We start from the raw sequence: 57,671 nt of genomic DNA, 5'->3' as shown, positions 1-57,671 counted from the left end.
GTGGTGAGCGAGGAGAACGTGGTCCGGGTGTACCTGAGTTACGTGGTGCGTTCCACCGCGACCCGGCGCGACGAGGTGTTCGAGGGGAGTGGCGCGGTATGAGTGAGCTCGGCAATCCGCTGATGTGCCGTACGGACGGCAGGCGCGCGAAGATACGTGCCGCACAGCTCGGTGGTGTGGACGCCGTCGAGGTCGGTGACGACGGTCTGACTCTGACCGTCACCTTCCTCGGCAAGGCGCCCCACGGTCTCTGCCCGGAGAACATTCGCATCGACGGCGGGCGCAGGATCACCGGCATCAAGGCCGTCGAGGTGTCCGTCGAACGCGAGGAGGACCCGGAGCTGGACGACCGGCTGTTCGTCACGCTCGACCGCGCCGGGGACACGTCCCGCTACCGGCTCTCGGTGGTCGACACCGATCCGTACGGACGGCCCGGCACCGAGCCCTTCCCCGGCTTCGACCAGCGGTACTTCTCGGCCGAGTTCGCCTTCCGGCCCGACTGCCCCACCCCTTTCGACTGCGTGGACGAGCAGCCCGACTGCCCGCCCCTGCACACCCCCACGCCTGTCATCGAATACACGGCGCGCGATTACGACACGATCCGCCGAGTGATCCTTGACCGGCTGGCGCTGACCACCCCGGGCTGGGTGGAGCGCAACGCGGCAGACCTCGGGACGACGCTGGTCGAGCTCCTCGCCCACACCGCCGACCGGATCAGCTATCAGCAGGACGCGGTCGCGACGGAGGCGTATCTCGACACGGCCCGACGCCGGGTTTCCGTACGCCGTCATGTGCGGCTCATCGACTATCCGATGCACGACGGCGTCAACGCCCGCGCGTTCGTGGCGGTCGAGACCGTACGCCAACTGACGCTGCTGCCCGGCACGTTCCGTTTCGCCGCCGTCAATGTCGACGTCCGGGCGCTGGCGCCGCGCGACCGGCCCGAGATCGGCACCGTCATCGACGACCGGGATCTGGCCGTGCTGGACGAGCGCGGTTCGGTGGAGGTGTTCGAGCCGGTCGTGGCCGAGGAACCGCTGGTGCTGCGGCCCGAACACAACACCATCCGCTTCTGGACCTGGGGCGACGAGCTGTGCTCGCTGCCCAAGGGAGCCACGGCCGCCACACTCCGGGACGAGTGGGCCGACGAGGAGTGCCAGTCCCGCACGCTGGATCTGTCTCCCGGCGATCTGCTGCTGATCGAGGAGGTACGGGGAGGCCGCTCGGGTACGCCCGGCGACGCCGATCCCACACACCGGCAGGCCGTACGCCTCACTTCCGTCACCCCGGTCGTGGACCGGCTGGCCGGCCGGCCCGCGCTGGAGGTCACCTGGGCGCCGGAGGACGCGCTCGCCTTCCCCGTCTGCCTGTCCACACGCGGCGGGCCGGGCTGTCGGCCGGTCGAGGACGTCAGCGTGGCACGCGGCAATGTCGTGCTCGTCGACCACGGCCGCTCGCTCATCTTCAGCGGCGGTACGGGTGGAAACAGTGGTACCGGCGGTTCCGGTGGTACGCCCGAGACGGTCACCGTGCCGCCCGCGCCGGCCGTCCTCGGGTCCTGCGATCCGTCCGGCTTCGGCTGCTGGGACCGCGACAGCGGCAATGCCACGGCGCATCTCATCACCTCCCGTCTCGAACAGACTCGTAGCGGTCGTCTGCTGACCGCACGTCAGATACGTGAGCTGTTCACCGTCGTCGGCGAGGACGCGACCGAACGCGCCGGCCTCGGTCTCGAACTGGCGGGCCGGAAACGGGAAAAGGTCGTCCCCGGCACCGCCTACGCCCAGGCGGAGGCGCTGGCGACACTGCTGGCGCAGGTCACCTACCCGGGCATCCGGCCGCGCTTCCGGCCGGTGCTGCACCGGTCCCCCGTCGTGCAGTCCGTACCGTTCCCGGAGCCCGGCCATGTCTCGGCGGGTCAGGCCACCCGGCTGGCCGCCATTCCGGGCCGCGTCCGGGAACGGCTGGTGGAGCTGTGGCGCAGTGCCCGCGACTGCGACGGGCTGACGGAGCACGAGACAGCCGAACTGACCGTCCTGTTCGGGCTGCGGGTGCTGGAACGGGTCGAGCTCGCCCGTCATCCGGTGCGCGCGCTACGCGAGTTGCTGCACCGGAGCGAGCGGCTCCTGGCCGCGAAGCTGCGGCGCCTTGACGTACTGAGCGCGCGGGCTCGCGCGGGTGCCGTGCTCGACGGTTCCATCGCCTGGGAGATCGCGCACAGTTGGGGTTCCGAGTACGCGGCCGGTCTGCACCCGGGTGAGCCGGTGCTGCGAGGACCCGCGGCGGCTCTCGTACAGGATCCCCGGGCGGCGCTGCCCTCCGTCACGGTCGGCGACAGTGACGGCGACGGCGACGGCGACGGCGACGGCGACGAGTCATGGACCCCGCGGCGGGATCTCCTCGGCAGCGGTCCCCGGGACCGGCACTTCGTCGGTGAGCTGGAGGACGACGGGCGGATCGCCCTGCGGTTCGGCGACGGACGGCACGGTGCGCTGCCCAGGCCGGGGTCCCGGCTGGAGCTGCGCTACCGCCTCGGCGGCGGTACGGCGGGCAATGTCGGCGCGGAGGCCATCAACCACCTCGTGCTGTGCCGCGATCCTGACGAGTCCGATGCCGGGGATCCGATGCCGGTCGCGGGGGTACGCAATCCGCTGCCCGCCGTCGGTGGTACCGAGCCCGAACCGGTCGATCAGGTAAAGCAGTTGGCGCCGCTCGATCTGAAGCGCTCGCGGCTGCGCGCCGTCACGGCCGAGGACTACGCGGCGCTGGCGGCGAAGCTCCCGGGAGTGCAGCGCGCGGCGGCGGAGATCCGCTGGACCGGCAGTGTCCAGGAGGCGCATGTCGCCGTCGATGCCCTGGGGTCGGGTGAGCCCTCCCCCGAGCTGCTCGACTCGGTGTCGTACGCCCTGGAGCGCTACCGCAGGATCGGTCACGACCTCGTCGTCGGCCCGGCTCGCGACGTACCGCTGGACATCGCCCTCACCGTGTGCGCGACGCCCGGCCATCAGCACGGGCAGATCCTGGCCGAGCTGTACCGGCTGCTGGGCAGCCGACGGCTGCCGGGCGGGCGGCTCGGATTCTTCCACCCCGACGCGCTGACCTTCGGCGATCCGGTACGGCTCAGCCGTCTGGTGGCCGTAGCGGCGGCGGTGCCCGGGGTGGAGAGCGTCACCGTGACCCGGCTGAGCCGGCTCTTCGACAACAACCGTGCGAACGACACGGACGACCCCACAGGCACAGACCCCACCGGCACAGGCCCGGCCCACAGAGGCCCGGCCGACACGGCACTGGAGGCAGGCGTGCTGCGGCTCAGCCCGCTGGAGATCGCGCGTTGCGACAACGACCCCGACCGGCCCGAGAACGGCCGGCTGTCGATCAACCTCGCCGGAGGTGCCCGATGAGTGGCGCTTACGCCTCGGACGGCGGATGCGGATGCGGATGCGGTGGGCACGACGAGCGCCACGCGCCCGACGCCCTGTACAACCCGCCGGGCCGGACCGCGCTCGACTACCGGGTGGGTGAGTACGGCTCGTTCCTGGCGGCCATGCTCGACCGGCTCGCCTCCCCCGCCTATCCGGCACTGCGCGGCCTGACCGTCCGTACACCCGACGACCCGGCGATCGGGCTGCTGGACTCGTGGGCGGTCGTCGGTGACCTGCTCACGTTCCACTCCGAGCGGATCGCCGACGAGGGGTATCTGCGCACCGCCAACGAGCACCGCTCGCTTGCCCTGTTGGGGCGGCTGGTGGGGCACCGGCCCCGTCCGGGCGTCGCCGCCGACACGCATCTCGCGTACGCCCTGGATCGCGATCCGCGCGCCGAGGACGTATCGGTGGTGATCCCGCGTGGCGCGCGCGCCAACACGGTGCCCGCCTCCGCCGACGAGGAGTCGCAGGCCTTCGAGACGAGTGAGGACCTCACGGCCCGCGCGTCCTGGAACGAGCTGGCGGTACGCCGCCGCCGGCCGGCGCTGCTCACCCCGGACGATCTGTCGAAGCGGTCCGAGATCCAGATCTCCGGGACGAACGCCTCCCTCCAGACCGGCGACAAGGTGCTGTTCGTCTTCGGAGCGGAGCAGGCCGGCCAAGCGGGTCCAGCAGATCAAGCAGCCGCCCAAGAGGCCACCGGTCAACGGCTGTTGCTGTCGGTCGCGCGGGTACGGATCGACCGCGAGGACGACGTGACGGCGATCGGTCTGCCGCAGTCCGCGCCACCGACCCTGGCCGAGCTGGTGGCGGAGCTCCGCGAGTGGATCACCGAGGACGACCGGGAGGTCGAGGACGGGGAGCCGACCCCCGACAACCCCAATCCTCGCCCCGTCAGCATGATCATCGACCGGTTCGACACCCAGGTGCTGGCGCCGCTGCGTGCCGATCTGGACGGGATCACCACTCCGGCGGCTTTCGCCCGGCGGCTCGTGGACCCGCACGAGCGGCTCGCGGAGGCTCAGGCCGTAGCGGCCCCGTACGAGGAAGTCGCCTCCTGGTTCGAGCAGTTGGAGGCGGTGGTCGGTGAGCTGATGGAGCGGGCGGCGGACCTGGAGCCGTCACAGCCCGTTCCACCTGTGCCGCCCGGACAGCCCGTGCCGCCCGTACGGCCTGCTGCCACCGCCGGGGCCGACTCGTCGGCCATGCGGGCGCTCGGCGCCATACTGCCCGCCCTGCGCAGCAGTGTCGTGCGCCCCCCGTCCGGAGCCCGTACGCGGCCGCACGACCCGGCGACGCTCTTCGCGCCGGGTTCCGACTTCGGCGCGCAGCTGCTGTCGGCGCTCGATCCTCGGATCTCGCACGGGATGTACGCGGCGTGGCGCAACGCCGCGCCGACCGCGCCGTCCCTGCTCCGGGACGTCCAGGCGATGCGGGTGACCGCCGCGCCCTTCGGGGCGACGGCGCCGCTCAAGCCCGTACAGGACGACCGGGGAAGGATCGTCCGTCAGACGGACTGGCCTCTGGGCGGTTCCTCGCTCACCACGATGCGGGTCGTGTACGACGCGGCGGGCAAGGTGCCGGTGCGCGCGGAGTTCCAGCACACGGAGACCGGCAGCTCGGTGCAGCGGTCGGAGAATCTGCCCGTGCCCGCCGAGACGAGCTTCGATCTTCCGCCCGGCCGGGTCTCGCTGATGACCCGCGCCGCCCAGGACCGGCACCTGAGTTGGCTCTCCACGCGTCCGGCCGACTCCCAGGAACCGGGTGTGACAGCCCAGTTGACGTCCGCGCTGCCCGAGCGGACGCTGTTCGTGTCCCGCCCCGGCGACGACGGACGGGTGCATGTCGCCGTACAGAACGGTGACCCCCTGGAGTGGTGGCTGGCTCCCGGCGAGCACCACCAGGTCACTCATGGCGAGTTCGAGGTGACCGTGCGGTACGTGGTGGGCAGCGAACCGGCGAATGTCGAGATCGGCATCGCGACCGTGCCCAAGCAGTCGAACCGCCAGGTGCTGCCGCTCGACTCCGTGCAGGACGGGATCACGGTCGGCAGCTGGGTGCGCGTCGAGCGTCCCCGCAAGGGATCCGGAGAACCCGACGGGATCCCCGGTGACAGGAACCTCGCGTCCGTGACCACCCGGGTGACCGCCGTGCGTACCGCCGCGTACACCAACTACGGCATCACGGGCCGGGGCACCGAGCTGACGCTCGCCGACCCGTGGCTGGACGAGCACGATGTGCTGCTCTCGACGATCCGGGACACCACCGTGTACGCGGGCGGTGAGGCGCTGCGCCTCGCCGACGAACCGCTGGGCGAGGACGTCCACGGCAATCAGCTCGAACTGGCCGATCTGTACGACGGGTTGGCGCCGGGCCGCCATCTGGTCGTGTCCGGCGAACGCACCGACATCCCCGACACGGCGGGGGTGCGCGGCACCGAACTGGTGGTGATCGCCGGCGTGGAGCAGCACCTCGATCCGCTGCTGCCCGGCGATCATGTCCATACGAGGCTGACACTCACCTCGGACCTGGCCTACCGCTACCGCCGTGACACGGTGCGCGTTCAGGGCAATGTGGTCCCGGCGACGCACGGGGAGAGCCGCGACGAGCCGATCGGCGGCGGCGACGCCGACCGGATCAACCAGACGTTCACGCTCTGGCAGTCGCCGCTGACCTGGCTGCCCGCCGACAACCCGCTGGGGGCGACACCGGCCCTGGAGGTGCACGTCGACGGCCTGCTGTGGCACGAGGTGGACAGCCTGGCCGGACGCGGCCCGCGCGAGCGGGTGTACGTCTCCGGGACGGCCGGGGACGGACGTACGACGGTGACCTTCGGTGACGGGGTGCACGGCGCCCGGCTGCCCACCGGGCACGAGAACGTCCGGGCCCGGTACCGCTTCGGCACCGGGCAGGCCGCCAACGTCCCGGCGAACCGGGTCACTCAGGCGATCACCCGGCCGCTGGGCGTCACCTCCGTCACCAACCCGCAGCCCGCCACAGGTGGCGCGGACGCCGACGGTCCCGGGCTGACCCGGCGCACGATTCCGCTCGCCGTGTCGGCGCTGGACCGGCTCGTGTCCGTCACGGACTACGAGGACTTCGCTCGCTCGCGGGCGGGTATCGGCCGGGCCTCGGCCCGGGAGGTGTTCGACGGACGGCGGCGGGTGCTGCATGTGACGGTCGCCGGAGTCGACGACATCCCGATCGCCGGCGACTCCGAGGTGCTGCGCGCGCTGCGTTCCTCCCTCGCCACGTACGGCGACTCGCGCCTTCCGGTACGGGTGGACGTACGCGAGTCGGTGCTGTTGTTGCTCGCGGCGCGGGTGAAGGTGGCCCGGGACCACACCTGGACGGTGGTCGAGCCTCGGCTGCGGCAGACACTGCTGTACGAATTCGGCAGCGGGCGTGCGGAGTTGGGACGACCGGCGCGGCTGTCGGACGTCATGGCGGCGGCCCACCGGGTGCCCGGTGTGGATTACGTGGACGTGGACGTGTTCACCGGAGTACCGGCGTCCGTCACCGCGGACGAGCTGGCCGGGCTCGCGGGACAGCTCGACCGGCCGCGCACGGCGGTCCCGGCGAGGCTCGCCGAGTACGACGAGAATATGCACTTGGTCACCGCGGAGGACGGTGAGACGCTCACCCATGTCGCCGGCCGGTACGGCATCTCCTTGGCCGAACTGCTGCGCCTGAACCCGGACATCACCGATACCCGGCGACTGGAGAAGGGGCGGGTGGTGTGTGTCTTCCGGGGCATCAGGCCGGCTCAACTCGCCCTGTTGTCACCACGGGTGGCGGACACGCTGATTCTGACGGAGGTCACCGCATGAGCAGGGAACCGGACGGGCTCGCGGAGCTGCTCCCGCAGTGGCACCGGCTGCGCGACGCCGAGGGCGGGGAGCCGCTGCGCGCCCTGCTCGCGGTCATCGCCGAGCAGGTGGACCGGGTTCGGGACGGGGTCGAGCAGAGTTACGACGACTGGTTCGTGGAGACCGCGGCGCCCTGGGTGCTGCCGTATCTCGGCGATCTGGTCGGCTACACCCCGCTGCCCGGCTATGAGCGCGTACAGGCGAAGGGCCTCAAGAGCGGTGGGGGCGACGGGAGCGGGGGCGATGGCGACCGTTCGCGCGACCGGCTCGCCGAGGCGCTCGCGCCGCGTCGCGATGTCGCCGCGACCGTCGCCAACCGGCGGCGCAAGGGCACCCTCGCCCTGCTGGAGGAGCTGGCCGAAGAGGTCGCCGGCTGGCCTTCGCGGGCCGTGGAGTTCTCCCGGCTCGTCTCCCATCAGCAGCCCGTCAAGCTGTACGGATCGGGGACCGAAGCCGTGAACGGGCGTCGCCTTGAGCGCGGTCGGCTCGTGGACGTACGGGAGGGGAGCCAACTCGATCTGGCGGGTGGTCCGTTCGGAGCGGTAGCGCGGTCGGTGGACGTCCGAAGGGCCAACTCTGCTCGCACGCAGGGTGGTTACTCGCCCGCCGGAGTGGGCCTGTTCGTATGGCGACTGAAGCCGTACCACCTGACCAAGGCGCCGGCGTACTGCGTCGACCGGGCCCGCAATCTCTACACCTTCTCGATTCTGGGCAACGACAGTCCGCTGGTGACCAAGCCGGTGCCGGAGCCGTCGGCCACCCATGTCGCGACGATCGACAACGTTCCCGCGTACATCCGGCGGCGGCAGCTCGCGGACCGGCTCGCGGACTACTACGGGCCCGGCAAGAGCTTCACGATCTGGCGCGACGGCCAGGACGAACCGGTGCCGCTGTCGGACCTCGTCGTGGCGGACCTGACGGACTGGCGCTACCGCCCCAAGCGCGGCCAGGTCGCCGTCGATCCGGCGCTCGGCCGGATCGCCTTCGGCTCGCGTTCCGCTCCGCGCCAGGGCGTCTGGGTCAGCTACCACTACGCGTTCTCGGACGACACGGGCGGCGGCGAGTATCCGCGCGACCGTGAGACGCCGGTGGCCGCGAAGGTCTACCGGGTCGGCCCCGGGCAGACGTACCAGCGGATCATGGACGCGTACGGCGAGTGGCGCACCGACCGGCGGTCCGGGCGCTGCGGGCCCGACGGCATCATCGAGATCACGCACAGCGGTGCCTACCAGGAGCAGCTGGACTTCGATCTGGACCCCGGCGACCGGCTGGAAGTGCGGGCGGCCGAGGGGACCCGGCCGGTGATCCGGTTGCTCGACTGGTACAGCAACCGGCCCGACGCGCTCAACATCCGTGCGCGGGAGGAGAGTTCGGGGTCGAGTGAGATTCGGGGTCAGGGTCAGGACAACGAATCGGACGCGGGCGGGCGGGAGTGCGAGGCGCCTCGGATCGTGCTGGATGGTCTGCTGATCACCGGGCGCGGCCTCCATGTCACCGGGCCTGTCGGGGCGGTCGTGCTGCGGCACTGCACGCTCGTGCCGGGCTGGTCGCTGGAGCCCCGGTGCGAACCGCACTCCCCCGAGGAGCCGAGCCTGGTGCTGGACCGGACCACCGCGTGTGTGGCGATCGAGCGGACCGTCCTCGGCACCATCGAGGTGATCGGCGACGAGGTACGGCACGACCCGCTGCCCATCCACATCCGCGACAGCGTTCTGGACGCCACCGGTCACGACCGGGTGGCGCTGTCGGCCCCGGACTGCCGCCACGCCCACGCCGTACTGCACGCGCACCGCACCACCGTCATCGGCGAGGTCCACACCCACGCGGTGGAGATCGCCGAGAACACCATCTTCACCGGGGAGTTGCGGGTGGCCCGGCGGGGCATCGGCTGTATGCGGTTCTCATACGTGCCGCCCGGCTCGCGCACCCCGCGCCGTCATCGCTGCCAGCCGGATCTGGTGGGCCGCGAGGAGGCGCAACGGGTACGGCCGCTGGTCACGAGCGAGCGGTACGGCACTCCCGCGTACGGGCAGCTCGCGGCCGGCTGCGCCGAGGAGATTCACCGGGGCGCCGAGGACGGCTCCGAGATGGGCGCGTTCCACGACCTGTACCAGCCGCAGCGCATGGACAGCCTGCGGGCGCGGCTGGCGGAGTACACCCCGGCCGGTACGGACGCCGGGATCATCGCAGTGACGTGACACACCGTTCGCCCAACTCCGAACGCGGAGCTCCGTTCCGCCGTACAACCAAGGACTACCGAGCAGGACCGCGTAAGACCGAGTAGGACCCGAGTACGACCGAGTACGACCGAATGCCGAACTTCCGAGGGGGACCCCTTCCCATGCACGCAGACATCTCCCGCACCACCTTCCGGCCGGACCGGCACTACTCGGCGGTGATCGCACAGCAGGGCCGTGTCCAGCTCGACGCGGACGCCAATGAACAGGCCGCGATCCAGCTGCTCCAGGCCCGTACCACCGCCGTTGATCTGATCGGGCAGCACGGCGGCCCGCTCGGCGCCACGGGCTTCGCGCTGGACTTCGTGGGTGGCAGCCGGGAGCTGGACGATCTGTCCATCTCGGGCGGCCGTTACTACGTGGACGGCATCCTGGTGGACGCGACACGGCCGGAGCCCGGTGTTCCGGTCGAGGACGACGGACAGTCGCAGCCGCAGTCGCAGTCGCAGTCGCAGTCGCAATCAGACGAGGAAGGCGGCAAGGACGCCCCCGCCGCCGCGGAACCGCCGGCCACCTGGACGTACTGGGACCAGCCGGACGGCCACCGGGACCCGGAGCGCCCCGGCGACCGGCTGCCCACCCAATTCCCCTATCTGGCCTATCTGAAGGTGTGGGAGCGCTCGGTCACCGCGGCCGAGGACCCGCTGCTGCGCGAGGTGGCGCTGGGGTCCGCGATGCCCGACACGGCGGCCCGGCTGAAGGTCGTCTGGCAGGTGCTGCCGCTGCCCGGCTCGCAGCTGGAACTGGATCCGGCGGACGGGCAGCCCCAGGACCAGGCCCGCGCGGCGTTCGCGAAGTGGGTGGCGGCGCAGGCGCCGACGGCCCGGATGGCGGCGCGCAGCCGACGTCCCGAACACGCCGACGAGGACCCGTGCCTGGTGAGTCCGGACGCCCGGTACCGGGGCCCGGAGAATCAGATGTACCGCGTCGAGATCCACGAGGGCGGCGCGGCGAAGGACGCGACGTTCAAGTGGTCGCGGGAGAACGGTTCGGTGACCTTCACGGTGGACGAACTCGACGGTACATGGGCGGAGTTGGCGTCCCTCGGCAGCGACGACAAGCTCGACCTGAACGTCGGTGACTGGGTCGAGTTCACCGACACCGCCTACATCAGCCGGGGCGAGCCGCTGCCGCTGCTGCGGGTGGAGGAGGTCGACCTGCCAGGCCGACGGGTCCGGCTCTCCGCCGAGCCGGACCCGTCGGTGGGGCGGCGCCCCGAGCTGAACCCGTTCCTGCGGCGCTGGGACCACCGGTCCGGTGCGCGGCACGCGGGGAGTCAGGGGCAGTCCACCCGTACGAAGCAGGGGGGCTCGAAGCTGCGCGACGGCGCACTCCGGATCGAGGAGGGCGGCTGGCTGCCGCTGGAGGACGGCGTACTCGTCTACTTCGAGCCGGGCAGGACATACCGCTCCGGTGACTTCTGGACCGTTCCCGCGCGTACGGCCACGGGTGATGTCGAGTGGCCGACGGACACGGCCCGCAGGCCACTGCTCCAGTCCCCCGCGGGGATTCAGGTCCACTACGCGCCGCTGGCCTGGGTGTTCGGCGAAGGCTCACCGTCGGACCTGCGTCTCGCGTTCGGCCCGCTGGCCACCGCCATTCCGGCGGCGGACGCGGCGGCGCTGGCGGCGGAGACCAGGGCCGAAGAGGAAGCCATCGCTGCCGAACTCACCGCTGTGAACAGCCCGTCGGCGGGAACCGCGGAGGCGGCGGGGCCGGATGATCACGAACAGATCGGGAATTGACATCGCACCAAGGAAAGGAAAAACACGATGGCCACACCTCTGTCCGCCGCCAAACTACTCACCGCCCTCCGCAACGAGGGTCTGAACGTCATCGAGCACCGGAGCTGGCGTACGCACAACCGCAACAGCAAGGGCCCGTGGGGACCCATGCACGGAGTGATGATCCACCACACCGTGACCTCGGGCACGCAGAGTTCCGTGGAGCTCTGCTACAACGGCCATTCGAGCCTGCCCGGTCCGCTGTGCCACGGAGTGATAGCCAAGGACGGCTCGGTCTATCTGGTCGGCAACGGCCGGGCCAACCACGCCGGGCTCGGCGATGACGACGTGCTGCGCGCGGTGATCAACGAATCCGCGCTGCCCGCCGACAACGAGGCCAACACCGACGGCAACCGCCACTTCTACGGCTTCGAGTGCATCAACCTGGGCAACGGCGAGGACCCGTGGCCGGCCGCTCAGCTGCTGGCGATCGAGAAGGTGTCGGCCGCGCTCTGCCGTGCGCACGGCTGGACCCAGCGCTCGGTCATCGGGCACAAGGAGTGGCAGCCCGGCAAGATCGATCCTCGCGGTTTCACGATGGACTCGATGCGCTCCCGGATCGCGAAGCGGATCGGCGGCACCCCGGACGGTCCCTCGAAGCCGCCGACGAAGCCCCCGGTGAAGTACGAGCCGTTCCCCGGGGCCGCCTTCTTCGCGGCCGGCAGACACAGCGCCATCGTCACGGCGATGGGCAAGCGGCTGGTGGCGGAGGGCTGCGGGAAGTACCAGGTCGGCCCCAGCCCGGACTGGTCCGAGGCCGACCGCAAGTCCTACGCCGCGTGGCAGCGCAAGCTCGGCTACTCGGGAAGCGACGCCGACGGGGTCCCGGGCAAGACGAGCTGGGACAAGCTCAAGGTGCCCAACGTCTGATCGAACCTCCGCATCCCCGTATCCCCGTATCGCCCGTATCGCTACGGGCACACGCATCGCTCCCCGGCACGCGCCGGGCGGCCCTTCCCGCAGCGGAGGCCGCCCGGCGCGTGTCCTACGTGGTCCCCTGCGGGCGTTCCCCGTACGCACCACGCACGCGCGTCCCTCGTACGAGTGCCTCGCTCGGGTGTCGCCGCGTCCACGCACCACGGCAGCTGGCAGCCTGACCGCGTAATGATCTTGAGACGCGGCGCGGCAGTGCCTGCGTCCGTCTCCGTCTTCCGTGAGGAGTCCTGGATGCCGAAGAACCGTGCGCGGTCGTCTGCTCTGCGAGGTACGGCAGTGTGTGTACTGCTGGCCGCCGGAGTCGTCACGGGGACCACCGGACCGGCCATGGCCGACGGTGCCCCCGTGGTGGTGGCGGGAAAGTGGGCGAAGGCCGCTCCGTCCGAGGCGAAGTGCCCCAAGGGCACCGAGCTGGTCGGCGGGGGCTACCACGGCGAGCCCGCCACCCTGTCCAACGGGATGCCGGCCGACATGGTCGACATGAACGCCCCTTCGTCCGTCACCCCGAACGCGTGGGTGGTCAAGATGCATGTCGGAAGCGCGCGGGCGTACGCCCTCTGCGAGAAGGACTGAACACATAGGGACCCCGGCCCGGTCCCTTCGACCGCCGTTACGTACCGAGCCGCGCCTGTCGCGCCCGGTACGTAACGGCGCGTCGCCACCGGTATCGGCCCGCTTCCGAGCGTCCCGACCGGTGCACTCCAGGACGGGATCACGGAGCTTGCGGGCGAGTCGTGAAGTACGTCACAGCGACGCGAGCGGACCGAGCCTGCCGCCTGGGGCCTGTCGCCGGCAACGGCCCGCCCCTGTCAGCCGATCCGAGAGGGCCCGTCGATGAACCGGGCGGCACGGAATCCCGGGGCGACTTAGGTCACCCTTCCCTGTCGCGGCATACGCTGGTAAAGGTGGTGGGGTTCCGCCAACACATCGGAAGTATCCCCATGTATCAGGACAACACCACCGGCCTCACCCCCTTCACGATCGACCTGACCTTCGAAGAAGCCCGCCGCCGGGCCGAGGTCGTGGCCGCGCTCGGGCCCGACTGGGACCCGGTGGCCGTCCTCCGAGGCGAGGACGAGGCGTACGCGCTCCTCTACTCGGGCCTGGACGCCGAGCAGCAGCGCACCTACGACCTGCTGGTAGCGGCGGGTGTTCTGCCGGGCGAGGAGCCGGGCCATGCGACTGCCCATTGATCCGCAGGCGGACATCGCCCGCCGCGCCTGGGTGGCCTGCCCGGTCTGCGACGACGCCCGCCGTTGCGTGACCTGCGCCGATCGCCGCAACTGCGCTGAGCACTGGCGCTATCTCATCTCCAGCAACGGACCGGTCGTCCACCTTCAGTGCCCGCGATGCACACACATGTGGTCGCTGAACACCCGACCCGGCGCCACCTGCCGCGACGACGGCACCCACCGCCCCTGACCGCTGATGTCGTGGCTCACGCCGTGTTCGGTGACCCGCCCCCGTGAGCAGGCCACCGAACGCGTCCGCACAAGCCGCGGTCAAGGGGTCATGAGCTGTCGGAGAGCGGGGACAGCCTCACCACCGTCCCCTCACCGTTGGCCGAGAGGAGAAGGGAACCGTCCGGGGTGGCCGCGAGGCCCGCGAACAGACGCGGCGAGCCGGGCATGCCGTGGACGAACAGCGCGGGTTCGGTGCGACGGGACACGCCCGGCGGCGGACCCACCGCCAGGTCCCTCGCGTCGACCCTGGTCTCCCCCGTGGTGAGGGAGACGGCTCGCAGCGTCCGGTGCTCGGTTTCCACCGTGAACAGTTCGGTGCCTAGGACCGCCAGCCCCTGTGGCGCGCCGAGCCCCTCCGCGACGGCCACCGTCCGGCCGTCCTCGATCCGGAACACCGTCCCGAGCCGGTCGTCACTGACGTAACAGCGCTGCTCGGCGTCGAGGGCGACGTCCACGGGGTGGTCGAGCCCCTCCGCGAGCACGGTGACGGTGTCCGTCTCGTCGATGGCCAGGACCCGGCCTGTTCCCGCCTCGGCGACGATCAGCGTGCCGTCCGTCCCCACGGTGATGCCCAGGGGCTGGTCGAGGCCGGTGGCCCGTACCCGACTCGTCTTGCGCTCGGGATCGTAGGTCTGGACGTTGCCGTACTGCGAGGTGAGGTGCAGGAGCCCGTTGTCGGCGGCGATGCCGTGGCAGAAGTGCAGCAGGTCGTGCGTCAGCACGCCGCCCGGCTGCTCCAGGCCCGGTTTCGGCTCGCCCCCGTCGGCGTTCTCCGGACTCGCGAGACGGTAGTGGTCGGCCGCGTACACCGTGCCGCCGAGGTCGATCGTCACCCCGAACGGGCCGTCGAAACCGCCGGGCACGATCTCCCGGGTCCGGCCGTCGGCGTACATCTCCGTCACCCCGCCACTGGCGAAGCTGGAGACGAACATCCGGTTCTGCTCGTCGAACGCCGCGTTGTCCAGCCCGACGACGCCGGTGGTGATCATCGACCGGGATCCGGTCCCGTGGAGGTCGACGCGGGTCACGAAGCCGGCCACGCCGCGCGACAGGACGAGCATGACGCCGCCCTGGTCAAAGCGTACGGCGACCGGTTCGTGCACGTCCTCCGCGACGACTTCCGGTACGCCGCCGTCGACAGGAATGCGCCAGACCTGGTTGGTCATCATGTGCGGGTAGTACAGACAACCGTCCGGGCCGACCTGCATCGCGTTGCCGAGAGCCAGTCCCTCGGTCAGCACCACCGGGTCCCGGCCGTCCGGGAACAGCTCCATCAGACGGCCGTTCATCCTCATCTCGTTGACGAACAGCCGGTCGCCGACGAAGGTGATGCCGTTGGGTACCTTCACCTCCTCCGAAACCAGCGTGTACACGCCCTCGGGACTGCGGCGCCATACCCTGCCGGGGACCAGGTCGGTGATGTACATCGAACCGTCCGGCCCGAAGGCGAGGTCGTCCGGGGACTGGACGGGACCGTCCATCGGCACCACCACCTCCACGTCCCCGTCGGCCGGGTCCACGGCACTGATCTGCCCGGCGAGGAACTGGGCCGCGTACAGCCTTCCGTCGGGGCCGAAGGCCACCCCGTTCGAACCCCACAGCGGGGTCGGCGTGTTGAGCCTCCGCGCCGCCCAACGGCTGCTCGTGGCCGCCGGGCGACGGCCGCTCTCGTCGAATCGGCTGGGCCGCACCGTCTCTGTCTCCCTCACGTTGCCTCGCCGCCGCTCACTCGGCGCCGACAACGACATCGCTCATGCCGCCGTCCTCGCGCCAGCGCTTGAGCAGCGCGTGGAAAGCGACCGGGCCGTCGCCGTACGACTCGCTCCGCGGCCTGGGCCTGCCCTCGTTGTTGTAGTAACCGGGGGTGCACTCGGCCTGGAACGTGTACAGGTCGGGCGCGTTCTCACGGAGCGTGGCCACCCAGGCGGCCTCGGACTGCTCGGTCGGCTCGACGTAACGGGCGTCGCGCTTGCGGGCCTCCGCGACGACCTCGGCGACGTGGGTCGCCTGTTCGTCGAGGATGTGCACGTAGTTGACGGCGCTGGCGTTCTGGAGCGGGCCGAGCTGGTAGAAGTTCGGGAAGCCGTGGCTGTAGAAGCCGTGAAGCGTCTTCGGACCGTTCTGCCAGGACTCCAACAGGGCGACGCCGTCCCGGCCGTACACCGGGAGCTTTCCGGACAGGGTCCCTGAGACACCGACCTCGAATCCGGTCGCGAAGATGATGCAGTCGACTTCGTACTCGATTCCGCCGACGACGACGGAGTTCTCCGTGATCCGCTCGACGCCGTGGCTGTCGGCCGTGTCGACGAGGGTCACGTTGGGCCGGTTGAACGTCTGAAGGTACGTGTCGCTGAACGTGGGCCGCTTGCACATGTAGCGGTACCAGGGCTTGAGCTTCTCGGCCGTCTCGGGATCCTCGACGACGGAGTCCACCCGGGCCCGGATCTCGTTCATCTTCTGGAAGTCGGCGATCTCGTAGAGGCGTTCACGCTCCTGTGCCGGGATGTCGTCGTAGGCGCTGCTGGGGATGAGTTTCTGCTGCAGCCGCGCGCTGGTTGTCCAGCCGTCGGACACCAGGTCCTCGTCCACCCGGCCCCCGGTGACGAGTTCGAGGAAGTTGTCCCTGCGGCGCCGCTGCCATCCGGGGGTCAGCGACTCGGCCAGCTCCGGCTTCGTCGGGTAGTTGTTCCGCACGTCGACGGAGGAAGGCGTGCGCTGGAACACGTACAACTGCTGTGCGTCGGCCCCGAGATGCGACACACACTGGATGGCGGTCGCGCCGGTGCCGATGACCGCCACGCGCTTGTCGGCGAGCTTGTGCAGGTTCCCGTCCGCGTCACCGCCGGTGTAGGCGTAGTCCCAGCGGCTCGTGTGGAACGTGTGCCCCTCGAAGGTCTCGATCCCGGGGATGCCGGGGAGCTTCGCCTGGCTGAGCGTTCCGCTGGAGATCACCACATGGCGCGCCCGTATCCGGTCCTCGCGATCCGTGCTGACGATCCACTCCAACGCGGCTTCGTCCCAGTGGAGTTCGGTCACCTGCGTCTGGAAGCAGGCGTCGCGGTAGAGATCGAAGTGGTGTCCGATCGCCTGCGCGTGCTGCCGGATCTCCTCTCCCGGGGCGTACTTCCACTTCGGGAGGTAGCCGACCTCTTCGAGCAGGGGCAGGTAGATGTACGACTCGATGTCGCAGTGGATGCCCGGATACCGGTTCCAGTACCAGGTCCCGCCGAAGTCCCCGGCCTTCTCGACGACCCGGATCGACTCGACGCCCGCCTGGCGCAGGCGCGCTCCGGCGAGCAGACCGCCGAAACCTCCCCCGATGACCAGCGCCTCGACCCGGTCGTTCAGCGGGGCACGGTCGACCGCCTGATCCGTGTAGGGGTCATCGGCGTAGTAGCCGAACTCGCCGTCGACGCGCTGGTACTGCCCGCTGCCCTCGGGGCGGATCCTGCGGTCGCGCTCGGCGCGGTAGCGGGCGCGCAGGGCGTCCGGGTCGAAGCCCGGTTCCCGCTGGTCCTGAGGGGTGGGGTCGGGCGAGGCGCCTGACGGGGTGTTGGGGGTGGACATGCGTTGCCTCTTCCTCTCTGAAGGGCTTGAGTCGCGTGGGCATCGGGCCTGTGCCCGACGCCCACGGATGAGCAAGTGACGGACGGGTCACCGACTGGCTGTCGCGCCGTACGTCCGGCGGCCCAGGTCGTGGACGGAGTCACCGGTCGGGGGTGACGGGGGCGACCCAGAGTCCGGTGATCGCGTCGATGAGCCCGGTGGCGTAGGAGTGCCAGTCGCTCCGGGCGGTGGGGGCGCCATCGGCGAGGGCGCGTTCACGTTCGGCGAGCATGTGCACCATCACGTTGCGCACCAGGTCGCCTCGTTCGATCCGGACGAGGGGCGGCATGGCGGGCATGCACCGGTTCAGTCCGTCCAGGGTCCGCTGCACGGACGGTCCGAACGTCTCGTCGATCATGAGTTCACGCAGCACGGGATCGGACATCACCTGAGCTCCGAACCGCCCGTACCAGGTGGGGCTGCCCAGCTCGTCCAAGTGCTCGGCGGCCGGCCGGACCAGGCAGGCCACCCAGTCGCGCACCTCGGTGGAGTCGCCGATCTCCTCCAGCATCCGGGCCCGGATGGCGGCGATCCGCTCGTCGCGGTGACGGACGATCGCCAGGACGAGGTCGGTCTTGGTGCCGAAGTGATAGCCGACCGCCGCGTTGTTGCCCTGTCCCGCGGCCTCGCTGATCTGCCGGTTGGAGACGGCGATCACTCCGTGTTCCGCGAACAGGCGCTCGGCCACGGCGAGGATCGTTTCCTTGGTGGCGTCGGCTCGATGGGAGCGGGCTCTGGAGACCACCGTCACCACCTCGCCGGGAGCTCGCGCGGGCCGCCGACGGCTGGGGACGTCCGAGGCTCCGGCGCGCCGTTCGCCGACAGTGGCCAGGTCAGTGTCCCGAAGTCTTCCTGGATCACCGCGGTCCCCTTCCGTCACTCTTCCGTCGTTCGCGTTGCGTCGTTCGCGTTCCGTCGTTCGCGCACATGATCAGTGAAACCAGCTTGCTAAAGTAAGTCAAGCAACTGAATTAAGAACCGGCCATTGCCGCCCCACACCACGCGGAGGTTTGAGTGGCGCCCAGCGCTTCACCTCAGACAGGGGAAACCCCCGAAGAAGCCCAGCGGGAGACGACGAACGGCCTGGTGGCCGTGCTCGCCCTGGCCGGGGTGACCGTCGCCCTGATGCAGACGATCGTGATCCCGCTCATACCCGAGCTGCCCCGGCTCCTGCACGCCTCGGCGGCCGACACGAGCTGGGCGATCACTGCCACCCTGCTCGCCGCCGCCGTGGCGACCCCGGTCATGGGGCGGCTGGGCGACATGTACGGCAAGCGGCGCGCGCTGCTGACCAGCCTCGCCCTGCTGGTGTCCGGGTCGGTGGTCGGTGCGCTCAGCGACAGCCTGGCACCGATGATCGTCGGCCGGACGCTCCAGGGCCTGGCCGCCGGCGTCATCCCGCTGGGCATCAGCATCATGCGCGACGAACTGCCCGCCCAGCGGCTCGGATCGGCGACCGCGCTGATGAGTGCCTCCCTCGGCGTCGGCGGCGCCCTCGGCCTTCCCACCGCCGCTTTCCTGGCCCAGAACACCGACTGGCACGTGCTGTTCTGGGGAGCCGCGGGCATGGGCGCGCTGGCCGCGGTCCTCGTCCTGACTCTCGTACCGGAATCCCGGATCCGTACCGGCGGACGCTTCGACATGGTGGGAGCCGTCGGGCTGTCGGCCGCGCTGGTGAGCCTGCTGCTGGCCATCTCCAAGGGCGCGGACTGGGGGTGGGCCAGCCCGCTCACCCTGGGCCTGCTCGCGACGGCCGCGATCGTTCTGGTGCTCTGGGGCCGGTGGGAACTCCGCACGGCGCAGCCTCTGGTGAATCTGCGCGCCACGACCCGCCGTCAGGTATTGCTGACCAACATCGCCTCCGCCGTGTTCGGCTTCGCGATGTTCGCCAACTCCCTCGTCATGCCCCAGGTACTCCAGCTGCCCGAGTCCACCGGCTACGGTCTCGGTGCCTCGATGGTCACCGTGGGCCTCGTGATGGGCCCCTCCGGACTGGTGATGATGGTGATGGCACCGGTCTCCGCGTACATCACCCGGACACGCGGCCCGAAGGTGACCCTGATGGTGGGCGCCCTGGTCGTCGCCACCGGGTACGGGGTGAGCATCGGCCTGATGTCGGCGATCTGGCAGCTGATGCTGGTCTCGACCACGATCGGCGCCGGGATCGGACTGGCCTACGGGGCGATGCCCGCACTGATCATGGGCGCGGTACCCGTGTCGGAGACCGCCGCCGCCAACAGCTTCAACACCCTGATGCGTTCCGTCGGCACGTCGATGGCCAGCGCCGTGGCCGGTGTCGTCCTCGCGCAGATGACCACGGCCCTCGGACCGATCGAGCTGCCCTCGCAGAACGGCTTCCGTACGGTCATGGCGATCGGCGCGGGCGCGGCCCTGGTCGCTTTCACCATCGCGTCCTTCCTGCCGGGCAAACGCCCGGACACCGCGGCGGCGGCGCAACCGGAGCCCGGCGCACGCGCGGTGGCCGAAACGCGGACCGAGACCGCGTAAGAGCCCAACGCCCTGGCGATGCGGCCTCCGTCCCGGTTCGCTCGGGCGGGGGCCGCGAAGGCCGTCATGTGGCACAGTCATGCCGTGGATGCACTGCGACCTCAAGACCCGGCGCGAATAGGCGCATACGAGCTTCTTGCCCGTCTCGGCGCGGGTGGCATGGGCCAGGTGTACCTCGGCCGGTCGCCCGGCGGACGGCTGGTGGCCGTAAAGGTGATCCGTGACGAGATCAGTGACCACCCCGAGGCGCTGGCCCGGTTCCGGCGGGAGGCCGCGACCGTGGAGGTCGTACGCAGCGCCTACACGGCCCAGTTGATCGAGGCCTCACTCGACACGTCTCCCTACTGGCTGGCCACCGAGTACGTGGCCGGGCCCACTCTGCGGGGCGCCGTGGCCGCGAGTGGTCCGTTCCCGCCGGACAGTGCCCTGCGGCTGCTCGCCGCGCTCGCCGAGGGGCTGGCGGCGGTCCATCTCCACGGTGTCACGCACCGGGACCTGAAACCACAGAACGTCATTCTCTCGCCGCAGGGCCCGCAGTTGATCGATTTCGGCATCGCGCGAGGTCTTGAGCAGACGATTCTCACCCGGGACGGGATGGCGCCCGGAACCCCGGGGTACGCGGCGCCCGAGGTCGTCCTGCGGAACGAGGTCGGACCGCCGGCCGACGTCTTCGCGCTGGGGGCGACGCTCGCGTACACGGCGACCGGCCGGCCCCCGTACGGCACGGGAGACTCGGCGGTGGTGAGTTACCGGGCCGTGCACGAGGACATCGACCTGGCAGGGGTACGGCCCGAGTTGGCCGAGCTGATCCGGCGGTGTGTCGCCAAGGACCCGGCGGATCGGCCGGAGTTGTCCGCCGTGATCGCCGGATGCGCGGTGGACTCGGCGCTGGCGACGGACGCCCACTACCGCTCGGTCGCCCACAGCGCCGACCCCGTACCCGGGCCCGTACCCGGGCAATTGAGCACGCCTGCCTCGTCGTTCACCACACACGCGCGGTCGGAGCCGGAACCAGGGACAGGGGCCACGACACGGCCGCGGGATCGCGGGCCGGTGGATCACGTGGCGGAACGAGTGGGCGCGACGGTACTTCCGGAGCCACCCGGCACCACACCGTTCGATCAGCCGGATCAGCGGGTCCCGCCCGCCCGCACCCCACGTCGAAGAGGCTGGCTCGCGGCATGTGCGGTGGTACTCGCCGCCACGGTCACCGTCTGGCTGCTCCCGGAAACGGACAGCAAGGGCCAGGGGGACGCGCCCACCGACGCACCCGCCACGGAAGCCACCGCGTCGGCATCACGGACCACGTCCGGATCGACTGCCGACGCTCCGGCCGGGCAGCCGCCGGACCACATCATGAACGACCGTGTCTCGCAAGACCGTTGGGCCCTCTCGGAGGATCCGGCGCAGGCCGTCCAGGGCATCGGTTCCTGTGACCTGGCCAGCCTCGCCGAGTCCTCACCGCCGATGGATCTGCAGTCCTCCGTTTCGCACACCACCGGCACAGACACCGCCTCGGTGGCGATGCGCCCCAAGAACGCCGGGCAGGGGAAGCGCCCCGCGCCGTACTACATGGCCGTGGGCGTACGGCCGCCACACGAGACCGACCGCAAGACCGGCCGGCCCACGCGATCCGTCGGCAAGGGCATCGGGTTCACCAGCAAGCCCGTCGACCTCTACTCCCGGTGGCCGTCGGGCGGGACCATCAAATTCAGCTATCCCGACGACTTCCGGGCCCACTTCGACGGAGGAGTCGTCGACGCGATCCCGGTGGGCGACGACAGGGGCGACTGGACGGTGGTGCTGTACCACGTCGAGGGCGGACCCACGGAGTACACGTCCGTCGTGTGCAACGGTTTCCACGCCTGAGGCCGTATCGGCCCGTGCGGCGTTTCGACCCACGCGACCCACTCGTCCCGGGCACCTCCGCAACGTCGGCCTACTGGACCGGTTTCAGACCGACCGGTCCTGGCCTTCGATCGGCTTCCCTCCGGACGCGCAACTGGGCACCACTACGCGTCGGATGCGGTGCGGCGCGGCGTCCGGACAGCGCACGCGGGCGAGTTGGAGGTGATGAGGCATAAGGGATAACATGGCCTAGTTGCCTCAAGCAACCAATGAGTGGTGCTCTGGCCCGTCACCCCGACGTCCCGTCAGAAGCCCGCACCACGTCCGTAACGCACCTACCGCTGGCGCCGGCACCCGCATGACCGCGCCAGGTCAGGAGGAATCACACATGCCCGTCGTCGAACCGAACTTCCGCACCTACGTGGAGGAGAACCTCGACGCGCTGGGAGTCTCACCGGAGCGCGAGGCGCTGGTGCACCAAGGGCGGCGCATCACCGCCGGCGCGTTCCGCGACCTCGTCCACCGCATGGCGTGGGCACTTCACGCCCAGGGCGTCGAGCGCGGCCAGACCGTCACCCTGCTGAGCGGTAACCTCCCGGAGGCCATCGCCGTACGCTACGCCGCCAATCTGATCGGCTGCCGGGTCAACCACCTCTACAACAAACTCGCCGCCGACGTGCAGGCGACGATCGTCCGCGACGTCGAGACCCGCACACTGATCGTCGACCCCGACTACGACGAACGTGCCGCGGATGTGATCGGCCTGGCACCGGTCCCGACCGTACTCACTCTCGGCCCGGCGAAGGTGGGCGTCGATCTGCTGGAGCTGGCCGCCGAGCAGACCGGCGAACCGTTCGCGAGCCAGGCCCAGCCGCACGACGTCTTCTCCATCCGCCACACCGGCGGCACGACCGGCCACCCCAAGGGCATCTGCGGCACCTTCGAGCAGATCCAGGCGTTCCGCGGGGAGGCCCGCGCACAGCGGGAAACGCAGACCGAGGCTCCCGACGCCGCCGGCCGGCCGGCGAACCCGCTGCGAGCTCAGGGCGGGGAGCCGCCGCGGCTGTTGGTGTGCACCACGATCGCGCACGCCGCCGGGATGGCGGTCGACGCCGTACTGCACGCGAACGGCACGGTCGTGCTGCTCCCCGACTTCGACCCGGCCACCGTGCTCGCCACGATCGAACGCGAACGCGTCTCCGACCTGTTCCTGCTGCCGCCCCTGCTGTACCGGCTCATCGACCACCCGGACGCGGCGGGGACGGACACCTCCAGCCTGCGCAGCCTGACGTACGGAGGCTGCCAGTCCTCCCCGGCCCGGATCGCCGACGCCGTCCGGCGCCTGGGCCCGGTGCTGGCGCAGTTCTACGGCCAGAACGAGACGGGCATCATCAGCATCCTGCCCCCGGCGGACCACGACCCCGAGCGCCCGGAGCGGCTGCGGTCCGCCGGCAAGGTGCTGCCCTGGGTCGAGGTGGCGATCCGTGACGAGTCCGGACGCGACCTGCCCCTCGGCGAGCACGGCGAGATCTGCGTACGGTCCGCGAGCATCATGCAGGGCTACTGGAAGCAGCCCGAGTTGACCGCCGAGGTGCTTCGGGACGGCTGGGCACACACCGGAGACGTGGGCTTCCTCGACGCCGACGGCTACCTCACCATCGTCGACCGGCTCAAGGACATGATCGTGGTGGTCGGCGGACATGTGTACACCAGCGAGTTGGAGGACCTGCTCAACTCCCACCCGCAGGTACACCAGAGCGCCGTCTTCGGTGTGCGCGACGCCGACCGCATGGAGCGTGTTCACGCGGCGGTCGTCCCCGCTCCGGGCAGCGGCTTGGATCAGGAGCAACTGCGCGCCCTGGTACGGGAAGAGCGGGGTGCGATGTACGAACTGGCCGACATCACCTTCGTGGAGACGCTGCCGCTGACCGACGCGGGCAAGCCGGACAAGAAGGCACTGCGTCAGCGAGCCGAGGAGCGGCGCGCCACGGCCTGACGAGCAGGACACGGCCTGACGAGACGAGCATGACTCGGCCTGACGAGCGTGCCACCGGGCCGGATCCCGCAAGCGGCTACACCACTCCTTGAGCCGTCATGGCATCCGCCACGCGCAGGAAGCCGGCGATGTTGGCACCGAGGACGTAGTCGTCCGCGTCACCGCCGTAGGTCTCGGCGGTGACGCGGCACTGAGTGTGCACCTCGCGCATGATCGCGGCGAGCCGGTTCTCGGTCCGCTCGAAGGTCCAGCTGTCGCGGGAGGCGTTCTGCTGCATCTCCAGCGCGGAGGTGGCAACGCCGCCCGCGTTGGCCGCCTTGCCCGGACCGAAGAGCGTACGCGCCCCTCGGAACACCTCCACCGCCTCGGGTGTGCAGGGCATGTTCGCGCCCTCGGCGACGGCGAGCACCCCGTTCTTCACCAGCGCCACGGCGTCCTGCTGGTTCAGCTCGTTCTGGGTCGCGCACGGCAGGACGACCTCGCACGGCACGTCGAACACGGACCCACGGGCGGAGAACCGTGCGGCCGGCTTCGCCTCGGCGTAGGCGGAGATCCGGGCCCGGCGCACCTCCTTGACGTCCTTGAGCAGGTCCAGGTCGATACCGTCCTCGTCGACCAGGTACCCGGAGGAGTCGGAGCAGGCCACCACGCGGCCGCCCAGGGTGTGGACCTTCTCGACGGCGTGGACCGCGACGTTTCCCGACCCGGAGACCACGACCCGGCGCCCGTCGAGACCGTGACCGCGAGTGGCGAGCATCTCCTGGGCGAAGTACACCGCTCCGTAGCCGGTGGCCTCGGTACGTGCGTGCGAGCCGCCCCAGGCGACCGGCTTGCCGGTGAGGACGCCTGCCTCGTAGCGGTTGGTGATCCGCTTGTACTGGCCGAAGAGGTAGCCGATCTCCCGCGCGCCCACACCGATGTCCCCGGCGGGCACGTCGGTGTGCTCGCCCAGGTGACGGTACAACTCGGTCATGAACGCCTGGCAGAACCGCATGACTTCGCTGTCCGAGCGCCCCTTGGGGTCGAAGTCCGCCCCGCCCTTGCCGCCGCCGATCGCCATGCCGGTCAGCGCGTTCTTGAAGATCTGCTCGAAGCCGAGGAACTTGACGATGCCGAGGGTGACGCTCGGGTGGAACCGCAGGCCCCCCTTGTACGGGCCGAGGGCGCTGCTGAACTCCACCCGGAACCCACGGTTGACCCGTACCCTCCCCAGGTCGTCGACCCACGGGACCCGGAAGAGCAACTGCCGCTCGGGTTCGCACAGTCGCTCCACGATCCGGGCGTCCACGTACTCCGGATGTGCCTGAAGCGCGGGGCCGATGGCGTGCAGGACCTCGCGGGCGGCCTGGTGGAAACTGGTCTCGCCGGGGTCCCGTCGGCAGAGTTCCTCGTAGACGGCCTCGATGTGCGCACTGACGTCCATGACTGCTTTCTCTCCGTTCAGGGGAGACGGTCTCCGTCCCCGGTTCGACCTCAGTTGTTCTGGTCCGCCGCCGTGGCCCAGCCGATCAGGGCACCGCGCAGTGCGGCCACCAGACAGGTGGCCGCCTCGTCCTCGGGTCGTCCACTCTTGATGAGGTCGAGGATGTCCCGGGGGTCGAACAGGCCGTTCCAGAGGAACAGGGCTTCGTCCCCGAGGTCCCCGAGCCCGAGTTCCTCGGTGGTCTGCCGCAGGGGCTCGGCGAGCGCCTCGGCCTGCGGTGCGAGATAGCCGGTGCCCTCACGCAGCCGTTCGAGGTAGCCGCGGTGCGAGCGCATCTGCGCCATCGCCCCGCCGTGTTCGAGGACGAGCGACACCCAGTAGCGGGACACCGCCTCCAGCCTCGCCATGCCCCGGGTGGTCTGCCGCGCGCTGAAGTCGCGTAGTTCGGAGCCGACTTGTGCCCGGAAGGCGTGCAGGATCTCCTCGACGGAGGAGAAGTGCCGGTAGGCCGTCGCGGTGGACACCTCGGCGTGTCTGGCGATCTCGGCCAGACTGACCGGCGTCGGCGAGTTCTCGAACAGCAGCGCGGCGGCCTTGATGAGGTACTTGCGGTTGCGCTCGGTGTCACTGCGCATGGGTCGACTCTCCCGTTGCATGTGAGGTGGCGTTCACTGAAGAGCCGAGAGGCCGCGAGCCAGTCGGCGGACGCCCTCGATGATGGATTCCGGGCTGGCAGCGTACGACAACCGCAGGTGGCCTTCGCCCTGGGCGCCGAACTCGCTTCCCGGCCGGACGGCGACACCGTGCGCGCGCAGCGCGGCGACGACCTCGGCCGAGGGCAAGTCGAGGTCGTAGCGCGGGAATTGGTAGAATGCCCCCTCCTGCGTGCTCAGGGTGAGGCCCGGGATCGCGGCCAGTTCCGCGCGCATGATCTCGCCGCGACGCTCGTACGCGGCACGCATCCTGGCGATGTCGGCGTCACAGGTCCGCACCGCGACGAGCGCGGCGTCCTGGACGACGGTGTTCATGGACCCGTTGAAGGTGTTGTGGATGCGCGCGGAGGCCTGGATGAGCGGCGACGGGCCCCAGAGGTAGCCGACGCGCCAGCCGGTCATCGCGTAACTCTTGGAGAAGGTCTGGCAGTAGACCGTACGGTCGCGCAGGCCGTCGACCGAGACCGCGGAGGTGAACGGCCGGCCGGTGTAGTCGAGGTCGGAGTACGCCTCGTCGGAGATGACGATCGTGTCCGTGCCGTCGAGCAGGCCGGCGAGCGCTTCGAGTTCGTCGCGGCCGTGCACGATGCCGGTCGGATTGCCCGGGTTGCAGAACACGAAGAGCTTCGCGCCGGTGAGGGCGTCGGCCAGCCGGTCGAGGTCCCAGTGCAGGTCCGGCCCGAGCGGTACGGGCACGACGACGCCTCCGGCCATGCTCACCAGGTCGGCGTAGAGGGAGTACGTGGGGTCGGGGACGACCACCTTGTCGCCGGGGTTGACGATGCCGAGGATCGACGCGGCGAGACCGGCGGTTCCGCCCTGGGTGATCAGGAGGTCGGCGGCGGAGACCGGTGCCCCGGCGACGGCGGCGAGCTTCTCGGCGAGCGCCTCGCGCAACGCCGGTTCGCCGAGCAGCGGCGAGTAGTGGGTGCGCCCGGCGCGCAGCGAGGCGTGGGCCGCCTCGGTCACCTGCTCAGGTGTGTCGAAGTCGGGCTCGCCCATGGCGAGGGAGACGAGGTCGCCTCCGGACTGCGGTTGCTGCGTCCGGCGGGAGGCCGCGGCGATCCGGGCGACGGCGTCGGCGGGTGCGAAGGGGGGCAGCGTTGTGGCGGTGGTGGGCGGCATGCGGCTCCTCCTGGAGACGAGAGCTGGAGGCGAGAGCTGGAGGCGAGAAGTGGTCAGTTGTGGGGTGAGGCGCCGGCGGGAGCGCCCGCCCAGCGGCTGATCTCGATGTCGGCGGAGGTGTCGCGCTGCCGGGTGGGGGCCACGACGATCTCCTGGAGGACGACCCGCTGGGGAAGTGTGACCGCGAGACGGATCGCCTCCGCCACGTCCTCGGACCGCACCATGTGGGCGCGTTCCTCGGTGGCCGGCGGCCGGGCCCGGTCGTCGAGGATGGGGGTGTCCGCCTCGCCGGGCAGCACGGTGATGGCCCGCAGCCCCTGGTTGCGGAAGGTGTTGTGCAGGAAGGTCATGAAGTTGCGGACACCTGCCTTGGCCGCGCCGTAGGCGGCCCCGCCGAGCAGGTTGGGGTTGACGGCGGCGAGCGAGGAGACCGTGACGATCGTTCCGGTGCCGCGGCCGAGCATGTCGGGGAGCACGGCCTGGGTGAGCTGGAAGACCGCCGTGAGGTTCACGTCGAGAACGTGGCGCCACTCGTCGTGCGGCAGCCACTGCGGGTTGAGCACCGACGAGGCGCTTCCCGCGTTGTTGATCAGAATGTCGACCGGGCCGATTTCCGCGTGGACACGGTCGATGACGCGCGTCACGTCGTCGGGGCGGGTGATGTCCGCCGCGATCGCGTGGGCGGTTCCGCCGTCGGCGTGGATCGTGTCCCGGACGTCGTCGAGCGCCTTCTGCCGACGGCCGACGAGTACGACGGTGGCGCCGTCACGGGCGAGAAGCCTCGCGGTCTCGAGCCCCATTCCACTGCCGGCTCCTGTGATGAGCGCGGTCTTGCCGGCCAACGTCACCGTTCCTCCTCCATGAACAAGCTGATCCATGAACAATCCGGGATGTGAACAATCTGAGATTTGAATTCCAAATGAGAATAACTTCTCATCTATCGTCCGGGCAAGGGTGTCGCGAAGCCCAATGCGCCGAATGCCTGGGCCACCGCGCGCTCAAGCGCTCGCACCTCGCTCTCCCGCTCCGCGTGGCCGCGGAGCGAGGTCTCACGGTCGACCCAGCGGAACCGCAGCTCCCGGCCCGGCCCGGCCTGCCCCAGCAGAGGGAGCGACGCCCGTGAGGCGACTCCGACGATCGGATAGCCGGCCGTCAGGCTCCGGTATCTGCCGAGGACGATGAGTTCGTCCGCGTGCGGAATCTGGAGGGCCCCGATCGGAACCCCGTGCGACACGATCTCGGTGTCGGTGTCCGGGTGGACCACCGGCCCGTCGAGCCGCAGGCCGACGTGGTTGGAGCGCGCGGTGACGACATACGCCGACGCCTCGATCACCTCACGGACCCCGGGAATCGCGTGGATCCCCTGGCTCTCGACGACGTCGATGCCCCAGGGCCCTTCCGCACAGCGCAGGGTGGGGACGGGGAGCCGGAACAACGGCGGCTCGAAGACCCCGCGCCGGAAACCCCGGAACTCCGTCTCCAGCAGCACTCTCGTTCCGCGGGCGAGGATCTGCCCGAACCCCATCCGCGCGTCCGGGGCCGCACTGCCGAGGAAGGTCTCCGCGGCGAGCGCGCCGTTCACGGCCAGGTACGTACGGGTTCCCAGGCCGACGTCGCAGCGGACCCGGATCTCGTGCCCCGCCGGCACCGCCACCGGCGACCAGCCGTCGACCGGTACGTCGCCGACGGTCACCTGCGCGGGGGCGCCGGTCACGGCGACCAGGACGTCTCCGTCGGGGACCAGCGCCAGTTCGCCTCCGAGGTTCTCGATCAACGTCGCGCCGCGCGCATTGCCCACGAGGATGTTCGCGACGACCGCGGAGTGCTGGTCGGCCGCGCCCCCGGTGGGGACACCGCGGCGCTCGGCGTCCCGGCGGCCGAGATCCTGGAACGTCGTGATCCATCCCGTACCGGTGATGTCGAGGCCCACGGTCGTCATACCGGCACCTCCGTCGGCAGCAGGAAGCCCGCGTCCAGCGCCGCCGCCTCGTCCCTCGTGACGGGGACGAACCGCACGAGGTCGCCCGTACCGAACGAGACGGGGTCCGGGCGGGAGATGTCGACGACGGTGTGCGGCGTACGTCCGACCACTCGCCAGCCGGTCGGCCCGGGGAACGGCTGGATGATCGCGTTGGTACCGGCGATCATGATCGCTCCGGGCGCGACGTCCGTGCGCGGCTCGGCGCGTCGGCGTACGGGCCTGGGCACCCTGAGCCCGTCCATCATCGGAGCCATCGCCGCGCCCAGGAGAGAGATCGTGAACGTGGACTCCGCGATCGCCTCGACCACTTCGGCCGGGGCCAGACCCACTTCCTCGGCGACGGACGCCAGATCAGGCCCGGCCTCCTCGTCGAAGACGACCGGGATGGCGAACCGGCGGACCGGACGCGGCCGTGCCCGCTCGCCGGCCGGCATCCGTTCCGCCAGCAGCCGGGCCGCGTACACGACGTGCGGGAGCGCGGTCTCCAGCGGGTCGAACTCGATGAGCAGCGACTCGAGTCCGGAGGCGACGTCGAGCACGCCGTGAGGGCGGTACGCCAGGAACCGGTCGCGGAAGGTGATGATCGCGGCCCTGCGGATCGCCTGGTCGGCATGGGGAACGGTCACCATCACCGCCGAGTCCCCGAAGGGCTCGACGGTGACGGCGACGGTGGCCAACTGTGCTGTGGTCATGGAAGATCACGCGCTCACCCCTCAACGGGCGAGCGCCACCTCCGCCTTCTCCGCCAGGACGTCCCGCAGGCCCGTGACGCGGACGCCCGCCGCGTCGAGTGCGGCACGCAGCGAGGTGCCGTTCTGGAGCACGGTGGGGTGGTCCCCGTGCAGCAGCAGCACATCGGCGTCGTGACCGAGCGGCACCACGTTGCCGTCGACCGAACGCACGGTGCCGTCCCGCACGACCTGGACGGACCGCTCGCCGATGAGTTCGGGGTCAAAGACCAGGCCCTGCTCGTGCGAGCGCGGTACGGGCATGCCGTCGTCGCCGTATCCCCGGTCCGCGAGGAACACGTAACCGACTTCCAGGTCGCGCTTGCGCGACTCCTCGGCGAGCAGGCCGCGCTGACAGATGACGATGTAGTCGGAGTTGTACGCGGCGATCGCGTCCGTGATGGCACGGGCGTGCTTGGCGTCGGTCTGCGCGATCGAGCCCATGCGCCCGTGCGGGGCCACATGGCTGATCGTGCCGCCGTGCACGCGGGCGAAGGCGTCGAGCGCCCCGATCTGGTAGAGGACATCGGTACGGATCTCCTCCTCCGACGCCTCGATGAGCCGACGGCCGAATCCGACGAGATCGGGGTATCCGGGGTGGGCGCCGAGTTCGATGCCGCGGGCGACGCACTCGGCGACGGTCCGGTCCATGATGCGCGGGTCACCGGCGTGGAAGCCGCAGGCGATGTTCGACGAGCTGACGAGGCCGAGCAGGGCGCCGTCGTCGCCGATCGTGTAGTTGCCGAAGCTCTCGCCGAGGTCGGCGACGACGGCTACCGAGTTGATTCCCATGGTGTCTCCCGGAGTGGTGGCGGTTCGGTGGGATGCGAGTTCAGTGGGACACGGATCAGTGGGATGCGAGTCAGTGGGATGCGAGTCAGTGGGTCGCGAGCGGCCGGCCCTTGGTCTCGCGCAGGAACGCGAGGGTGACCAGGGTGATCGCCGCGGTGATGATGGAGGCGAACGCCGGGATCAGGTTGGACCCGGTCGACTCGATGAGCTCGGTCATCAGGAGCGGGGCGCTGCCGCCGAAGATGATCGTCGAGATGCTGAACCCGATGCTGTACGCGGAGTAGCGCACGGTGGTCGGGAAGAGCTCGGCGAGCACAGTGTGCACCACCGCCGCGTGGCCGGAGAACGCGATCGCGAGAACGGTGGTGCCGACGCACGCGAGGGCGAACTCGCCGGTCGTGATGAGCAGGAACATCGGGTACGAGACCACGGCCATCGCGACCGCGGACAGGGTCAGCACGGGCTTGCGGCCGACGCGGTCCGACAGCCGGGCCATGAGCGGGATACAGATCACGATGGCGATCAGGCTGACCGCGGTGACCATGAGCGCCCGCAGCATCGAGAAGTTGTGTTCGCCGAGCGAGGTCTTCAAGTACGTCGGCATGTAGACGAACAGCAGGTAGTAGCCGGGTCCGTTGAGCGCGGGCAGGAAGATCGTGAGCGCGATCGCCTTCAGGTGCCGCGGCGAGGTCAGCGCGGCCTTCAGCGGGTTGCGCACGACGGTGTTCTGTTCGCGCAGCGCCGTGAAGTGCGGGGTCTCCTCCAACTGGCGGCGGATGTAGAAGCCGACGTAGCCGAGCGGGACGGCGAGGAGGAACGGAACCCGCCAGGCCCAGGAGGTCATCGCGTCATCGCCGAGTGTGGTGATGAGGATGGCGGAGAAGGCACTGCCGAACATGAGGGCGACGAACGAGCCGACGGCGATGAAGCTCATCATGTAGTTGCGGCGCGCGTCCGGGGCGTACTCCCCGACGAAGGACATGGCGCCGGCGACCTCGCCGCCCGCCGAGAAGCCCTGCAGCACACGGAGCAGGACCAGGAGGACGGGCGCGGCGACACCGATGGCGGCGGAGGACGGGATGAGGCCGATGGCGGCTGTCGCGGTGGAGATGAGCACCAGGAGGGTGGCCAGGAGGGACTTGCGCCCCATCTTGTCCCCGAGGTATCCGCAGATGACGCTGCCGAAGGGGCGCGCGATAAAGCTGACCAGGAAACCGACGTTGGTGAGGAAGAGCCCTCCGGCCTCGGCCTCGCCCATCATGTTGATCGCGAGGTAGGTGACGAGCAGGCCGTAGATGCCGTAGTCGTACCACTCCACGAAGGAGCCGATGGCGCCGGCGACGGTGGCCTTGCGGACGACCTTGCCGTTCGCGGTGACGACGTCGACCTCTGTCGCGTCGGGCTGATCCGACGCGGTCTCGTTCCGATCTGACGTTGTGCCGAGCCGATCTGACGTTGTCATTACGTTCACTTTCGGTGTCGCGGACTCCTGGAACGGTGTCCTGAGAATCGTGCGCTGAACGTGGTCGCTGCCGGCCCTCGCCCTGTGCCGAGGTGGTGCGCCGACGTTCCAGGTCCTCGTGGGAAGGCGACGACGGCGTCTCGGCGGAGTTGTGCGGCCTCGGCGCTGTTCGGGGCCCATCCATCGACGGCTTGTGGTGCCCGATGCCGGACCCGCCGTCGTGACAGCGCGTCATGGCCTCGCCGATTACGGGGCCACGACGCACCGCGTTGTTCGGCTCAGGCCGTCCTCACGCACCCGAGTGGGGCCAGGAGAAGACGTCACGGCACAGGGCCGCTGAAAAGCACCGGAGCCAAGTTGCGACTTGAATTGCGAATGAGAATAGATTCGCATTCCGAAGCGGTCAAGGGTCTGCGTTGCCCCAGCGTTCACCTTGCGCTTCCACCAGGCTTCCGCCCCCGACCAGGGACATCCGGCCCCCATCGACTCTTGCCTCACAGCGCGGATGGATGCACACTGTCTCTTGCTCTCACGAAACGCGAAAGATTTCGCATTTTCTGGGCCGGGGATGCCTCCGGGGGATGCCACAGCCCCCACCGACGGGACAGCGACCCGTCGCACCGGCAGCCCACCCCGCCTGCCTCGCCTGCCCACCATCCGAAGGAGACCGTGATGTCCCACGACAACGTACGAGTCAACGCCGCGTGGCACCGCGTCGACCGCCATGTGCTCGATGAGCTCCGCGAGCACTCCGTGGCCAATCTCGGCGACGCCCTCGACCGGCTGAACATCGTCGACGGGGGCATCGCACCGATCTGGACCGGGGCCAAGGCCGTCGGCACAGCGCTCCCGGTCCTCACCGTCGCGGGCGACAACAAGGCCGTGATCGCCGCGCTGGAGCACATCCGCCCCGGCGACATCCTCGTCATCAACGCCTTCGGCTATGACGGCCGCGCCATCGTCGGCGACAACCTCGCCCAGCGGTTCGCCGTGTACGGTGCCGTCGGCGCGGTGGTCGACGGTTACGTGCGCGACAGCGCGATCATCGAGGAGCTCGGCGTCCCGGTCTTCGCACGCGGGCTCACGCCCGCCGGTCCGTTCAAGAACGGGCCGGGATCGATCGGCGAACCGGTCGCCATCGGCGGCGTCGTGGTGAACCCCGGCGACATCGTCGCCGCCGACCACGACGGTGTCATCGTCATTCCGCCGCACCGCGCCGAAGAGGCGCTGACGGCGGTGAAGGAGATCGTCGCCCGTGAGACCGAGCTGGACGCCGAGGTCCGAGCACTGCGGAGCAGCCTCGCGTGAGGGCGACCGGACACCGGTGGACGGACCGGCTCAGCGGCACGGTCGTCGCGCCGCTGTCCGGTCGGCGAATTCGGTAGCGGTGTCTTCGCGCATCGGTCACGCACCGAGTTGGTGCCGCCCCGACGAACTACGGTTTCACCGCAGGCTGTTCCGCACGTAACGGGGCGGCGCTCAGCCCTCCATCGCCTCGACGAGACTCTTGGGACGCATGTCCGTCCAGTTCTCCTCGATGTAGCCGAGGCACGCCTCGCGGGTGTCGCGGTCGTGTGCGACGTTCCAGCCGTCCGGGACCTCGGCGAAGCCCGGCCAGAGGGAGTGCTGCCCCTCGTGATTCACCAGGACCAGGAACTCGGCGTCAGGGTCGTCAAAAGGGTTCATGCCGCATCTCTCCCTTGTCCTTCTTACCGGTGTGCCTTGCGTCCTACGACGGTACCGGGAGTACCTGGCATCCGGGCAGGGGTACTACACACGTGGGCCGCTCGCCACCGGGCGGTCCGGCGAGCTCGACCACACCGACCAGGAGGCCGAGTGCCCTCATCCGCGTCCGAACCCGTATCCGTGCCCGAGCTGCCCAGCGGCGTCGACCCGGCGTGGTTGCCGCCCGAGGCGTTCCGCCACCTCGGGTCCCGGCGCACGCTGATCTCCGGTACGGGACCGCTGGTGGACACGGTGCGGGGCGAAGTGGCGTACGCCTGCGCGCTGTTCGGCGGTCAGGTCGTCGGAGACGCGCGGACCCGGGGCGAGCCGTACGACGTGGTGCTGGAGGCGGGCGAAGGCGACGACCGCGACGCGCTCGGGAACGAGGGGTTCGCGCTGGAACGGGCCGGCGGTGTCACACGGGTGAGGGCCGCCGGTCAAGCCGGGCTGCTGTACGGGCTGTTCCATCTGGTGCGGCTCGGCGAGGCGGTCTTCCGGGGCGAGCGGCCACGTGAAGTGCACCGCCCGGCGCTGGCGTTGCGGATGCTGGACCACTGGGACAACGTGGCCGTACATCCGGTGATGGGCCAGGTGGAGCGGGGATACGCCGGTGGCTCGCTCTTCTGGCGGGACGGCCTGGCGCGGGGCGCACGGGACGAACTGGCGCGGGTGCGCTGGTACGGCAGGCTGCTGGCCGCGTGCGGCATCAACGCGGTCGCCGTGAACAACGTGAACGTGCACGAGGCCGAGGCGCACCTGCTGACCGACCGCGTCGGCGAGGTGGCCACGATCGCGGACGCGCTGCGCCCGTACGGTATCCGGACGCATCTGTCGGTCTCCTTCGCCGCTCCCGTCCAGCTCGGCGGCCTGCCCACCGCCGACCCGTCGCACGAGGCGGTGGCCGACTGGTGGGCGGAGACGACCGGCCGGGTGTACGCGGCGATACCCGACTTCGGCGGGTACGTGGTGAAGGCCGACTCCGAGGGGCAGCCCGGCCCGTTCGCCTACGACCGCAGCCACGCGGACGGCGCCAACCTGCTGGCCGGGGCGCTCGCCCCGTACGGCGGTACGGTGCACTGGCGGGCCTTCGTCTACAACCACCGGCAGGACTGGCGGGACCGGTCGACGGACCGGGCACGCGCGGCCTGCGACCACTTCGCCCCGCTGGACGGCGAGTTCGCGCGGAACGCGGTGCTCCAGGTGAAGCACGGGCCGCTGGACTTCCAGGTGCGCGAGCCCGTCTCCCCGGTGATCGGAGCGATGCCCGACACCCGCCTCGCGGTGGAGATTCAGGCCACCCAGGAGTACACGGGCCAGCAGCGGCACGTGTGCTGGCTCGGCCCGATGTGGAGCGAGGTACTGCGGTTCCGCCCCGAGGGCGAGGAGCGCCCGAGCGTCGGGGAGTTGGTGCGCGGCGGTGGCCTGGTGGCGGTGTCGAACGCGGGTGACGACCCGTTCTGGACCGGGCATCCACTGGCACAGGCCAACCTGTACGCGGCCGGCCGGCTGGCGTGGCGGCCCGACGCGGATCCGCGCGCCGTCCTGGACGAGTGGATCGAGCTGTCCTTCTTACCTGAGGAGACTGCCGGTCCCGAGCGGCTGCGCGGCGGGCTGCGCGCGGTCCTGGACGGCTCCTGGCGGACGTACGAGAAGTACACGGCGCCGCTCGGCGTCGGCTTCATGGTGCAGCCGGGGCACCACTACGGGCCGGGCGTGGACGGCTACGAGTACAGCCCGTGGGGCACGTACCACTTCGCCGACCGGGACGGGGTCGGCGTCAACCGCAGCCGGACGACCGGCACCGGGTTCGCCGGGCAGTACGCGAAGCCGTGGGCGGAGGTGTACGAGTCGCCCGGGACCTGCCCGGACGAGCTGCTGCTCTTCTTCCACCACGTGCCGTACGGACATGTGCTGCACAGCGGCGACACGGTGATCCAGCACATCTACGACACGCACTTCGACGGCGTGACGGAGGTCGAGGAGGCACGTCGGGTGTGGGCCGGACTCGCGGATCTGGTGGATCCGGCACGGCATGCGCGGGCGGCGGAGCGCTACGAGGAGCAGTTGCGCGGCGCGCGTGAGTGGTGCGACCAGATCAACACGTACTTCTTCCGCAAGTCCGGTGTGCCGGACGCACGCGGGCGCCGGATCCACTGAACACGCGGCGGCACCGGGGGCGTTGACGTCCCGGGGCCGCCGCGTCGGTACGCCGCTGTCCCGGCACGCGCTATTCCACGCGCAGAACGCGGACCCCGCGCGGGTCCAACGTGAGCGCCTCACCGCGCTCGGCCCGCTTGCCGGTGAGCAGGTCCACGGCCGTCGCGTGGACGTTCACGGACACCGGGTCGGGCGCGTGGTTGAGCAGGAAGAACAGGTGGGTGCCGTCGGGGGTGACGCGGGCGGCGGTTTCGACCGAGGGGTGGCCGGCGTACGGACCCACGAGTCCGTGGCGGGCGAGGACGCGGCGTACCACCCAGTCGACGCCCGGCTGGTCGAGCGCGGTCGCGACGTACCAGCCCTCGCCCCCGCTCTCGCCGACGCGGTGCCGGGTGACCGCCGGAGTGCCCGCGTAGAAGTCGGCCTGGTAGGTGCCGACCGGCTCGGCGCCACGCGGAAGCACGATCTCGAAGACCAGACGTGCCTCGGTGTGCAGGGCTTCGTCGCCCGTGCCGAGTACGACCGGGTTGACGGTGCCGGCGGGGCGCGAGTCCCACTCGTCGACGCGGACGCCCATGAGGCCGGCCAGCGGGCCGGGAACGTCGGTGAGGAAGGCGTTGTCGTGCTCGTCGACGCGGCCGGAGAGGAAGGTCGTCAGGACGGTGCCACCACGGGCGGCGACGGACTCCAGGCGCGTGGCGAGGTCGCCTTTCACCATGTGCAGGGCGGGGGTGAGTACCACGTCGTAGGGGGTGAGATCGGCGGTCACCGCGACCACGTCCACGTCGGCGCCCGCCTCACGGGCGGCCCGGTAGTACGCGTGGACGACCTCCTGGTAGCGCACGAGGCGTGACGGCCCGTCCGAGAACTCCAGCGCCCACCAACTGTCCCAGTCGAAGAGAAGGGCGGTACGGGCCGGAGTGCGCGCGCCAAGGGTGGCCGGTCCCAGCTCCGCCAACTCCCTTCCCACAGCGGCGACTTCGCGGAAGACGCGGGTGTCGTCGCGTCCGGCGTGGCCGATGACCGCCCCGTGGTACTTCTCGCAGGCGCCGCGTGAGGAGCGCATCTGGAAGTACAGGGTGGCGTCCGCGCCGTGGGCGATGGCCTGCCAGGTTGCCAGTCGGAGCTCACCGGGGCGCCTGAGCGGGTTCACGTCGCGGCAGGCCGTGGTGGAGGGGGTGTACTCCATGAGCCAGAAGGGCGCGCCGCCCTTGAGGCCGCGCATCAGGTCGTGCCCGAGGGCGGCCCGGGTGGGCGGGGCGTCGAGCGGCGGATAGCTGTCCCAGGAGGCGAAGTCGAGGTGGGGCGCCCAGCGGTGGTAGTCCAACGGCCGGTACGCGCCCATGAAGTTGGTGGTGACCGGTGTGCGCGGGTCGTGACGTCGGATCGCGTCCTTCTCGGCGCGGAAGCAGCCGAGGAGGGCGTCCGTGGTGAAGCGGTGGTAGTCGAGGGTGATGCTCTGGAAGGCGGTGTGGTCGGGGCCGCGCCAGTGCTCGGTGAGGGCGCTGGGCGGCTCGATCTCGTCCCAGTCGGTGTAGCGGTGCGACCAGAAGACCGCACACCAGGCGTCGTTGAGAGCGTCGAGGGTGCCGTGCCGCTCGCGCAGCCAGACGCGGAACGCCGCGGCACACAGGTCGCAGTAACAGGCCCCGCCGTACTCGTTGTTGATGTGCCAGGCGAGCAGGGCCGGGTGGTCGGCGTAGCGCTCGGCGAGGCGGTCCGCGAGTGCGGCGGCGAGCCGCCGGTACGCGGGTGAACTGGGGCAGAAGTTGTGGCGTTGTCCGTAGCGGTGGCGGCGGCCCTCGAAGTCGGTGCGGTTGACCTCGGGATGGGCACGCGCCAGCCAGGGCGGGAGTGCGGCGGTGCCGGTGGCGAGGCACACGCGCCTGCCTTCGGCCGCCGCGCGGTCGAGAATGCCGTCGAGGACGGTGAAGTCGTAGGTGTCCTCGGCGGGTTGGGTGAGCGACCAGATGAAGACACCGACGGTGAGGGTGTCGATGCGGGCCTCGCCGAACAGCCGGTGGTCCTCGTCCCGGACGGGTTCGGGCCACTGTTCCGGGGTGTAGTCACCGCCGTAGGGGATCTTGTCGGTCGTGGGGGTGGTCATACGGTGAAGTCCTCCTGGGCCTCGGTGGTCACCGGGCGGATCGTGTTCAGCAGGCAGAGCAGCGCGGGGGCGGCGAGCAGGGCGGGCAGGACCTCGGTGAAGAGCACGGTGAGGCCGCCGGTGAGGGCGAGCAGGGAGGCGGTGCCGAGGGTGGCCCCGCCGTGCCGGAGCAGGAAGTACGCGGCCAGGCGCGCGGTGTCGGCGGTACGGAACGTGAAGAGCGAGGCGAGTACGAGCGCGTACGTCCCCCACAGCGCCGACACCAGGCCGGTGAGCACCAGCAGCCAGGCCCACCAGCGGGGCAGGCCCGAAGCGGGGAAATGGGCGAGCGAGAAGCCGATGACGCAGAGCCAGGCGAGCAGTGGCGCCCACAGCTTGAGCACGGGCGCGGCGTTCAGCCGCCAGCCGCGCGCGTACGCGCGGGCCGGACGGAGCTCCGTGAGGTCCCGGCCGCGGCGGTGGAGCGCGTACAGCCCGGCGGACAGGGCGGGGCCGAGCGGCAGCAGACAGACGGCGGCGAGCGGCAGGTTGGACGCGGAGCGGGACAGGAAGAGCAGGGCGACCAGGCCTGGCGAGGCGGCCACGAGCACCATCAGCTCGACCGTGAGCAGGGTGTGGACCAGGGCAGCGGCGCGGGAGAGCGCTCCCGTGCCGAAGGTGTGGCGGCGGGCCGCCTCGGGCGCGCTCGTCGCGGCCGCACGGTCCGGGGCTCGTGCGGGGGCAAGGGCCGGACGGTCCGGTCCGCGGTGGCGTGGAGCCGCGCCCGTCATCGGCGGCCCTGCTCCTTCCGGAAGCGTTCGTACGCCTTGTTGGTCACGTCGATGAACTGCCGCATGTTCTTGGCCTTCAGTTCGGTGACGTAGTCGTCCCATTCGGACAACGGGCGCTTGCCGAGGGCGAATTGAAGGGTGTTCTGCTTGACGTGGTCCTTCAGCGGGGTCTCCCAGAGCGTGGCCTGCTCCTGCTCCATGGCCTGGAGCGGGTGGGCGGGCTCGACGGGGAGCCGCTTGCGCCGGGCCATCGAGTCCTGGAAGGTCTTCTCGTCCGCGGTGAAGGAGGACGAGACCAGGGACCAGTTGCCGCCGTAGGAGAAGACGCCGTTGGAGAATCCGTAGTCCTTCTGCAGGTCCTTCTCCGCCTCCGGGTTCAGGCCCAGGATCTTGATGCCGTCGAGGGGTTCGTACCGGCCGGGTCCGGACGTCGTGTAAGTGACGTTCTTGACGCCCCACTTGGTGAATTCCTGCCCGGCGTCCGAATACCACAGCCAGTCCACGAACTGCATCATCGCGACGAAGTCCGCGCTTTTCAGAGCCTTGCTGGAGATCAGCATGCCGTTCTCCAGGCGGCTGCCCGCGACCACGGGGCCGGCCGGACCGACCGGCACCGGGATCATCTCTATGGACGCGCCCTTGATCTGCTTCGCCAGGTTGATGCGGTACTCGTCCGCCAGGACCTGCGGATTGCCGCTGATCACGAAGGACTTGCCGCCGAAGAGCTTCTGCTTGGCCTGGTCGTCGGACTGGGTGAAGCTCTCCGGGTCCACCAGGCCGTCGGACACCAGCTCCCTCAAGTACGCGAGCATCTGACGGTATTCGTCCATGGCGCCGGTGAAGACGAACTCCTGCGCCTTGGCGTCCCAGGTGGCGTTCTGGTAGCCCCAGCCGCCCTTGGTGCCGTAGGACGGGGCGAGGAAGTTCAGCAGCGCGCCGCCCGGCTCGGGCTGGTTCCAGCGATCGGAGAAGGGATACACGCCGGGGTGGGCCTCCTTGAGGCCCTTCAGCACCTCGTGGACCTCGTCCCAGGTGGTCGGCAGATCGAGCCCGGCCTCCTCCAGCACGTCGGTGCGCAGGGTCAGAGAGTAGCCGACCCTCACCTTCTCGTGCAGGCCCGGCAGAAGGTAGTACTTGCCGTCGGACTGCCGGATGGAGTCCAGATCGCCCTCCAGCCCCCACTTCCTGACCTTGTCCTGGAAGTGCGGCATCAGGTGCGTGTACTCGCTGACCGGGAGGATGGCCCCGGAGGAGACGAACGCGGTCTCCGCACCCGGATACGTCTTGGGGATGAGGAAGGGCGCGTCCCCCGCGCCGATGAGCAGGCCTCTCTTCTTCTCGTAGTCGCTGTAGGGGACGGCGGTCGCCTTCAGCGTGACGCCCGTGCGCTTGGTCAGCTCCTTCCAGAAGAGCCAGCTCTCCTTGAGCGGATAGGTCGGCATGTTGTTGTGGAGGATGGTGAACGAGAGCGGCTCGGTGGCCTTGAACCGGTCCCCCACTCCGTACTTCTTCATCGCTCCGGCCTGTTTCCCGGAGAGGTCCTTCGCGTCCGCGTCGTCCGCACCGCTGCCGCAGCCGACGAGAACGGTGAGGCCGGCGAATCCGGCGGCGGCGAGCAGGCCCCGCCGCGAGAGCTGTCCGGAGTTCTTCACGATTGCTCCTCTGTTCCGAATGCGATGTGTTTCTCCGTGGCGGCCGGCCGGGCTTGTGACGTCAGCCCTTGACCGCGCCGAGCGTGACGCCGGAGACGAAGTAACGCTGGACGAACGGGTAGACCGCGAGGATGGGGAGTGCGGTGAGCAGGATGGTGACGGCCTGGATGTTCGCCCCCACCTGGGTGAGCTGCTCCGTCTGGGCGCCGACGTTTCCGCCGCCGGTCGCGCCGGCGATCATGTTGCGGAGATAGACCGTGACCGGCATCAACTCGGCCCTGTCCATGTAGAGGAAGGCGCCGAACCAGGAATTCCAGAAGGAGACCGAGTAGAAGAGCACCATCGTCGCGATCACCGCTTTGGAAAGGGGCAGCACGATGCGGAACAGAATGCCGTAGGTGCTCAGACCATCGATCTGCGCGGCCTCTTCGAGTTCGGACGGCAGGCTTTCGAAGAAGGCCTTCATCACGAGCAGGTTGAAGACGCTGATCGCGTTCGGGATCACCAGCGCCCACAGTGTGTTCTTCATGTCGAGGCTGCTGATGAGGACGTAGTTCGGGATCAGGCCGCCGGAGAAGAACATGGTGAAGACAGCGATGCCGATCAGCGCGTTGCGGCCCTTCAGGCGCTGTTTCGAGAGGACGTACGCGTAGCAGGTGGTGAGCACCATGGCGATGACGGTGGCCACGACCGTGTAGAGCACGGTGTTGCCGTAGTTCCGCCAGAACATTCCGTCCGAGACGACGAGGCGGTACGTGGTCAGGTTGAAGCCCTCGGGCAGCAGGTTCACCTGGCCGGCCCGGATACGGTCCTCCGCGCTGAGGGAGCGGGCGATGATGTTCACGAAGGGGTAGAGGGTCACGGCCACGACCCCGGTCAGGACCAGCCCGTTCACACACTGGAAGACGCGGTAGCCGCGGGAGGGCTCGTGCACCGAGATGCGCGGGCGCGGAGTGCGGCGCTGAGGGCCGCCCGGCGCGGTCACCACAGGCTCGTCCCCACCGTGCGACGCGAGAGGTGGTTCGCGGAGAAGATCAGCACCAGGCCGATGACCGCCTCGAACAGGCCGATCGCGGCGGCGTAGCTGAAGCTGTTGGACTCCACACCGGCGCGGTACAGATACGTGGAGATGACGTCGGCGGTCGGGTAGGTCAGCGGGTTGTAGATCAGCATGATCTTCTCGAATCCCACCGCCATGAACGTGCCGATGTTGAGGATCAGCAGCGTGATCATGGTGGGGCGGATGCCGGGCAGGGTGATGTGCCAGATCTGCTGCCAGCGGTTGGCGCCGTCGATACGAGCCGCCTCGTACAACTCGTCGTCGACGGTGGTGAGCGCGGCGAGGTAGAGAATCGTGCCCCAGCCGGCGGTCTGCCAGATCTCCGATCCGACGTAGACGGTGCGGAACCACTCCGGTTCCTGGAGGAATGGGACCGGCGCGTGACCGAATGTCCGCAGCGCGTGGTTGACGGGTCCGTCCGTGGCGAGGATCTGCATGGTGATGCCCGCGATGATCACAACGGAGAGGAAGTGCGGGAGGTACGACACCGACTGCACGAACCGCTTCAGCGCGCGTGTACGCACCTCGTTGAGCAGCAGCGCCAGCACGACCGGGATCGGGAAGCAGAACACGAGCGTGAGCGCGCCCAGCCACAGTGTGTTGGTGAAGACCTGCCAGAAGGTGGGGTCGCTGAGGAACATGTGCACATAGCGCAGGCCCACCCAGTCCTCGCCCAGGATCGAACCACCCGGCTGGAAGCGGCGGAAGGCGATCACGTTCCCGATCATCGGCAGGTAGCGGAAGACCAGGAAGAACAGCAGCGGCAGCACCACCAGTGAGTACAACTGCCAGTCACGGCGCAGCGCCTGGCGCCAGGTGCGGCTCGCGGAAGGCGGCTTGCTGGGTGGGCGCCGCGCATCGGCCGCCCGCGGCTCCGGCGGGCTGTGCGGGGGTTTCCGGGTGCCGTCCGGCGGCGGGTCCAGTGCGGTGGAGGTGCTCATGCTCGGGCCTCCGTGGTGTGGGCGGGGGTGGGTGGCCGGGCGCGGGGCCCGTCCGCAGAGGGTGGGTCGGGTGGTGCGTGGGTACGTCCGAGGGTCGGTGCATGCGTACGTCCGGGGGCACCCGTTGCCCTGCGAATGGGGCGTCAACTCCCCCTGGGGGCTGTTACCGTCCTCCGGGAATGTTCGACCGGACAGCGGAACGGCCGGACGGCTGTGCGCCGTCCCCGACCACCTTGCGAGGTGCCGTGCCCGCCTTCGATCTCCCCCTGGACGAGTTGCAGCGATACCGCCCCGTGCTCGACGAGCCCGCCGACTTCGACGCGTTCTGGCAGGACACCCTGAAGGAGGCGGGACAGGCCGGCCCCGTGGTGTCGGAGCGCCGCGTGGACACCGGCCTGCGGCTGGTCGAGACCTGGGACGTGACCTTCCGCGGATTCGCCGGCGAACCGGTGCGCGCCTGGTACACGCGCCCCGCCGGGGTGTCGCACTCCCTGCCCGCCGTCGTCGAGTACGCGGGGTACGGGCGCGGGCGCGGGCTCCCGCATGAACGGATCACCTGGGCCGCCGCCGGGTTCGCGCACCTGCTCATGGACAACAGAGGGCAGGGTGACCAGTACGGATGCGGTGGCGACACCCCGGACCCGCACGCTTCCGCGCCCGGTGGCCCCGGCCCCGCCGCGCGCGGCCTGCTCGCGCCGCACGACTACCACTACCGGCGACTGATCACGGACGCGGTGCGCGCGGTCGCCGCCGTACGCGCGCTGCCGGGCGTGGACGGCACGCGGGTGACCGCGGTCGGCAACAGCCAGGGCGGCGGCCTCGCGCTGGCCGTCGCTGGCCTCGTCCCGGACCTCGCGGCGGTGCTGGTGAGCGCTCCGCTGCTGTGCGGCATCCGCCGCGCGCTGGATCTCGCGGGCGCCGGTCCCTACGCGGAGATCGCCGCGTACCTCGCGGTGCACCGCGGCGCGGCGGAGGCCGCACTGCGCACGCTCTCCTACATGGAGGGGGCCTCCTTCGCGCGTCGTGCCCAGGCCCCGGCGCACTTCGGTGTCGGGCTGCGCGACACGGTCTGTCCGCCCAGCGGTGTCTACTCCGCCTTCAACCGCTACGGCGAACTGGCCGGTCACGCACCGCGTTTGGAGATGCGCTCCTACCCCTTCAACGGGCACGAAGGGGGTGACGCGGCGCATGTGCGCGAACAACTCTCCTGGCTGCGCGAGGTGGTGGGTGAAGTGGCGGGTGAAGTGGCGGGCGACTGAGTGACGGACGTTGGCCGCCGGCGCCGACAGCCCCTCGGAAACAGACACGTATCACTTCTCCGCGTTCGGCGGGCCATCCCGCAATTCCCGGCAAGTGGATCTCCGCAACCGACCGTAAGAGTTGCGGCACATTCATGACGCGGACGCTAAGTCCGGGTAAAAACGGGTGTCAAGGAAGCGGTTGCGAACTGGCGGATCACGCGTTGTTTGCATGAGGTGTTGGCGGAATATTCCGCCACCCATTGCGGGAATTTGCGGCACAGCCGTACCGTCAGTGCGCTCTACGAGAGGGAGCCGGCATGACCGGTCGGGCAACGATGGCGGCGGTGGCCAAGGCGGCGGGGGTCTCGATCTCCACGGTGTCGCGGGTCCTCGCCGACACACCGGATATCTCCGAGGAGACCCGGGGCCGCGTCACACGGGCGGCGAAGGAAACCGGATATGTACTGCGCAAAGGGCGACAGCGACCGCAGGACGGCGTCCTCGACGTCCTCATCGACGGAATCACCACACCCTGGGCCGGGGAACTCATATCCGGAGTGCAGACAACCGCGTTCGGCCTCGGGTACACGCTCGCGCTCACGACCACCAGCCATCCGCGTTTCAGCATCCGCGAATGGATCGCCGTCCGCAGGGCGCGCCCGACGGACGGCGTGATCCTCGTACTCTCCCGCGCCCGCCACGACGAGATCGCCGCGTTGGCCGATCTGTCGGCCCCGCTCATCCTGCTCGATCCGGTGGGCACCAGCGAACCCACCATTCCGACCGTCGGAGCCACCAACTGGTCGGGAGGAGCCGCCGCCACCCGGCACCTGCTCGAACTCGGGCACCGGCGCATCGGGTTCATCGGCGGGCCCTCCGAGATCCGGTGCACCCGCGAGCGGCACGAGGGCTACCTCGCCGCGCACCGCGAGTTCTCACTCGCCCCCGACCCCGCCCTCACCCGCTACGGAAACTTCCTCCTCACGGGCGGAGTCGCGCACGGCGCCTCACTGCTGGACCTCCCGGACCGGCCCACCGCCGTCTTCGCGGGTTCTGACGGGCAGGCCGCCGGCGTCTACCAGATGGCCCGCGCGCGCGGGCTGCGCATCCCCGAAGACCTCGCCGTCGTCGGGTTCGACGACACCACGATCTGCACGATGCTCGCCCCGCCGCTGACCACGGTCCGCCAGCCCTTGGCGGAAATGGCGGCGGAAGGAGTACGGCTCATCGCGCAGGAACGGGCACTGCCCGGTTCGTCGCTGGGGCGGCGGATCGAGCTCGCGACCTCGCTCGTGATCCGGGACAGCACCGCACCGCCCACCGCGGTCGGTGGGAGACCCTCGGTCCACACGTGACCCCTTGCACGTGCCCCCTTGAAGGAGACCGCGATGAACGGACGGACGACCGTACGGATGACCACTGTGGCCGAACTCGCCAACGTCTCCCAGAGCTCCGTCTCCAAGGTGCTCAACGGCCGGCCGGGACTCTCCGCCGAACTACGGCAACGGGTCATGGACGCCGTCGCGGCAACCGGCTACCAGTGGCATCGCCGCGTGCCGCGCCACGGGCCGGTGGAGGTGGTGTTCGGCAGTGTGAGCAGTGCCCTCAACGCGCCGCTCCTGCGCGGGTTCTCGGCCGTGCTCCGCGCGGCCGGCAGACCGCTCACCGTCAGCCATGCCGACGGTGCCCCCGACTGGCTGGAACACGTGCTCGCCCACCGGCCGGCCGGCGCCGTATGCGTCCTGTCCCCTGTGCCGCCCGACGTCCGCCGGCGACTGGCCGAGGCCCGTCTGCCCACGGTCGTCCTCGACACGATCGGCGACGCTCCCCCGGAGATGAACGCCGTCGGGGCCACCCAGTGGCGCGGCGGGACGCTGGCGGCCCAGCACCTCACGGCTCTCGGCCACCGGAGGATCGCACTCATCACCGGCCCCCTGGACCTGGTCTGCTGTCGCGCGCGCTTCGGCGGATACCTTTCGGCGCTGCGCGAGGCGGACATCCGCCCGGACCGCACGTTGATCCGTTCCGTGCGCTTCCAGGCGGAACCGGCCCGGCGCGCCGCCCACACCCTGCTGGACAACTGCCGGACCCCGACCTCTTTCGTGACCGGAAACGACCTCCAGGCCCTGGGCGTGATCGAGGCATGCGCCGAACGCGGACTACGCGTTCCGGAGGACGTCTCGGTGGTCGGATTCGACGACATCGACGCCGCGAGGTCCTCGGCCCCTGCTCTGACCACCGTTCGCCAGCCCTTCGAGGAGATGGCCGCCGAGAGCATCCGCGTCCTGGGCGCTGTCAGTGACGACCCGTCACTGGCTCCCGTCCGGCTCGACATGTCGGTGGACCTCGTCGTCCGGAAGTCGACCGGTCCGGCCGCCGGGCGCGACGACTGAACCACCCTGTGTGCGGGGCCTCTTGACGCCACATTTCCCGGCTGGATACTTACGGACGCCGGGCTTCCGGAGCCATGGCCATCCCCGCACTCGACGGCACACCCCCACAGGAGGATCCCCTCACATGAGTCCACGACGGACCCCGAAGCCCGCCGAGCGAACGGCCGTACTCCGGCGCGACCGGCGCGACCGGACGGTCATCGCCACACTGGCAGCCGCCACACTGGCAGGCGCCGTACTGGCCGGTCCCGGCATCGCGCAGGCCACTGAGCGGGCGTTACCACGGGCCGCCTCGGGATCCCAGGAACAGGTGGCGGCGGCCACCATCACCTGGACGCTCGAACGGGCGAGCAACCCCACCCAGGACCAGTTGACGGCCTACGGCCTCATCACCACGGCCATGAACGCCGCGGTGGCCCGGTACAACAACATCAGTGACCTGGGCAAGAGCATCACCGTCCGCTACGACCCGGGCGTGCCCACCGCCGACGGCAACATCAACGGAACCATCCGTTTCGGGAACCGCGGTTACATGACGGAGCGGACCGCTCTGCACGAGATAGCCCACACCATCGGCGTGGGCACCAGTGGAGGCTGGTCCTCCCTCACCAATGGAGGAACCTGGCGCGGCGCGGAGGCCACGGCACTCGTCAAGCGCTTCGACGGTTCGGGCGCCACACTGTCCGCCGGTGGGGGACACTTCTGGCCCTACGGCCTGAACTACGAGAACGAGTTCTCGAACACGGCGGGCGATCGTCACGTCCAGATCGTGGCCGCCATGGTTCGTGACGGTCTATAGCCTCAGGAACCCTCGGAACCTCAGGAACCCTCGGAACTTCAAGAACTCTCGGAACCTCGGGGACCTCGGAGGCGGATGCCTGGGGCGGCAACCGCTCCCAGGTCCGCCGGTGCACTCCGTCTCAGCGCCTCACGTCCTCCCCGGTTGCCCTCGGCGTCACACCGACCGCACCGTCAGGGGAGCAACCGGATGTTCCCTGAGAGACATGGTGATCCCTCACCCCGGGACGAACGGGAAGAGGCGGAGGCCATCCGTCAGATACCGAACTCCGTGGGCGACACGCCGAGGGCGTTGCAGGCCTCACGGATGACCTGCTGCTCGGACGGCTCGAAGTACCCGTCGGCACCGGCGATGACCATGCCCGTCTGGATGACCGCGCGGGCCTCCGCCGGCTTCTTGGCGGCCTTGGCGATCTCCTGCAGCGCCTCCGCCTTGCCCACCTGGAAGTTGGCGACGAGCCGGTCCACGTGCTTGCTGAACCGCTGGCGCAGCTGGTCCGCCGGGAAGTTCTGCAGGACCTCGTTGGAGACGATCAGCTCCTCCACTCGCTGCCGCTCCATCGGCTCCACATGCCCGTCGGCCGCGGCCACCAGCGCGCACATCGCCATGCTGGCGTCCCTGTAAGCGCCGCTCTTGAGCTCGGTCTTGACCGACGCGAGCTGATTCTTCAGCACGCCGATCAGCTGGGCCTTGGAGCCGCCGGAGGCCGAGCCCGAGCCGTGGCCCGACCCGCTGCCGCCGTGCTGTCCCGGCACATTGCCGCCGTGCTGTCCCTGTCCGAAGGGGCCGCTCCCCTGCCCGTGCCCGCCCGATCCCCGACCGCCCTGGGACTGCTGGAGATTCTTGGCCTGGTCCTTGATCCGGTCCCACATCGGCACTGCTGCCACCTCGACTTCCGCTGTCTGACTGTCTGTCCGGCCTTCGCCGTGGGTCGCGATTCATCGCGACCCACCAGGTAAACGCCCCCAGGAGTAGATGGGTTCCCGTAGAGCAAAGACAACGCAAAGAAGGCTGAGATGCGCCTTGGCACGCCGCCTGCACCCGGGCTATACCGACACCCCTTCCCCTCCGTACGGAGAGAGGGCGTCTACCGGATGCACGGCACGCGGTACGGCCAGGGCCGCCGGCCTCCGGCATCTGGACGCCCCAGCCGAGCTGGCTTACGGTGGCGAGCGAGCGGCTTTTGCTATGTACATGCCATCACCCCGCCGCCCCCTTGCTCCTCCGCCTCAGCGAGTCACGCGCTCAGTTCTGCCGGCGTCCCGGACGAGGAGCCGTCCCAGGATGCGGCGCGGGAAGGTGATGCCCCATGCCCCGCAACGAGCCGCACCGCCCATCGGACTGGTGGACACGTAAGTCGTTCCTGCGAGGAATGGCAGCCGTCGGTACGGCCCCGTTGCTCCACGGCACCCTGGCCACAGCCGCCCGGGCCACGGAGTCCGGGCGGGCCACGGAGTCCGGGCGGGCCGACTTCCCCCTGGTACGGAACGGTGCCGCCGTGGACCTGTTCGTGGACCCGGCGGACGACCCGGCCGTCGTCCGCGCGGCCGGCGACCTGTGTGCGGACGTGGAACGCGTCAGCGGGGTGCGCCCGCGCCTGCGGCACACCGTGCTGGAGAAGTCCGCGCACCTGGTCCTGGTGGGCACCATCGGCGCGAGTCCGGTCATCGACCGGCTCATCGCCCAGGGGCGTCTGAACACCTCCGGCGTGACCGGTCGTTGGGAGGCGTCGGTGACCCAGGTGGTGGACCGTCCGCTGCCCGGAGTGGAACGCGCCCTGGTGATCGCGGGGAGCGACCGGCGCGGCACCGTCTACGCCGTCTACGACACCTCGGAGCGGATCGGCGTCTCGCCCTGGTCCTGGTGGGCCGACGTACCCGTCGAGCACCACGACACCGTGACGGTTCCGCGCGGCCCGCTCAAGCGGTACGAACCGTCCGTCCGCTACCGGGGCATCTTCATCAACGACGAGCGGAACCTGACCACGTGGTCCCACCGCACCCAGGAGACCGACAAGAACATCGGCCCCGAAACGTACAAGAAGGTCTTCGAGCTGCTGCTCCGTCTGAAGGCCAACTACCTGTGGCCCGCCATGCACCCGTACTCCGACTTCTTCAACAGGTATCCGGAGAACCCCGAACTGGCCGAGGCGTACGGAATCGTGGTCGGCTCCAGCCATCCTGAGGCCATGCTCCGCAACGGCGTCCACGAGTGGGCGCCGTGGGCGGAGGCCCACCGGGGCACGGACGGGAAGCTGCCGGTCTACGACTACACGGTGAACCCGGAGGTCATCGCCGACTACTGGAGAGCGCGGGCGCGGCAGAACGCCGAGTACGAGAGCGGCTGGACGCTCGGCATGCGGGGCCTGCACGACTCTCCCCTGGAGACGCGGTACGCCACCACGATTCCGGAGAAGGTCGTGGTGATGAACAAGATCATCTCGGATCAGCGCCGGATCCTCTCCGAGTCGGTCGGCGCCTCGGCCACGCCGCAGATATTCATCCCGTACAAAGAGGTCCTGGAGCTGTACAACGCGGGCGTTCAGGTGCCCGAGGACGTCACACTGATCTGGCCGGACGACAACCACGGCAACATGCGCCAGCTGCCGAACGAGACGGAACAGCGGCGCGAGGGCGGCAACGGAATCTATTACCACATCTCCTACTGGGGCACCCCCGAGAGCTATCTCTGGCTGGACACCACCCAGTTGAGCAAGATCTGGCAGGAACTGCGCCGGGCGTACGACCACCGGGTCGACCGGATGTGGATCATCAATGTGGGCGACATCAAGTCCATGGAGACCGGCCTGTCCTTCTGTATGGACATGGCCTGGGACGTGGACCGGTGGGGCGCCGGCGACGTCGAGGACTTCGTGGCCGAGTGGGCGGGCCGCCAGTTCGGGCGCCGCTACGGCGGGGAGATCGCCTCCATCCGTACGGAGTACTACCGCCTCGCGGCGGAAATGCGCCCGGAGTTCATCGACGTGGGCACCTTCTCGCCCGTCCACCACGGCGACGAGGCGGGCCGCCGGATGGCGGCGTACCAGAAACTGCTGGAGCGGACCCGGAGGCTCGGCGCCCGACTGCCCGACAGCTACCAGGACGCCTTCTACGAGCTGGTCCAATACCCGGTGCACGGCGCTTACTTGATGAACCTGAAGTACGACCTGGCGCGCCGCAACGCGCTCGCGATCCGGCAGGGCCGCAAGGCCGGGGCCAACCGCTACGCGGACCTGGCCGAGGCCGCCCACGCCGAGGAACAGGCGATCACCAAGCACTACAACACCGAGATCGCGGGCGGGAAATGGGACGGGATCATCGACCCGTACCCTCCACAGATCCCGCAGGCACCGGGCCGCCCGAACGTGGCCAGGGTCGCGCACCAGGACACGTCGGGCCTGGGCGCGGCGGCCGAGGGGAACGAGACCGGGACGGGGCGGGCGCTCTCCTTCTCCTCGTACACGCGGGACCGGCGCTTCGTCGACGTGTTCAACACCGGCTTCCTGGCGCTGGACTGGAGCGCCGAGGTGAGTCATCCCTGGATACGGCTGAGCACGGCGGGCGGCACTCTCACCGATCAGACACGGATATGGGTGACGATCGACTGGAAGCGGGTGCCCGAGGGCCCGCACGACGCCACGGTGACCCTCACGGGTGCCGGGCGGACGGTGTCCGTGCCCCTGCGGGTCCTCAACGACGGGGAGCGGGCACGGAGACGGGCCCGTGGGCATGTCGAGGCGCATGGGTACGTCTCGATCGACGCCGCGCACTTCGACGGCCGCACGGCACGCCGCGGCACCGACTGGGAGACCGTGCGGGGCCTCGGCCGCCGCACCGCCGCCGTACAGACGGTGCCGTCGACCGCGCCACCCGCCGGCCCTGAACCAGCCGTCCGGGGAGCGGAGTTGAGGTACCGGGTGACGTTCGCCGGCACCGGCACGTTCGCGGTGACCGTCTTCCGCTTACCGTCCCTCGACCAGCGCGGCCACCGCCGGGTCGCCTTCGCCCTCGACGACGGACCCGCCACCGTGCTGTCCGGCCAGGCGGTCGCCACCGGAAAACAGAATGACGCATGGGCCCGCAACGTGGTGGCGGGCATCGAGAAACTGACCGGCGCGGTGACCGTCACCGAGCCCGGCGAGCACGTCCTGCGCCTGCTCATGATCGACCCGGCCATCGCCGTGGACCAGATCGTCATCAACACCGGTGGCCTCCCCGCCAGTTACCTCGCGCCGCCGGAGAGCTACCACCCCTCCTTCAATCCGGATCCCGCCCGCGAAGCACACTGGGCGATATCGGACCAGTAGGGCCCGGGGCCGGGCCGGGGCAGCACCTTCCTGTCGCGTGCCCGTCAGTCGCCGAATTCGTGGTCGCGGGTCTCCGGCAGGGCCAGCAGGCACAGGAGGCTCAGCAGGCAGAGGCCGCCGGTGTAGAAGCCGAGGACCAGCGGGGATTCCCAGTGACTGTTCAGCCAGGTGGCCATGAGCGGGGCGAAGCCGCCGCCGAGTGTGTTGGCGAGGATGAAGGCCGCGGAGGCGCCCGTGTAGCGCAGCCGGGCCGGGAACAGCTCCGGGAGGAAGGCCGCCACCGGGGAGAACATCAGCGCGAGGAACATCAGGCCGACCGTGTAGGCGCCGGTGATCACCAGCCCGTTGCGTGAACTCAGCGAGGCGTACATGGGCACCGCCCACACCACGCAGCCGACGGCTCCGGCCAGCATCACCGGGCGGCGGCCGATCCGGTCGGACAGCCTGGCGACCGGGAGGGTGATGGCGATTCCGGCCGCCGCGCCAATGCTCGCGGCGGTCAGCATCGTGTTCCGGGGGATGCCGAGCTCCTGCGGCCCGTACGAGAGGCTGTAGACGATCGTCAGGTAGTAGACCGCCGAGCCGCCGATCGCCGCACCGGTGCCGAGCAGCAGCCGGCCGGGGTGCAGCTTGAGCAGTGTGCCCAGCGGAAAGCGGGACACCGATTGCGGTGTCTGTGCCGCGCGGCGGGCCGCTGACGTGAACACGGGGGACTCGGAGACCGTCGTACGCACCCACAGGCCGACCACGACGAGCACGGTGCTGAGCAAGAACGGGATGCGCCAGGCCCAGTCGGTGAAGCCGTCCATGCCCACGGTGTTCAGGGTGGGCAGGATGACCGCGGTGGACAGCAGGAAGCCGAGCGAGGGGCCGGCCTGCGGGATGGACGCGTACAGCGCGCGGCGGCCGGGCGGCGCGTGTTCGGCGGCGAGCAGCACCGCCCCGCCCCACTCACCGCCCATGCTGACGCCCTGGAGCAGACGGAGTGTCACCAGCAGTACGGGAGCGAGGAATCCGGCGGTCTCGTACGTGGGCAGCAGCCCGACGCCGACCGTGGCCACGCCCATCAGGAGCAGGGAGACGACCAGGGCCCGCCTTCGGCCCAGCCGGTCACCGATCGTCCCGAACAGGACGACGCCGAGAGGGCGGGAGAGGAAGGCCGCCGCGAACGTGAGGAACGCGGCCAGGGAGGAGAGGGTGGCGTTGCCGGAGGGGAAGAAGGCGGGGCCGAGGACGAGCGCGGAGGCGGTGCCGTACACGGTGAAGTCGTAGTACTCGATCGTGGTGCCGACCAGGCTGGCGACGGCGACCCGCGGGGCCTGGCTCTTCCCGTTGCGCACCGCGGGTGACGCTGACGCGCCCGGTCTCGCGCCGACGGTCTCGGGAGCGGTCTTGAACGGTAATTCGGGCATGGCGGGTCACTTCCGGTATGCCCGGAGCGTGGAAACAGTCCGGGTCCAGGGCGGGGAGGGGACGATCCCGCATGAAACACGAACCGGAGTGCGCCTGTCACCCTAAGCCCGCGAATTCACATTCGACAAGAAGTCCCCGGCCGAATAACCGGGCCGGCGAGCACCCGAGTAATAAAGCATCCGATGCGGTCACGGGCAGGGGCAGACCGCCTTAACACGCGCAGAGCGCACGACACCCGCCACCTCACCACTTCTCTCCCAACAGCCCACGAAAAGTACACCGGAGCCCCGCGAACCCCACTCACCCGTCACATTGCCGTCCATACTCATGCCGGACTCCGTATAAAAATTTCCCGACGATCACACCTTGCCAACGGACAGTCACGCGGGAATGCTCGTGGCGGCTGAACTTGAAAGTTCTACAACCATCGTTTTTCGGACACGGAGAATCGCAGCGGAATGTCGCGGTTCGGCTTTCTTAAATGCGGCCTCCGGGCTGGGAAGGCTCATTACCCATGCTGAAAACCGGCAAGCAATTACGCGTGAGAAGACTTTCCTTGGCGGGTGACGACCGACATCTGCTCATACCGCTCGACCACAGCGTCTCGGACGGCCCGATCGTCCCCGCCGACCAGTGGGACGACCTGCTGCGGGCCCTGGTGGCCGGCGGGGCCGACGGGATCATCGTCCACAAGGGGCGTGCCCGCGCCTTCCCGCCGGACATCCTGAAGAGCTGCGCGCTGGTGGTGCACCTGAGCGCCAGTACCGCCTGCTCCGCCGACGTCCACGCCAAAGTGCTGGTCGCCGATGTCGAGGAGGCGCTGCGGATCGGCGCGGACGCGGTCAGCGTCCATGTGAACATCGGCTCGGACACCGAGGCGCGGCAGCTCGCCGACCTGGGGGCGGTGGCCCGTTCCTGCGACGCGTGGGGCATGCCCCTGATCGCGATGGTCTACCCGCGCGGCCCCCGGATCGAGAACCCGCGCGATCCCGCCCTCCTCGCCCACCTGGCCAACGTCGCCGCCGACCTGGGCGCGGACATGGTGAAGACCTCCGCCGCCCTGCCGCTCGACCGGATGGCCGAGGTGGTGGCCAACAGCCCCATCCCCATCCTCGCGGCCGGCGGGCCGCCGGACGGCTCCGACCTGGTCGAGTACGGCGCCGCCGTGATGGCCACCGGCTGCCGGGGGCTGGCCATCGGCCGCCGGATCTTCTCGTCTCCCACGCCCGCCGCACTGGTGTCACAGCTCGCGGCGGTCGTGCACGGCATGCCCGGCGGCAACGCCCTCACGGATGACATGCCCCTGGCCAACTATTCGACGATCGTGGCAGGAGTGGCATGAGGTTCGCATGGATCGATCTGCGTGAAGTCCCCCGCCCTCAGCTCCAGGCGGTGGTGGACGCGGCCGTTCACGCCCGGATGGCCGGGGTGGTGGCCGCCGACGCCGAACTGCTCGGGACCCTGCCCCCGACCGTCACCCGGGTACTGGTCTCCGAGGGGCCGGCCCCGGCCGCCGTGGAGAAGCCCGCCGGCAAAGAGGCGAAGGGAGCCGCCGACAAGGAGTCCAAGTCCCCTTCCGGGAACGGCAGTTCTCCGGCCGCGACCGGAATCGACGTCCTCCTTCGGAAGTTCGGCACCCAGGACGAGCTGGACGCCCTCGCCGCCGCCCACCGCACCGCCGGTCGTACCGGTGGCACTGGTGGCACTGGTGGCACGCCCGTCTCCGGCTTCATCGACGTACGGGACGACCGCACCCTTCAACTGTCCTGCGCGGGCGCCATGGTGCTGCCGTACACCGTCATCCACTTCGCCGACCCGACCAAGATCCCGCTGGAGATCGTGCTCGCCGCGGCCGAGTCCGCCGAGGGCAAGCTGGTGACCGTCGTCGACGGCCTGGAGGAGGCGGCCATCGTCTTCGACGTGCTGGAGCGCGGCTCGGACGGCATCCTCTTCACACCCCGCAGCGCCGACGACGTGTTCGCACTCGCACGGCTGCTGGAAGCCACGACGCCCCAACTGGAGCTGTCCACACTGACCGTGGAGAGCATCCGGCACGTCGGACTCGGCGACCGGGTCTGCGTCGACACCTGCTCGCACTTCGAGGAGGACGAGGGAATCCTCGTCGGCTCCTACTCCTCCGGGTTCGTGCTGTGCTGCAGTGAGACCCACCCTCTCCCCTACATGCCGACCAGGCCGTTCCGGGTCAACGCCGGTGCCCTGCACTCGTACACGCTCGGGCCCGACAACCGCACCAGCTACCTCAGCGAGGTCGGCTCCGGCAGCGCCCTGCTCGCGGTCGGCGCGGACGGGCGCACCCGGCGGGTCGTGGTCGGGCGCGCCAAGCTGGAGTCCCGGCCGCTGCTGGAGATCCGTACCCATGCCGAGGACGGCCGGCTGGTCAGCCTGACCGTGCAGGACGACTGGCACGTACGGGTGCTCGGCCCGGGCGGGAAGGTCCTCAACGTCACCGACCTGCGGCCGGGTGACGAGTTGCTCGGCTACCTGGCCGCCGACAAGCGCCATGTGGGGCTGCCCATCGGCGAGTTCTGCAAGGAGGTCTGAGGCCTCATGGACGAACTCGTCAGAGAGACGGACACCGGTACCGGCACGGATACGCATACGCATACGCATACGGACGACGGGATGGACTCCCTGGTCCAGGGGCTGTTCGACGCGTGCGACGACACCCTGCCGTATCTGATACACCAACAGGAAACGGTCACCCGAGGTGAGTTACGGGAGCGAGTGACCAAGCAGGCCGCGGTCTTCGCCGGGTACGGCATCGGTCCTGGCAGCACCGTGGGCCTGCGCACACCGCCCAGTTTCACCCAGATCGAGGTGCTACTCGCCCTGTGGCGGCTCGGCGCCCAGGTGCTGCTCTTCGACTTCCGGCTCAAACCGCCCGAGGTGGCGGCCCTCTGCACGACGTGCCGACCGCAGTTCATGGTCAGCGCCGGTTCCAACGTCCGGGCGACGTTCGGTTTCCGGTCCGAGCACGAGGTCGTCACGGAGCGCCGCGGGACCGGCCGGCCGGCCACCACCACGCACCGGCTGGTCCAGTTCAGCTCGGGCTCCACGGGGCGGCCGAAAGTGATCGGCAGAACCGCCCGGTCGCTCGCCGCCGAGGTGGACCGGTTCGCCAGTGTCGCCGGGATTCCCGGTGCCTCCGGTGCCCCCGGGATGCCGGTCGAGGGCGACCGGCTGCTGCTTCTCAGCTCGACGGCGCACAGCTTCGGCCTGGTCGCCGGCCTGCTGTACTCCCTCGCCGCCGGTGTCTCCGTCGTCTTCGCGCCCCGTGTCTCGGCGCGCGACATCCTGCGGACCGCGCTGGAGCACCGGGTCACCGCCCTGTTCGGCGTGCCGACACACTACGAACTCCTCGCCGCTGCCACCGATCCCCCCGCGCTGCCCAATCTGCGGGTCGCGGTGTCGGGCGGCGAGATCATGCCCCCGCGGGTCGCGGCCAGGTTCGCCGACCGATACGGCGTCGCGGTCGGCGAGGCGTACGGGACCACGGAGACCGGCATCGTGGCCATCGACATCGGCGGCACGCTGCGGCCCTCGGTCGGCCGGGCCGCACCGGGTGTGGTGGTGCGGGAGCGGCGCGGCGAACTGGATGTCGCCCTCGACGAGTCGCCGTACCTCTACGACTCGGGCGGCACCCAGTACGCGGACGGCTGGCTGCACACCCGGGACCGGGCCACGGTGGACGCCACCGGCGCGATCCTGGTGCATGGGCGCGCCGACTCCGTCGTCGTGATCGGCGGCCTCAAGGTGGACCTCACCGAGGTGGAGAACGTGCTGTGCGAGCACCCGGCGGTCGACCAGGCGGTCCTGGTCCACGAGGACGTGACCGAGGCGTACGTCGCGGTGGCCGCCGGCGCCGAACGGCCGTCCGCCGAGGACCTGTCGCGCTGGTGCCGGGAGCGGCTGGCCGACTACAAGGTGCCCCGGGTGATCCGGCTGCTGGAGTCCCTGCCGCGTACGTCCAACGGGAAGTTGGTACGCCGGGCGGCGACGCTTCAGGCGGCCATGGCGGGCGAGGCGTAGTCCGGCCGAGGCCAGGCTCAGGCGAGGCCCAGGCGCAGGCCCGGGCCCAGGCGCAGGCCAGGCCGAGTCCGGGCCGAGGCGATCCGAACAACCTCCCCGACACCTCTCGTACGACCTTTCACTTGGAGATACTGATCATGAGCACGTCGACCCTGGAAGACGAGATCCGCGAGTTCGTCCTGACCGCGGTGATCGACGAGATGAACATCCTGCTGAGCCGCGACGGCATCACGGACGACAGCCCGGTGACCGTCGGCGGGCTGGATGTCGACTCCCTGAGCCTCATCGAGCTCACGCTGCGGCTGGAGTCGCGGTTCGGCGTCGAGATCCCGGACACCGACATCGAGCCCCTGGCCACCCTGACTCTCGGCGGACTCGTCGCCGAGGTCGTCCGACGCGGTGCGAAGGCATGAGTGCGAGCACGGGAGCCACCGGCCCCGACATCACCGCCGGCCCTGAGATCACCACCGACTCCGGCATCACCACCGACTCCGTCCGGGAGCTGCTGTCGGACCGCAAGGTCTTCCCCGGGCTGCCCGACGATCTCGGCGAGGACGCCGAACTGGTCCTGGATTCCCTCGGGTTGGTGTGGCTGCTTCATGTGGTGGAGGAGCGGTACGGCCTGGTCGTCGAGCCCACCGACGAGGACATCGGCGGGCTGACCTCGCTCCGGCGGCTCACCGGATATCTGCGTACCGCCCAGACGGAAGAGGGGCGGACGGGATGACCGGTGAAGTGACGGTGACCGGGTTCGGCGTACGTACGGCGTTCGGCGCGGGTGCCGAGGCCCTGCGGAGCGGGGTCTTCGCCGGGGTTCCCGCGTTCCGGCCCACCACGCGGTTCGACACCGGTCCGTACCGTACGCCGATGGCGGCCGCCGCCCCCGACCGCCCCGGCGCGGTAGAGGACCGGTCGTTGCGGCACGCGCTCGGCCGGTGCGGGGCGGACGCCCTCGACATGGCCGGGCTCGGGCCGGCCTCGGAGGCGGCGGTCCTGCTGGGGGTCGCCGGTGACCACAGCAGCGTGACGCGGTACTGGCGGGGCGCGGCGGCCACCCCGGCAGATGCCGGGCCAGGGCCGGGCGCTCCGGCGAGAACGAATCCGGACACCGCGTCCGCACCCGTCCACGGGTCCGGTGCGGACGCGGGCCGGGCCGCCGCG

General features: G+C 70.1%; 44 protein-coding genes (2 of these 44 only partly in view). 25 read left to right on the top strand and 19 right to left on the bottom strand.

The genetic code is table 11. The features are described 5' to 3' along the window. The 9 genes from ACIQD6_RS07670 to ACIQD6_RS07630 all read left to right on the top strand — a co-directional run. Positions 1-102: the 3' portion of a GPW/gp25 family protein gene (locus ACIQD6_RS07670; RefSeq protein ID WP_401879317.1), read on the top strand. It extends 267 nt beyond the left edge of the window; 102 of the gene's 369 nt are visible here — the last part of the coding sequence; the start codon falls outside the window, past its left edge; it ends in the stop codon at positions 100-102. Continuing rightward, entirely contained in the window at positions 99-3,401 is a 3,303-nt protein-coding gene (locus ACIQD6_RS07665) for a putative baseplate assembly protein (protein ID WP_401879314.1), read from the top strand. The genes ACIQD6_RS07670 and ACIQD6_RS07665 overlap by 4 nt, the downstream gene beginning before the upstream one ends. Next, positions 3,398-7,255 (top strand): putative baseplate assembly protein, encoded by a 3,858-nt coding sequence (locus tag ACIQD6_RS07660; RefSeq protein WP_401879311.1) that lies wholly within the window; start codon positions 3,398-3,400, stop codon positions 7,253-7,255. Before ACIQD6_RS07665 ends, ACIQD6_RS07660 begins: the two co-directional genes overlap by 4 nt. Next, a complete protein-coding gene (locus ACIQD6_RS07655; RefSeq protein WP_401879308.1) occupies positions 7,252-9,492 on the top strand; it encodes a hypothetical protein in 2,241 nt (746 codons plus the stop codon). The genes ACIQD6_RS07660 and ACIQD6_RS07655 overlap by 4 nt, the downstream gene beginning before the upstream one ends. A 143-nt stretch (positions 9,493-9,635) precedes the next feature. Beyond that, positions 9,636-11,276, top strand: coding sequence for a DUF6519 domain-containing protein (locus ACIQD6_RS07650; protein ID WP_401879305.1), 1,641 nt, complete (start codon positions 9,636-9,638; stop codon positions 11,274-11,276). 27 nt (positions 11,277-11,303) lie between these two features. After that, positions 11,304-12,185, top strand: a complete 882-nt coding sequence (locus ACIQD6_RS07645; RefSeq protein ID WP_401879303.1) for a peptidoglycan-binding protein — start codon at positions 11,304-11,306, stop codon at positions 12,183-12,185. A 297-nt stretch (positions 12,186-12,482) separates the two neighbouring features. After that, complete coding sequence (locus tag ACIQD6_RS07640) at positions 12,483-12,824, top strand: hypothetical protein (protein WP_401879301.1); 342 nt, start codon at positions 12,483-12,485, stop codon at positions 12,822-12,824. A 368-nt stretch (positions 12,825-13,192) separates the two neighbouring features. Next, the gene (locus ACIQD6_RS07635; protein WP_401879298.1) at positions 13,193-13,444 is read left to right on the top strand and encodes a DUF6400 family protein; all 252 of its coding nucleotides are present in this window, start codon (positions 13,193-13,195) and stop codon (positions 13,442-13,444) included. Beyond that, positions 13,428-13,673, top strand: a complete 246-nt coding sequence (locus tag ACIQD6_RS07630) for a hypothetical protein (RefSeq protein ID WP_401879296.1) — start codon at positions 13,428-13,430, stop codon at positions 13,671-13,673. Before ACIQD6_RS07635 ends, ACIQD6_RS07630 begins: the two co-directional genes overlap by 17 nt. Positions 13,674-13,761: 88 nt before the next feature. On the opposite strand, the gene ACIQD6_RS07625 is transcribed toward ACIQD6_RS07630, so the two are convergent. The 3 genes from ACIQD6_RS07625 to ACIQD6_RS07615 form a co-directional block, all read right to left on the bottom strand. Further along, complete coding sequence (locus ACIQD6_RS07625; protein WP_401879293.1) at positions 13,762-15,462, bottom strand: hypothetical protein; 1,701 nt, start codon at positions 15,460-15,462, stop codon at positions 13,762-13,764. Continuing rightward, complete coding sequence (locus tag ACIQD6_RS07620; protein ID WP_401879290.1) at positions 15,440-17,281, bottom strand: flavin-containing monooxygenase; 1,842 nt, start codon at positions 17,279-17,281, stop codon at positions 15,440-15,442. The genes ACIQD6_RS07625 and ACIQD6_RS07620 overlap by 23 nt, the downstream gene beginning before the upstream one ends. A 139-nt stretch (positions 17,282-17,420) precedes the next feature. Further along, positions 17,421-18,074, bottom strand: coding sequence for a TetR/AcrR family transcriptional regulator (locus ACIQD6_RS07615; RefSeq protein ID WP_401879592.1), 654 nt, complete (start codon positions 18,072-18,074; stop codon positions 17,421-17,423). Positions 18,075-18,334: 260 nt separating this feature from the next. Here ACIQD6_RS07615 and ACIQD6_RS07610 point away from each other — a divergent pair, with 260 nt between their 5' ends. From ACIQD6_RS07610 to ACIQD6_RS07600, 3 genes are all read left to right on the top strand, one after another. Then, on the top strand, positions 18,335-19,828 hold the full coding sequence (locus ACIQD6_RS07610; protein WP_401879288.1) for an MFS transporter: 1,494 nt from the start codon (positions 18,335-18,337) through the stop codon (positions 19,826-19,828). Between the two features lie 66 nt (positions 19,829-19,894). Then, positions 19,895-21,697 carry a serine/threonine protein kinase gene (locus ACIQD6_RS07605; RefSeq protein ID WP_401879286.1) on the top strand — a complete coding sequence of 601 codons (1,803 nt, stop codon included), beginning with the start codon at positions 19,895-19,897 and terminating at the stop codon, positions 21,695-21,697. 367 nt (positions 21,698-22,064) lie between these two features. Then, on the top strand, positions 22,065-23,672 hold the full coding sequence (locus ACIQD6_RS07600; protein WP_401879284.1) for an AMP-binding protein: 1,608 nt from the start codon (positions 22,065-22,067) through the stop codon (positions 23,670-23,672). Between the two features lie 76 nt (positions 23,673-23,748). Here ACIQD6_RS07600 and gdhA read toward each other — a convergent pair whose 3' ends face one another. The 8 genes from gdhA to ACIQD6_RS07560 all read right to left on the bottom strand — a co-directional run bounded on the left by gdhA (position 23,749) and on the right by ACIQD6_RS07560 (position 31,896). Next, positions 23,749-25,095: an NADP-specific glutamate dehydrogenase gene (gene gdhA / locus ACIQD6_RS07595; RefSeq protein WP_401879282.1), complete on the bottom strand. Its 1,347-nt coding sequence runs from the start codon at positions 25,093-25,095 to the stop codon at positions 23,749-23,751. A gap of 50 nt (positions 25,096-25,145) precedes the next feature. Then, on the bottom strand, positions 25,146-25,730 hold the full coding sequence (locus ACIQD6_RS07590) for a TetR/AcrR family transcriptional regulator (protein WP_401879280.1): 585 nt from the start codon (positions 25,728-25,730) through the stop codon (positions 25,146-25,148). A 33-nt stretch (positions 25,731-25,763) separates the two neighbouring features. Then, positions 25,764-26,933 carry a pyridoxal phosphate-dependent aminotransferase gene (locus ACIQD6_RS07585; RefSeq protein ID WP_401879278.1) on the bottom strand — a complete coding sequence of 390 codons (1,170 nt, stop codon included), beginning with the start codon at positions 26,931-26,933 and terminating at the stop codon, positions 25,764-25,766. A gap of 53 nt (positions 26,934-26,986) precedes the next feature. Further along, entirely contained in the window at positions 26,987-27,811 is an 825-nt protein-coding gene (locus ACIQD6_RS07580) for an SDR family oxidoreductase (RefSeq protein ID WP_401879275.1), read from the bottom strand. 59 nt (positions 27,812-27,870) lie between these two features. Next, on the bottom strand, positions 27,871-28,872 hold the full coding sequence (locus tag ACIQD6_RS07575; RefSeq protein ID WP_401879272.1) for a biotin-dependent carboxyltransferase family protein: 1,002 nt from the start codon (positions 28,870-28,872) through the stop codon (positions 27,871-27,873). Continuing rightward, positions 28,869-29,606, bottom strand: coding sequence for an allophanate hydrolase subunit 1 (locus ACIQD6_RS07570; protein ID WP_401879269.1), 738 nt, complete (start codon positions 29,604-29,606; stop codon positions 28,869-28,871). The genes ACIQD6_RS07575 and ACIQD6_RS07570 overlap by 4 nt, the downstream gene beginning before the upstream one ends. A 21-nt stretch (positions 29,607-29,627) precedes the next feature. Next, the gene (locus ACIQD6_RS07565; RefSeq protein WP_401879266.1) at positions 29,628-30,434 is read right to left on the bottom strand and encodes a LamB/YcsF family protein; all 807 of its coding nucleotides are present in this window, start codon (positions 30,432-30,434) and stop codon (positions 29,628-29,630) included. 85 nt (positions 30,435-30,519) lie between these two features. Beyond that, positions 30,520-31,896, bottom strand: coding sequence for an MFS transporter (locus tag ACIQD6_RS07560; protein ID WP_401879264.1), 1,377 nt, complete (start codon positions 31,894-31,896; stop codon positions 30,520-30,522). Between the two features lie 672 nt (positions 31,897-32,568). Between ACIQD6_RS07560 and ACIQD6_RS07555 the strand changes: the two genes are divergently transcribed. Beyond that, a complete protein-coding gene (locus ACIQD6_RS07555) occupies positions 32,569-33,204 on the top strand; it encodes an RraA family protein (protein WP_401879262.1) in 636 nt (211 codons plus the stop codon). Between the two features lie 171 nt (positions 33,205-33,375). On the opposite strand, the gene ACIQD6_RS07550 is transcribed toward ACIQD6_RS07555, so the two are convergent. Continuing rightward, positions 33,376-33,582 (bottom strand): MbtH family protein, encoded by a 207-nt coding sequence (locus ACIQD6_RS07550; protein WP_401879259.1) that lies wholly within the window; start codon positions 33,580-33,582, stop codon positions 33,376-33,378. A gap of 150 nt (positions 33,583-33,732) precedes the next feature. On the opposite strand from ACIQD6_RS07550, the gene ACIQD6_RS07545 reads away from it, so the two are divergent. Then, entirely contained in the window at positions 33,733-35,778 is a 2,046-nt protein-coding gene (locus tag ACIQD6_RS07545; protein WP_401879257.1) for an alpha-glucuronidase, read from the top strand. Positions 35,779-35,848: 70 nt separating this feature from the next. Here the strand turns inward: ACIQD6_RS07545 and ACIQD6_RS07540 are convergent, their stop codons facing one another. From ACIQD6_RS07540 to ACIQD6_RS07520, 5 genes are all read right to left on the bottom strand, one after another. Further along, positions 35,849-37,885 carry a beta-galactosidase gene (locus ACIQD6_RS07540; RefSeq protein ID WP_401879254.1) on the bottom strand — a complete coding sequence of 679 codons (2,037 nt, stop codon included), beginning with the start codon at positions 37,883-37,885 and terminating at the stop codon, positions 35,849-35,851. Continuing rightward, positions 37,882-38,655, bottom strand: a complete 774-nt coding sequence (locus tag ACIQD6_RS07535) for a hypothetical protein (RefSeq protein ID WP_401879251.1) — start codon at positions 38,653-38,655, stop codon at positions 37,882-37,884. The genes ACIQD6_RS07540 and ACIQD6_RS07535 overlap by 4 nt, the downstream gene beginning before the upstream one ends. After that, positions 38,652-40,307, bottom strand: a complete 1,656-nt coding sequence (locus ACIQD6_RS07530; RefSeq protein WP_401879249.1) for an extracellular solute-binding protein — start codon at positions 40,305-40,307, stop codon at positions 38,652-38,654. Before ACIQD6_RS07530 ends, ACIQD6_RS07535 begins: the two co-directional genes overlap by 4 nt. 61 nt (positions 40,308-40,368) lie before the next feature. Further along, on the bottom strand, positions 40,369-41,241 hold the full coding sequence (locus ACIQD6_RS07525) for a carbohydrate ABC transporter permease (RefSeq protein ID WP_401879590.1): 873 nt from the start codon (positions 41,239-41,241) through the stop codon (positions 40,369-40,371). A gap of 47 nt (positions 41,242-41,288) precedes the next feature. Beyond that, on the bottom strand, positions 41,289-42,308 hold the full coding sequence (locus tag ACIQD6_RS07520; protein ID WP_401879247.1) for an ABC transporter permease: 1,020 nt from the start codon (positions 42,306-42,308) through the stop codon (positions 41,289-41,291). A gap of 245 nt (positions 42,309-42,553) precedes the next feature. Here ACIQD6_RS07520 and ACIQD6_RS07515 point away from each other — a divergent pair, with 245 nt between their 5' ends. From ACIQD6_RS07515 to ACIQD6_RS07500, 4 genes are all read left to right on the top strand, one after another. Beyond that, positions 42,554-43,567, top strand: coding sequence for an acetylxylan esterase (locus ACIQD6_RS07515; protein ID WP_401879588.1), 1,014 nt, complete (start codon positions 42,554-42,556; stop codon positions 43,565-43,567). 299 nt (positions 43,568-43,866) lie between these two features. Beyond that, a complete protein-coding gene (locus ACIQD6_RS07510; protein WP_401879245.1) occupies positions 43,867-44,904 on the top strand; it encodes a LacI family DNA-binding transcriptional regulator in 1,038 nt (345 codons plus the stop codon). Between the two features lie 33 nt (positions 44,905-44,937). After that, positions 44,938-45,942, top strand: a complete 1,005-nt coding sequence (locus tag ACIQD6_RS07505) for a LacI family DNA-binding transcriptional regulator (protein ID WP_401879244.1) — start codon at positions 44,938-44,940, stop codon at positions 45,940-45,942. A 124-nt stretch (positions 45,943-46,066) separates the two neighbouring features. Further along, a complete protein-coding gene (locus ACIQD6_RS07500; RefSeq protein WP_401879242.1) occupies positions 46,067-46,741 on the top strand; it encodes a hypothetical protein in 675 nt (224 codons plus the stop codon). Positions 46,742-46,995: 254 nt separating this feature from the next. Here ACIQD6_RS07500 and ACIQD6_RS07495 read toward each other — a convergent pair whose 3' ends face one another. Continuing rightward, the gene (locus ACIQD6_RS07495) at positions 46,996-47,619 is read right to left on the bottom strand and encodes a tellurite resistance TerB family protein (protein ID WP_401879586.1); all 624 of its coding nucleotides are present in this window, start codon (positions 47,617-47,619) and stop codon (positions 46,996-46,998) included. 431 nt (positions 47,620-48,050) lie between these two features. Here ACIQD6_RS07495 and ACIQD6_RS07490 point away from each other — a divergent pair, with 431 nt between their 5' ends. Continuing rightward, positions 48,051-51,047 carry a glycosyl hydrolase 115 family protein gene (locus tag ACIQD6_RS07490; protein WP_401879240.1) on the top strand — a complete coding sequence of 999 codons (2,997 nt, stop codon included), beginning with the start codon at positions 48,051-48,053 and terminating at the stop codon, positions 51,045-51,047. Between the two features lie 44 nt (positions 51,048-51,091). On the opposite strand, the gene ACIQD6_RS07485 is transcribed toward ACIQD6_RS07490, so the two are convergent. Beyond that, positions 51,092-52,459, bottom strand: a complete 1,368-nt coding sequence (locus ACIQD6_RS07485; protein WP_401879239.1) for an MFS transporter — start codon at positions 52,457-52,459, stop codon at positions 51,092-51,094. 515 nt (positions 52,460-52,974) lie between these two features. Between ACIQD6_RS07485 and ACIQD6_RS07480 the strand changes: the two genes are divergently transcribed. From ACIQD6_RS07480 to ACIQD6_RS07455, 6 genes are all read left to right on the top strand, one after another. Next, positions 52,975-53,802, top strand: coding sequence for a 2-amino-3,7-dideoxy-D-threo-hept-6-ulosonate synthase (locus ACIQD6_RS07480; RefSeq protein ID WP_401879237.1), 828 nt, complete (start codon positions 52,975-52,977; stop codon positions 53,800-53,802). Further along, the gene (locus tag ACIQD6_RS07475; protein WP_401879235.1) at positions 53,799-55,022 is read left to right on the top strand and encodes a 3-dehydroquinate synthase II family protein; all 1,224 of its coding nucleotides are present in this window, start codon (positions 53,799-53,801) and stop codon (positions 55,020-55,022) included. The genes ACIQD6_RS07480 and ACIQD6_RS07475 overlap by 4 nt, the downstream gene beginning before the upstream one ends. 81 nt (positions 55,023-55,103) lie before the next feature. Beyond that, positions 55,104-56,510 (top strand): class I adenylate-forming enzyme family protein, encoded by a 1,407-nt coding sequence (locus ACIQD6_RS07470; protein ID WP_401879584.1) that lies wholly within the window; start codon positions 55,104-55,106, stop codon positions 56,508-56,510. Positions 56,511-56,647: 137 nt separating this feature from the next. Next, positions 56,648-56,923 carry a phosphopantetheine-binding protein gene (locus tag ACIQD6_RS07465; RefSeq protein ID WP_330289660.1) on the top strand — a complete coding sequence of 92 codons (276 nt, stop codon included), beginning with the start codon at positions 56,648-56,650 and terminating at the stop codon, positions 56,921-56,923. Next, the gene (locus tag ACIQD6_RS07460) at positions 56,920-57,237 is read left to right on the top strand and encodes an acyl carrier protein (RefSeq protein WP_401879233.1); all 318 of its coding nucleotides are present in this window, start codon (positions 56,920-56,922) and stop codon (positions 57,235-57,237) included. Before ACIQD6_RS07465 ends, ACIQD6_RS07460 begins: the two co-directional genes overlap by 4 nt. Continuing rightward, on the top strand, positions 57,234-57,671 hold the 5' end (the start) of the coding sequence (locus tag ACIQD6_RS07455) for a beta-ketoacyl-[acyl-carrier-protein] synthase family protein (protein ID WP_401879231.1). 825 nt of this gene lie beyond the right edge of the window; only the first 438 of its 1,263 coding nucleotides appear in the window; the start codon lies at positions 57,234-57,236; the stop codon falls past the right edge of the window. The genes ACIQD6_RS07460 and ACIQD6_RS07455 overlap by 4 nt, the downstream gene beginning before the upstream one ends.

The organism is Streptomyces sp. NPDC088400, from assembly GCF_044753355.1.
Taxonomy (GTDB): domain Bacteria; phylum Actinomycetota; class Actinomycetes; order Streptomycetales; family Streptomycetaceae; genus Streptomyces.
This window is presented reverse-complemented; position numbering and strand designations above follow the sequence as displayed.

Excerpts from the sequence above, each read along its gene's own strand:
- ACIQD6_RS07625 (WP_401879293.1), bottom strand. The coding sequence starts at position 15,462 with ATGTCGTTGTCGGCGCCGAGTGAGCGGCGGCGAGGCAACGTGAGGGAG.
- ACIQD6_RS07550 (WP_401879259.1), bottom strand. The coding sequence starts at position 33,582 with ATGAACCCTTTTGACGACCCTGACGCCGAGTTCCTGGTCCTGGTGAAT.
- ACIQD6_RS07470 (WP_401879584.1), top strand. The coding sequence starts at position 55,104 with ATGGACTCCCTGGTCCAGGGGCTGTTCGACGCGTGCGACGACACCCTG.
- ACIQD6_RS07475 (WP_401879235.1), top strand. The coding sequence starts at position 53,799 with ATGAGGTTCGCATGGATCGATCTGCGTGAAGTCCCCCGCCCTCAGCTC.
- ACIQD6_RS07535 (WP_401879251.1), bottom strand. The coding sequence starts at position 38,655 with ATGACGGGCGCGGCTCCACGCCACCGCGGACCGGACCGTCCGGCCCTT.
- ACIQD6_RS07570 (WP_401879269.1), bottom strand. The coding sequence starts at position 29,606 with ATGACCACAGCACAGTTGGCCACCGTCGCCGTCACCGTCGAGCCCTTC.
- ACIQD6_RS07555 (WP_401879262.1), top strand. The coding sequence starts at position 32,569 with ATGTCCCACGACAACGTACGAGTCAACGCCGCGTGGCACCGCGTCGAC.
- ACIQD6_RS07565 (WP_401879266.1), bottom strand. The coding sequence starts at position 30,434 with ATGGGAATCAACTCGGTAGCCGTCGTCGCCGACCTCGGCGAGAGCTTC.
- ACIQD6_RS07505 (WP_401879244.1), top strand. The coding sequence starts at position 44,938 with ATGAACGGACGGACGACCGTACGGATGACCACTGTGGCCGAACTCGCC.
- ACIQD6_RS07645 (WP_401879303.1), top strand. The coding sequence starts at position 11,304 with ATGGCCACACCTCTGTCCGCCGCCAAACTACTCACCGCCCTCCGCAAC.
- ACIQD6_RS07560 (WP_401879264.1), bottom strand. The coding sequence starts at position 31,896 with ATGACAACGTCAGATCGGCTCGGCACAACGTCAGATCGGAACGAGACC.
- ACIQD6_RS07665 (WP_401879314.1), top strand. The coding sequence starts at position 99 with ATGAGTGAGCTCGGCAATCCGCTGATGTGCCGTACGGACGGCAGGCGC.
- ACIQD6_RS07640 (WP_401879301.1), top strand. The coding sequence starts at position 12,483 with ATGCCGAAGAACCGTGCGCGGTCGTCTGCTCTGCGAGGTACGGCAGTG.
- ACIQD6_RS07590 (WP_401879280.1), bottom strand. The coding sequence starts at position 25,730 with ATGCGCAGTGACACCGAGCGCAACCGCAAGTACCTCATCAAGGCCGCC.
- ACIQD6_RS07510 (WP_401879245.1), top strand. The coding sequence starts at position 43,867 with ATGACCGGTCGGGCAACGATGGCGGCGGTGGCCAAGGCGGCGGGGGTC.
- ACIQD6_RS07500 (WP_401879242.1), top strand. The coding sequence starts at position 46,067 with ATGAGTCCACGACGGACCCCGAAGCCCGCCGAGCGAACGGCCGTACTC.
- ACIQD6_RS07580 (WP_401879275.1), bottom strand. The coding sequence starts at position 27,811 with ATGGATCAGCTTGTTCATGGAGGAGGAACGGTGACGTTGGCCGGCAAG.
- ACIQD6_RS07490 (WP_401879240.1), top strand. The coding sequence starts at position 48,051 with ATGCCCCGCAACGAGCCGCACCGCCCATCGGACTGGTGGACACGTAAG.
- ACIQD6_RS07635 (WP_401879298.1), top strand. The coding sequence starts at position 13,193 with ATGTATCAGGACAACACCACCGGCCTCACCCCCTTCACGATCGACCTG.
- ACIQD6_RS07605 (WP_401879286.1), top strand. The coding sequence starts at position 19,895 with ATGTGGCACAGTCATGCCGTGGATGCACTGCGACCTCAAGACCCGGCG.
- ACIQD6_RS07600 (WP_401879284.1), top strand. The coding sequence starts at position 22,065 with ATGCCCGTCGTCGAACCGAACTTCCGCACCTACGTGGAGGAGAACCTC.
- ACIQD6_RS07480 (WP_401879237.1), top strand. The coding sequence starts at position 52,975 with ATGCTGAAAACCGGCAAGCAATTACGCGTGAGAAGACTTTCCTTGGCG.
- ACIQD6_RS07520 (WP_401879247.1), bottom strand. The coding sequence starts at position 42,308 with ATGAGCACCTCCACCGCACTGGACCCGCCGCCGGACGGCACCCGGAAA.
- ACIQD6_RS07465 (WP_330289660.1), top strand. The coding sequence starts at position 56,648 with ATGAGCACGTCGACCCTGGAAGACGAGATCCGCGAGTTCGTCCTGACC.
- ACIQD6_RS07585 (WP_401879278.1), bottom strand. The coding sequence starts at position 26,933 with ATGCCGCCCACCACCGCCACAACGCTGCCCCCCTTCGCACCCGCCGAC.
- gdhA (WP_401879282.1), bottom strand. The coding sequence starts at position 25,095 with ATGGACGTCAGTGCGCACATCGAGGCCGTCTACGAGGAACTCTGCCGA.
- ACIQD6_RS07620 (WP_401879290.1), bottom strand. The coding sequence starts at position 17,281 with ATGTCCACCCCCAACACCCCGTCAGGCGCCTCGCCCGACCCCACCCCT.
- ACIQD6_RS07575 (WP_401879272.1), bottom strand. The coding sequence starts at position 28,872 with ATGACGACCGTGGGCCTCGACATCACCGGTACGGGATGGATCACGACG.
- ACIQD6_RS07540 (WP_401879254.1), bottom strand. The coding sequence starts at position 37,885 with ATGACCACCCCCACGACCGACAAGATCCCCTACGGCGGTGACTACACC.
- ACIQD6_RS07630 (WP_401879296.1), top strand. The coding sequence starts at position 13,428 with ATGCGACTGCCCATTGATCCGCAGGCGGACATCGCCCGCCGCGCCTGG.
- ACIQD6_RS07460 (WP_401879233.1), top strand. The coding sequence starts at position 56,920 with ATGAGTGCGAGCACGGGAGCCACCGGCCCCGACATCACCGCCGGCCCT.
- ACIQD6_RS07485 (WP_401879239.1), bottom strand. The coding sequence starts at position 52,459 with ATGCCCGAATTACCGTTCAAGACCGCTCCCGAGACCGTCGGCGCGAGA.
- ACIQD6_RS07650 (WP_401879305.1), top strand. The coding sequence starts at position 9,636 with ATGCACGCAGACATCTCCCGCACCACCTTCCGGCCGGACCGGCACTAC.
- ACIQD6_RS07660 (WP_401879311.1), top strand. The coding sequence starts at position 3,398 with ATGAGTGGCGCTTACGCCTCGGACGGCGGATGCGGATGCGGATGCGGT.
- ACIQD6_RS07655 (WP_401879308.1), top strand. The coding sequence starts at position 7,252 with ATGAGCAGGGAACCGGACGGGCTCGCGGAGCTGCTCCCGCAGTGGCAC.